Genomic DNA, 55,956 nt, shown 5'->3' with positions numbered 1-55,956 from the left:
GGCTGTCCGCACCGCGCGTTCATCAGCCGCCGCCCACCTGGCCCGGCGCGAGGCCAGGACCGAGGAGAGCTCCGGTGCCGTGACCGTACGGGGGTGCGCGCACAGCACCGGTGGAAACCCTGTCGCCCGCCGGGTGAGCGGCGGCGGCAGGACGGGGGAGCTGTACGGGATCGGCCGACTGGGGAGTGCGGTCGACTCCGCCAACACCCTCACGCTGCGGGGGATCCTCCCCGTCCGCGGTGAGGGCAAGGACGCCCTGGGGGGCAACGGGGGAACGCGGGGGAACGGCCTGCGGACGGTCGGCTCGGGGGAGCCGGCCGGCCGCGAGGCCGCCGGTGCGACGCTGCTGCGGCTGAACCCCGCACCGGCCCGCACCACCGAGGCGGGACAGGGGGACGCGCAGGGGGAGCACCCGGCCGTCGCGGAGGACCACATCACGGAGTTCACCGCGTACGTGCGCGAGCGCCGCGCCTCCCTGTACGCCACGGCGTACCACCTCACCGGTGACCGCTACGAGGCCGAGGACCTGCTGCAGAGCGCGCTCTTCAGCACCTACCGGGCCTGGGGCCGGATCACCGACAAGGCCGCGGTCGGCGGGTACCTGCGCCGCACCATGACCAACCTGCACATCTCCGCCTGGCGGCGCCGCAAGGTCAACGAGTACCCGACCGAGGAGCTGCCGGAGACGGCCGGCGACACCGACGCGATGGGCGGCACCGAGCTGCGCACCGTGCTCTGGCAGGCGTTGGCGAAGCTGCCGGAGAACCAGCGGACCATGCTGGTGCTGCGGTACTACGAGGGCAAGACCGACCCGGAGATCGCCGACGTGCTGGGGATCAGCGTCGGCACGGTCAAGAGCAGCATCTGGCGCGCGCTGCGCCGGCTGCGCGAGGACGAGCACCTGAACAAGTCGGGCGACACCGTCCGGGCGTTCGGCGAGCTGGTCGCGTAACGCGCGGTGGTGGGACTCCCGTCGGGGGACGGGTAGCGGACGGTCAGGTCCAGGGGACGCCGGCTCGGGGGAGCGGTGTCCGTGGGGAGACGAGGACCGTTCGGGAAGGCGAGGGCCCGGTGCGGGGGAGACGCACCGGGCCCCTCGTCGTTTCGTCGTTCCGCCGTTCGAGGCACGGCGGTCCGGGCCGCAGCGCCCGGCGGTTCGGGCCGCGGAGCGCGGTTCAGACCGTGGAGTACTGCCCGGTCCGGGCCGCCACCCGGATCCGCCGCTCGGCCTCCGGCCCGGCGCACGCGTACGAGCCGAGCGCGATCTGCCGCCCGACGATCGACCGCTCGGCCCGCATCAGCCGCAGGCCCCGGCGCAGCAGCACCGGCAGCGACTTGCGGCCCTCCCGGACGTCCCGGCGCAGCCGGCGCCAGGCCGTGGTGAGCGCGCCGTTGCGCAGGCACAGGGCGTCGCCGAGCAGGCCCTCGGCGGTGCAGTCGGCGACGATCTCGGCAGCGAAGATGCCCTCGGCGATGAACGCGCACGCGCCGTCCAGCTCCAGGACGTGGGTGGCGGTCCGGCCGTTGGCCGGGATCGAGTACACCGGCACCTCGGCCCGGCCGTGCTCGTACAGGTCGCGGATGGCGGCGACGGCCTGGTCGCGGTGCCAGCTGAGCGGGGAGTCCCAGTCCACGGCGCCGTCCGGCAGCCGGGGCAGGGTCGGGTCGTCCCCGTCCTTGTAGAAGTCGTCCAGCTGGAGCACCGGCAGGCCGCTGCGCTCGGCGAGCGAGGACTTCCCCGATCCGGAGGGGCCGGAGAGCAGGATCACCCGGGCGTGGGCCGTCGAAGCGGGGTTCATGGGGGAGTCACTCACGGGACACCAGTCTGACGCATCCCGGCCGGTTGCCGAAACCGTTCTGCACGGACCTCCTGAAGGCCGCGCGCGACGGGAATGCGACGGACCCGCGCCAGGGGGGGAGAGGCGCGGGTCCGTCCGGTGACCGTCCGGGCCCTGGGGGGAGAGGGCACTGGGGACGGCCAGTCTGTGGAGTTGTGACGTGACGGTGGCGGGGGATCAGATCCCCATCGGGTGCCAGACCGTCTTCGTCTCCAGGAACGAGAGTAGCCGGTCCGTACCGGGAGCATTGGTCCAGTCCTGGGCGAACGGGTCCAGCTCCGGACGGACCACCCGCTTCAGGGTATCCGCGGCGGCGGCCTCCAGCGCGGCCGCCGCGCCGGGACCGTCGGCGGCGATGGCCCCGGTGAGGTCCAGCGCGTTGACGTCCTGGTGCGAGGCCAGGGTCGGGGCGATGTCGGCCGTCCGGCCCGAGATGATGTTGACCACGCCGCCCGGGACGTCCGAGGTGGCCAGCACCTCGCCCAGCGACAGCGCGGGCAGCGGGGCGGCCGCGGCGGCCGCGACCACGACGGTGTTGCCGGTGGCGATCGCCGGGGCGATCACCGAGACCAGGCCGAGCAGCGAGTGCCCGTACCCGGCCTGCGGGGCGACGATCCCGACCACGCCGGTCGGCTCCGGGGTGGAGAGGTTGAAGTACGGACCGGCCACCGGGTTGGCGCCGCCCGCGATCTGGGCGACCTTGTCGGTCCAGCCCGCGTACCAGACCCAGCGGTCGATCGCGGCGTCCACCAGCGCGGCGGCCTTCTTCGGGCCGATGCCCTCGGAGACGGCCACCTCGGCGGCGAACTGCTCGCGCCGGCCCTGCAGCATCTCGGCCACCCGGTACAGCACCTGGCCGCGGTTGTACGCGGTGGTGCCGGCCCAGCCCTTGACCGCCTTGCGGGCGGCCAGGACGGCGTCGCGGGCGTCCTTGCGGGTGCCCAGCGGGACGTTGGCGAGCCACTCGCGCTTGCCCGCCGCGCCAGCGGCTGATGTCGCCTTGGTCACCTCGTACACCCGCCCGCTCTCGGAGCGCGGGAACTTCCCGCCGACGTACAGCTTGTAGGTCTTGAGGACGTCAAGACGCGCGAAGGTCGTGTCAGACATCGAGGTAGGCCTCCAGACCGTGGCGGCCACCCTCGCGGCCGTAGCCCGACTCCTTGTAACCGCCGAACGGCGAGGTCGGGTCGAACTTGTTGAAGGTGTTGGCCCAGACCACGCCGGCCTTGAGCCTCTCGGCCGTCCAGAGGATGCGCGAGCCCTTCTCCGTCCAGATGCCGGCGGAGAGGCCGTACGGCGTGTTGTTGGCCTTCTCGACCGCCTCGGCGGGCGTGCGGAAGGTCAGCACGGACAGCACCGGGCCGAAGATCTCCTCCTGGGCGATCCGGTGGGCCTGGCTGACGCCGGTGAACAGCGTCGGCCTGAACCAGAAGCCGGTGCCCGGGAGTTCGCACTCCGGCGACCAGCGGTCGGCGCCCTCGGCCTCGCCGGCCTCGGTCAGCTCGGTGATCCGGGCCAGCTGGGCGGCCGAGTTGATGGCGCCGATGTCGGTGTTCTTGTCCAGCGGGTCGCCGACCCGCAGGGTGGACATCCGGCGCTTCAGGGCGTCCAGCAGCTCGTCCTGGACCGACTCCTGGACCAGCAGGCGCGAGCCGGCGCAGCAGACGTGGCCCTGGTTGAAGAAGATGCCGTTGACGATGCCCTCGACCGCCTGGTCGATCGGCGCGTCGTCGAAGACGATGTTCGCGGCCTTGCCGCCGAGCTCCAGCGACAGCTTCTTGCGGCTGCCGGCCAGCTGCCGGGCGATCGCCCGGCCGACCGGGGTGGAGCCGGTGAAGGCGACCTTGTTGACGTCCGGGTGGGCGGTCAGCGCGGCGCCGGTGCGGCCGTCACCGGTGACGATGTTGACGACGCCCTTCGGCAGACCGGCCTGGCGGCAGATCTCGGCGAAGCGCAGAGCCGTCAGCGGGGTGGTCTCGGCCGGCTTCAGGACGACCGTGTTGCCGGTCGCCAGCGCGGGCGCGACCTTCCACGCCAGCATCATCAGCGGGAAGTTCCACGGGATGACCTGGCCGGCCACGCCCAGCGGGCGCGGGTTGGGGCCGAAGCCCGCGTAGTCCAGCTTGTCCGCCCAGCCCGCGTAGTAGAAGAACCACGCGGCGACGGTCGGGATGTCGAAGTCGCGGGTCTCGCGGATCGGCTTGCCGTTGTCGATCGACTCCAGCACGGCCAGCTCGCGGCCGCGCTCCTGGATGATCCGGGCGATCCGGAACAGGTACTTGGCGCGCTCGCTGCCCGGCAGCGCCGACCAGTCGCCGAAGGCCTTGCGGGCGGCCGCGACCGCGCGGTCCACGTCCTCCTCGGTGCCCTGGGCGAACTCGGCGAGCACCTCCTCGGTGGCCGGGTTGACCGTCTTCAGCGCCTCGCTGCCGGAGGAGTCGACGAACTGGCCGCCGATGAAGTGGCCGTAGGAGGAGGCGATGTCGCCCGCGGCGGCGGGGGACTCGGGGGCCGGGGCGTAGGTGAACAGGCCGCCGGCGGGCTTGGCCGCGGGCTGCTCGGTGTTCTTCTTCTTGGCCATGGTGATCAGTCCACCGTCACGTAGTCGGGACCGGAGTAGCGTCCGGTGGCGAGCTTCTGGCGCTGCATCAGCAGGTCGTTGAGCAGGCTGGACGCGCCGAAGCGGAACCAGTGCGGGGTCAGCCAGTCGTCGCCGAGGGTCTCGTTGACCATCACCAGGTACTTGAGGGCGTCCTTGGTGGTGCGGATGCCGCCGGCGGGCTTCACGCCGACCTGGACGCCGGTGGCCGCGCGGAAGTCGCGGACCGCCTCCAGCATCAGCAGGGTGACCGGCGGGGTCGCGTTGACGGCGACCTTGCCGGTGGAGGTCTTGATGAAGTCGGCGCCGGCCAGCATCGCCAGCCAGGAGACGCGGCGCACGTTGTCGTAGGTCTGGAGCTCGCCGGTCTCGAAGATCACCTTGAGGTGGGCGGAGCTGCCGTCCGGGCGCTTGCAGGCCTCCTTGACCGCGACGATCTCGTTGAAGACGTCGAGGTGGCGGCCGGAGAGGAAGGCGCCGCGGTCGATCACCATGTCGATCTCGTCGGCGCCCGCGGCCACCGCGTCGGCGGTGTCGGCGAGCTTGACCGGGAGGGCGGCGCGACCGGCCGGGAAGGCGGTGGCCACGGAGGCGACCTGGATGTCGGTGCCGCGCAGGGCGTCCTTCGCGGTGGCGACCATGTCCGGGTAGACACAGATGGCGGCGACGCGCGGGGTGGTCGGGTCGGTCGGGTCGGGGGTCCTGCCCTTGGCGCACAGGGCGCGCACCTTGCCGACCGTGTCCGCGCCCTCCAGCGTGGTCAGGTCGATCATGGAGATCGCCAGGTCGATGCCGTAGGCCTTCGCCGTGGTCTTGATCGAGCGGGTACCGAGGGCGGCGGCACGCGCCTCCAGGCCGACCTGGTCGACGCCGGGCAGGCCGTGCAGGAAGCGGCGGAGCGAGGCCTCGGACGCCGCAACGTCCGCGAGGCCGCTGCCCGCAACACCGGGGGCATTGGCTGCAACAGTGGACATAGTCACCAGGGCAGCATATCTACGCGCGTAGTAGTCCGCTAGGGCGACCACCCATCGTGGCCGGACCGAGACCTGGGGGCGCACGGGGACACGGTACGACCGGGGAGTACGGGCCCGCCATTCGATGCCGGACCGAGACCTGCCGGTGAGGGGCATGGGGCAGAATCGACGCCATGACCGAATCCGACGGCAAGCCCCACCAGGGCTCGGCCGCCCCCGACGGGGAACCCGAGTACGCGGACCGCGTGTACCGCTCCGTCCCCGGTGTGATCTCCGGAGTGCTGCTGCTGGCCGTCGCCGCCTGGCTGATCGGCGACGCGGTGTACAGCGGGAGCGGCAAGACCCCGTACGTCGCGCTGGCGGCGGTGCCGGTGTTCGCCTTCCCGGTGATCGCCTACACGCTGCGCCCGGTGGTGGTGGCCGACAGCCGCCGCCTGGTGGTGCGCAACCCGTGGCGGACCATCACCGCCCCCTGGGCCTCGGTGGACGCCCTGCGCGCGGGCTACTCGGTCGAGCTGCTCGCGGGCGAGCGGAAGTACCAGGTGTGGGCGGTGCCGGTCTCGCTGCGCCAGCGCAAGCGGGCCACCCGCGCGCAGAGCCGCGGCAACGCCGAGCACGCCTCCCGGACCGGGCTGGGGCTGGGCCTGGCCGGTCGGACCAACCCGGTCGTCCAGGGCTCGTCCGACTCCACCCGCGCCTGGTCCGACCAGGTGACCGACGTCCTCCAGCAGATGGCCGAGCGCAACGCCTCCCGCCCCGACGCGGCCGGTCCGGTCGTGGTGCGCTGGTGCTGGTGGGTGATCGCCCCGACCCTGGTCGGCCTGGTCGCGCTGATCACGGTGATCGCGGTCTGACGTCCGGAGCACGCGCGAAGGGGCCCGCCGGTACCTGACCGGCGGGCCCCTTCGCGTACGGGCGCGGCGTCAGCCGGCGATGCCGGCGGCCTCGGCGAGGTCGCGCTTGAGCGCGGCGAGGAGCTCGGCGGCCCGCTCCCGGGCGGCGGAGAGGTCGGCGGCGGTGGCGACCGGGAGGACGACCTCCAGGTAGCACTTGAGCTTGGGCTCGGTGCCGGAGGGGCGGACCACGATGCGGGCGGAGCGGACGGACTCGCCGGACAGGTAGTAGCGCAGGCCGTCGGTGGGCGGCAGCTCCGCGGAGCCGGCCGACAGGTCGTCGGCGCGGGTGACGGTCAGCCCGGCCAGGGCGGTCGGCGGCTGCTCCCGCAGGCGGCGCATGGCGTCGGCGATCAGCGAGAGGTCCTGGACCCGGACGGACAGCTGGTCGGTGGCGTGCAGGCCGTGCTCCAGCGCCAGGTCGTCCAGCAGGTCGTTCAGGGTGCGGCCGGACTTCTTGAGGGTGGCGGCGAGCTCGGCGACCAGCAGGGCGGCGGTGACGCCGTCCTTGTCCCGGACGCCCTGCGGGTCGACGCAGTACCCGAGCGCCTCCTCGTAGCCGTAGCGCAGGTCCTCGGTGCGGGAGATCCACTTGAAGCCGGTCAGCGTCTCGGCGTAGCCCAGGCCCGCGGCCTCCGCGATCCGGCCGAGCAGGGTGGCGGAGACGATGGTGGTGGCGAAGGTGCCCTCGGCCTTCTTGGCGACCAGCGCGGCGCCGAGCAGCGCGCCGACCTCGTCGCCGCGCAGCATCCGCCAGCGGGCGGCGCCGGTTCCGCCGCCGGCCGCGTCGCCGTTGGCGGGGACGGCCACCGCGCAGCGGTCGGCGTCCGGGTCGTTGGCGATCACGATGTCGGGGCCGACCGCGGCGGCGGTGCGGAAGGCGAGGTCCATCGCCCCCGGCTCCTCCGGGTTGGGGAAGGCCACGGTCGGGAAGTCCGGGTCGGGCTCGGCCTGCTCGGCGACCACGGTGGGCGCGGGGAAGCCGGCCCGGCGGAAGGCGGAGACCAGGGTGTCGCGGCCGACGCCGTGCATCGGGGTGTAGACCACCTCCAGCTCGCGCGGGCTCTGCCCGTCGAGGATGGAGACGGCGCGGTCCAGGTAGGCCTCGACGACCTCCTCGCCGAGCACCTCCCAGCCCTCCTCGGCGCGCCGGACGTCGTCCAGCGAGCCGATCGCGTCGATCTCGGCGGCGATCCCGGCGTCGGCCGGCGGGACGATCTGCGAGCCGTCGCCCAGGTAGACCTTGTAGCCGTTGTCCTGCGGCGGGTTGTGGCTGGCGGTGACGGTCACGCCGGCGGCCGCGCCCAGGTGGCGGATGGCGAAGGCGAGCACCGGGGTCGGCAGCGGGCGCGGCAGCAGCGCGGCGCGCAGGCCGGCCGCGACCACCACGGCGGCGGTGTCGCGGGCGAAGTCGTACGACTTGTGCCGGGCGTCGTAGCCGATCACGATCAGGTCGCCCAGGTTCTGCTTGCGGACGTACGCGACCAGGCCGGCGGCGGCCCGGATCACCACGGCGCGGTTCATCCGCATCGGGCCGGCGCCGAGCTCGCCGCGCAGGCCGGCGGTGCCGAACTGGAGACGGCCGGAGAAGCGCTCGGCGAGCTCGGCCCAGGCGAGCTTGCCGTCCGTCTCGGCCTCGGGGCCCTCGGCCCGGGCCAGCAGGGCGGTCAGCTCCTCGCGGGTCTGCGGGTCGGGGTCCTCGGCCAGCCAGGTCCGGGCCCGGGCGAGGAGGTCGGTGGTGGGTGCCTGCGTCATGGGTGCCAGCTCCAGTGGGAAGTGCGTCGGTGGGTCTGCCCGAGGTGGGTCGCCGAGGAGGCCAGGGGTTTCCGCGAGGAAGGGGTGCGGACGCGGACGGGGCCCGCGGGCGGGCGTGATCAGCGGATCACGCCGCTCGCGGGCCCCGTCGCTCATGATCGCGTGCCGGGCTGGGCGTCAGATCCGCTCCAGGACCTTCGCCAGCAGCTCGCCCATGCGCTCGGCGGAGGCCTTGCCGGCCTCCAGCACCTCTTCGTGGTTGAGCGGCTCGCCGGTCATGCCGGCGGCCAGGTTGGTGACCAGGGAGATGCCGAGCACCTCGGAGCCGGCCTCGCGGGCGGCGATGGCCTCCAGGGTGGTGGACATGCCGACCAGCTCGCCGCCGATCACCCGGGCCATGTTGACCTCGGCCGGGGTCTCGTAGTGCGGGCCGCGGAACTGGACGTAGACGGCCTCGTCCAGGGACGAGTCGACCTCGCGGCAGAGCGCGCGCAGGCGCTTGGAGTACAGGTCGGTGAGGTCGACGAAGTTGGCGCCGACGATCGGGGAGTCCCCGGTCAGGTTGATGTGGTCGCTGATCAGGACCGGCTGGCCGGGCGTCCAGCCGTGGCGCAGGCCGCCGCAGCCGTTGGTCAGGACGATGACGCCGCAGCCGGCCGCGGCGGCGGTGCGAACGCCGTGGACGACGGTGGCCACGCCGTGGCCCTCGTAGTAGTGGTTGCGGCCGAGGAAGATCAGGGCGCGCTTGTCGCCGATCTTCACCGAGCGGATCTTGCCGGCGTGGCCGGCGACGGCGGGGGCGGGGAAGCCCGGGAGGTCGGTGACCGGGAACTCGGCCACGGTCTCGCCCAGGGCGTCGGCGGCCGGCACCCAGCCGGAGCCCATCACCAGGGCGACGTCGTGCCGCTCGGCACCGGTCAGCTCGCGCAGGCGCTCGGCGGCGGCCTGGGCGGCGGCGTAGGGGTCGGCGGAGACGACCGACTGAGGAGAAGCGTTCACGGGTCAGAGGATAGACGGGTTTCGGCTACGCGCGTAGAAAAACTGCCGCGGCATGCCGGATCGTTACCCGGTTGACCCGAAAACACAGCTCGGTGGCGCTTTCCGGGTGAGGGGGCCGTCAGATCGCACACAACCGGGATGTCGCGCGGAGCCGTTTCGCGCCGGGTGGTCCCTTCGCGTACGTGCCGTCGTCGCCCGCTTCCGGAAGGCCGGGCGGGCACCGGCGGCGGTACGGTGGCGAGCGGGGCCGATCCGCCGTCGACCGGTGCACGGCTCCGGCGGACTCCAGGACAGGTTCGACCGGCATGGGGAACAGGCACAGACCGCACCCGCCGCCTCCGGCGCCCTCCGGGCCCGGACCGGTGGATCTGGCGGCCCGGGTCGGCGCGTTCACCGCGGACCTCCTCCCGGGCGGCCGGTACACCGCGCCGGACCGGGCACAGCGCCGGGCGGTGGCCGACGGCGTGCTCGGCGCGCTGGACGGCCGCACCGGGAAGGCCGGGCGGGCGCTGGCCCGGGTCGGGTACCGGATCACCGAGTTCACCGAGGCCTCGACCGGCCGCCGGGTGGCCGAGATCGCCGCCGTCGACGACATCGGGGACGGCCGCGGCTGGGGCCGGATCTACCTGGACCGCTCGGCGCGGCCCACCTGGTCCGTGCAGGTGCCCCACCCGGCCTCGGACGCCCACACCGAGGCGCTCGGGGTGGAGCTGTTCCGGGCCGTGCCGGGCGGCGTGCTGGTGCTCGCCGGGGCGCACCGCCGGGCCGGGGCGGACGGCTGCGCGGACGTCGCGCACCGCAGTGACACCGTCTTCGCCGCCGTGGTCGAGGCGCTCACCGGGCGCGGCCTGCCCGGCATCCAGGTGCACGGCTTCCGCGCGGCCAGCCTGCCGGGCCGGGACGCGGTGGTCTCCAGCGGCGCCGGGCGGCCGGGCCCGGCCGCCGAGCTGACCGCCGCGGGGCTCGGAGGGGCCGGCCTCGTGGTCTGCCGGGCGTGGCGGGAGCCGGGCGTGCCGCTGGCCGGCACCACCAATGTGGAGGGCCGGTTCGCGGCCGGGCTCGGGGTGCCGTGGCTGCACGTCGAGCTGGCGTACGGGGTGCGCGCCGAGCCGGCCCGGCGCGCGGTGGTCGCGGGGGTGCTGGCGGAGACCGTACGCGGCTGGCGTGCGGGCTAGGGCCTAGCAGGGGCGGCGGCGCAGGTCCATCACGTAGTCGTGCGGGGCGCCGGCGCTCTCCGCGGCGTCGGCGATCAGGCCGAGGTAGCGGGCCGCGGGCAGGCCGCCCTCGTAGTCGTTGAGCACGTACGTCCAGACCGGGATGTCGCCGTCCAGGGTCTGCGCGCGCAGCTTGATCTTGCGGTAGATGCCGAGCTGGACGCCCTCCCAGCGGTCCAGGCCCTCCTCGTCCATCGGCGCGATGTCGTAGAGCGAGACGAAGACCTGGTCCTTCCCGTCCTCGACGACGGTGGCCAGCGAGCCCTCCCAGCCGAGCTGCTCGCCGCCGAAGGTGAGCCGCCAGCCGTCCAGCCACCCCGTGCCGCGCAGCGGGGAGTGCGGGGCTCGGCGGGTCATCTGCCGGGCATCGAGGTTGGTGGCATACGCGGCGTAAAGGGGCATGGGGGCCAGCGTAGCCCGGTCGGCCCACGCTCCGGCGCGACTGGACGAAGGTGCGGGAGCCGGGAGGGCGGCGTGCGGGTGACGGTGCGGGAACCGGGAGGCCGGTGTGTGGACGAAGGTACGCAAGCCCGGACCCCGGCGTGGCGGCGCTCCCGGCGTGCGGGACAATGGTGAGCGTGACTCGGATCGTGATCATCGGTGGCGGACCCGGCGGCTACGAGGCGGCCCTGGTCGCCGCACAGCTCGGCGCGGAGGTGACCGTCGTCGACCGCGACGGTCTGGGCGGATCGGCGGTGCTCACGGACTGCGTGCCGTCGAAGACCCTGATCGCGACCGCGGAGGTGATGACCACCTTCGACAGCTCGTACGAGGAGCTGGGCATCACCGTCGCCCAGGACGGCTCCGCCGAGGAGCGGCACAAGGTCATCGGCGTGGACCTGGGCAAGGTCAACCGCCGTGTGAAGCGCCTGGCGATCGCGCAGTCCCACGACATCACCCAGTCCGTCACCCGCGCCGGGGTCACCGTGCTGCGCGGCCGCGGCCGGCTCGGTGCCGGCGGGCAGGCCGTGGACGGCTCCCGCGAGGTGCTGGTGGACGGCCCCGACGGCACCGTGCAGTCGCTGCGCGCCGACGCCGTGCTGATCGCCACCGGTGCCCACCCGCGCGAGCTGCCGGACGCCCAGCCGGACGGCGAGCGGATCCTCACCTGGACCCAGGTGTACGACCTGGAGGAGCTGCCCCGCGAGCTGATCGTGGTCGGTTCCGGTGTGACCGGCGCCGAGTTCGCCGGCGCGTACCAGGCGCTCGGCTCCGAGGTGACCCTGGTGTCCAGCCGCGACCGGGTGCTGCCGGGCGAGGACCCGGACGCCGCCGAGGTGCTGGAGGACGTCTTCCGCCGCCGTGGCATGAACGTGATGAGCCGCTCGCGCGCCCAGAGCGCCAAGCGGATCGGCGACCGGGTCGAGGTGATCCTCGCCGACGGCACGGTGGTCGAGGGCACCCACTGCCTGATGGCGGTCGGCTCGATCCCCAACACGGCCGAGATGGGCCTGGAGGAGGCCGGGGTCAAGCTCAACGACTGGGGCCAGGTCCAGGTCGACCGGGTCTCCCGCACCAGCGCCCCGGGCGTGTACGCGGCCGGCGACTGCACCGGCGTCTTCATGCTCGCCTCGGTGGCGGCCATGCAGGGCCGGATCGCGATGTACCACGCGCTGGGCGACGCGGTGCAGCCGCTGAACCTCAAGACGGTGGCCTCCAACGTCTTCACCGACCCGGAGATCGCCACCGTCGGCTACACCGCCGCCGACGTGGAGTGCGGCAAGATGGACGCGGTCGAGGTCAAGCTGCCGCTGCGCGGCAACCCGCGGGCGAAGATGCAGGGCATCCGGGACGGCTTCGTGAAGCTGTTCTGCCGCCCGGGCACCGGCATCGTGGTCGGCGGCGTGGTCGTCGCCCCGCGCGCCAGCGAGCTGATCCACTCCATCGCGCTCGCCGTGGACGCCAATCTGACCGTCGAACAGGTGGCCAGCGCGTTCACCGTCTACCCGTCCGTCTCCGGTTCGACCGCCGAGGCCGCCCGGCAGCTGCACATCCGCAAGCGGGCCGAGGGCGAATCCTGAGCTCAAAGCGCACAGTTGAGGGCGGCTGCCGATCGGCGGCCGCCCTTTCGCGTCCGTTCGGGCAGGAGTGATCGTCACCCGGACGGCGGGCGCAGTTCCGGGCTATTGACGGCGCGTATTGTACGGTCACGCGCCGCACGTGCGTGAGCAATTCCCGCTACCAGCTGCAAACGCCTGAAAGCAGACGGTCACGCAGGTTACCGTCGGTTCTGTGTTTGCAGCAGAACGTCGCCAGTTGATCCTCGAAATGGTGCGCGCCAACGGAGCCGTCTCGCTCCGGGAGTTGGCCCGCGTCGTCCAGACCTCCGAAGTGACCGTGCGCCGCGACGTGCGGGCGCTGGAGGCAGAAGGGCTCCTCGACCGCCGACACGGCGGCGCGGTGCTCCCCGGCGGCTTCAGCCGCGAACCCGGCTACCCGCAGAAGACCCACCTGTCCGCGGCGGAGAAGAGCGCCATCGCGGACCTCGCCGCCTCGCTGGTGGAGGAGGGCGACCAGGTGGTGGTCGGCGCCGGGACCACCGCCCAGGAGCTGGCCCGCCGGCTGGCCAGGGTGCCCGGCCTGACGGTGGTCACCAACTCGCTGCTGGTCGCCCAGGCGCTGGCGCACGCCAACCGGGTCGAGGTGGTGATGACCGGCGGCACCCTGCGCGGCTCCAACTACGCGTTGGTGGGCAGCGGGGCCGAGCAGTCGTTGCAGGGGCTGAGGGTCACCAAGGCCTTCATCTCCGGCAGTGGTCTGACCGCCGAACGCGGGCTGTCGACCGCGAACATGCTGTCCGCGAGCGTGGACCGGGCACTGGTGCAGTCGGCCGCCGAGGTCATCGTCCTCGCCGACCACACCAAGCTCGGCGCGGACGGCATGTTCCAGACCGTCGCCACCGAGACGATCACCCGGCTGGTCACCGACGAGCACGCCACCGCCGACGACGCCACCGCCCGCGAGCTGGACGCGCTCGCCGACTGCGGGGTGCAGATCGACCTGGCCCCGCTCGGCGGGCCCGGCGCCGACGCCCCGGTGCACGGCACCGGCAGCGGCCCGGTGCACCAGACCCAGCCCGGCCCGCTGGCCCGCCGCCAGGCCCCGCCCCCCGGCGGCGCCCCGCTGCCCGGCCAGCGCCGCCCCGGCGCGCACGGCGGGCCGGTGGGCCCGGGCGGAATGCCCGTCCGGCTGGCCGAGTTGGGCATGCAGCGCGGGCGCTGAGACCGACAGGCCTTGGGCCGCCGCCGCGCCGACGCCGGGAACGCGACCGGTCCGCACACCCCCAGGGGCGTACGGACCGGTCGGTGACTGGCGTCGACGGTTCGGGTCGTCAGTCCTTGATCTCGCAGAGCGCGGCGCCGCTGCTGACGCTCGCACCCACCTCGGCCTTGAGGCCGACCACGGTGCCCGCCTTGTGGGCGTTCAGCGGCTGCTCCATCTTCATCGCCTCCAGGACCACGATCAGCTCGCCCTCGGCGACGACCTGGCCCTCCTCGACGGCGACCTTGACGATGGTGCCCTGCATCGGCGAGGCCAGGGTGTCACCGCTGAGGGCCGAGCCGGCCTTCTTGGCGCCCACCCGGCGCTTGGCCTTGGCGGCACCCGTCGCACCGACGGCCGGGGCCGCCGCGACACCCAGCGAGGACGGCAGCGAGACCTCGATCCGCTTGCCGCCGACCTCGACCACCACGGTCTCCCGGGTCTCGGCCTCCTCGCCCTCGACGCCCGCACCCGCGAACGCCGGGATGGTGTTGTCGAACTCGGTCTCGATCCAGCGGGTGAAGATCTTGAACGGCTCGTCGCTGCCGTGCACCTCGGGCGCGAACGCCGGGTCGGTGACGACCGCCTGGTGGAACGGGATGGCGGTGGCCATGCCCTCGACCCTGAACTCGTTCAGCGCGCGGCGGGCCCGCTCCAGGGCCTGCTTGCGGTCGCGGCCGGAGACGATCAGCTTGGCCAGCAGGGAGTCCCAGGCCGGGCCGATGACCGAGCCGGACTCCACACCCGAGTCCAGGCGCACGCCCGGGCCGGACGGCGGGGCGAACAGCGTCACGGTGCCGGGCGCGGGCAGGAAGTTGCGGCCCGGGTCCTCGCCGTTGATGCGGAACTCGAAGGAGTGGCCGCGCACCTCGGGGTCGCCGTAGCCAAGTTCCTCGCCGTCGGCGATCCGGAACATCTCGCGGACCAGGTCGAGGCCGGTGACCTCCTCGGTGACCGGGTGCTCGACCTGGAGGCGGGTGTTGACCTCCAGGAAGGAGATCGTGCCGTCCAGCGCCACCAGGAACTCGCAGGTCCCGGCGCCGACGTAGCCGGCCTCCTTCAGGATGGCCTTGGACGCGCGGTACAGCTCGGCGTTCTGCTCCGGGGTCAGGAACGGCGCGGGCGCCTCCTCGACCAGCTTCTGGTGCCGGCGCTGCAGCGAACAGTCACGGGTGGAGACGACCACCACGTTGCCGTGCTGGTCCGCGAGGCACTGGGTCTCCACGTGCCGCGGGTTGTCCAGGTAGCGCTCGACGAAGCACTCGCCGCGGCCGAAGGCGGCGACGGCCTCGCGCACCGCGGACTCGTACAGCTCCGGGATCTCCTCCAGCGTGCGGGCGACCTTCAGGCCGCGGCCGCCGCCGCCGAACGCCGCCTTGATGGCGACCGGCAGGCCGTGCTCACGGGCGAAGTCGACGACCTCGTCGGCGCCCGAGACCGGGTCCGGGGTGCCGGCCACCAGGGGGGCGCCGGCGCGCTGTGCCACGTGCCGGGCGGTCACCTTGTCGCCGAGGTCGCGGATGGCCTGCGGCGGCGGGCCGATCCAGGTCAGGCCCGCGTCGATGACGGCCTGGGCGAACTCGGCGTTCTCCGAGAGGAACCCGTAGCCGGGGTGGACGGCGTCGGCGCCGGAGTCCTCGGCGGCCTTGAGGACCTTGGCGATGTCCAGGTAACTGGTGCCGGGGGTGTCACCGCCCAGCGCGTAAGCCTCGTCGGCCGCGCGGACGTGCAGCGCATCCCGGTCCGGCTCGGCGTAGACGGCGACGCTGGCGATACCGGCGTCCGAGCAGGCCCGGGCGACGCGGACGGCGATTTCCCCGCGGTTGGCGATGAGCACCTTGCGCACTGTGGCTCCCTTCTTGAACCTCGTTGAGTTTATGGATTCCTGGGTGGTACCGGCGAGTAGCCCCAGGTTGTGAACTATCCCACACGCACTGTGATGGGATTCCAGGCCCGGCCGACCGTCCGTACGGCGACTGCGCAGGTCGCGGCCGGTGCGGTGGGTCGGGCGGGGAGGGCGGTGGACGGCCGGGCGGCGGCGTGGCGGGACGGTGGTCTGTGACACACCCTCCGCGGCCCGCTCAGGCCACGGCCATGGCCGCGGCCGCGGCCCGTTCGCCGCCGGGCGGGCCGCCGGTGGGGCGGCCGAGGCGGAACTCGGCCCTGTCGCCGAGGCCTTGCCGGGCGTCGGTCACCGCCGCACCCCCTCCCGTTCTGGATCACTGCCAGCTTATGGGGGTGGGACCCGGCTGTCGCCGGTCACATGTCCTAGGCCTGCCGCCCGGATTTTGTCGGATCCGGTACCGTCCCGGCCCGGTTCTCAGCTCCGGGCCCAGAGGTCCGTGATGCGGACGTCGAGGTCGGCGAGCAGGCGGCGCAGCAGCGGCAGGGACAGGCCGATGACGTTGCCCGGGTCGCCGTCGATGCCGTCGACGAACGGCGCCGAGCGGCCGTCCAGGGTGAACGCCCCGGCCACGTACAGCGGTTCGCCGGAGGCCACGTAGGCGGCGATCTCCTCGTCGTCCGGGGTGCCGAAGCGGACGGTGGTGGAGGCGGTGGCCGAGGACTGCCGGCCGGTCACGGTGTCGATCACGCAGTGGCCGGTGCGCAGCACGCCCGCCCGGCCGCGCATCGAGCGCCAGCGGTCCAGCGCCTCGGCGGCGTCGGCGGGCTTGCCGAGGGCCAGGCCGTCCAGCTCCAGGACGGAGTCGCAGCCGATCACCAGCTCGCCGCCGGTCAGGTCGGCGGCGACGGCCTTCGCCTTGGCCTCGGCCAGGACGAGGGCGAGCTCGGCGGGGGTGGCGGCGCTGATCGCGTCCTCGTCGACGCCGCTGACCACCACGCGCGGGTCGAGCCCCGCCTGGCGCAGCAGCCCGAGGCGGGCGGGGGAGGCGGAGGCGAGGACGAGGGGGCGCTGGTCGGTCATGCCCACCAGGGTAGGGGCTGCCGGTGTACGCCGTTCAGGTGAACCAGCGGGAGACCATGACCAGGACGGCGCCCACCAGCACCAGCGCGGCGAGCACCCGGCCGGCCCGCTGCATCCGCTCCTGCATGCGACGGGCCTCGGGCGAGGGCTCATCGCGAGGGTCTGACCAGAGCACCCGTCCAGAGTGCGCCGGGTGGGGCGGGTGCGCCTGAGTATCCGTACTCAGGTTGCGGGCAGAGCGGGCAGGGCGGGCGGGGCGGCCGTGTGGCGCGGGAGGCCGGTCGGCCCGATCCTTCCGCGCCGCACGGCGGTGTTCAGTGCGCCCAGCCCGACGTCCGCCAGGCGTTGACGCCCGGGTGGACGGCGGGGCGGAGCAGGCGGGAGCGGTCGTTCCAGGGGGACTCCGGGCCGACGCCGGCCAGCCGGTCCGCCTCTGCGGCGGCCTGCGCGGCGGCGGCCCGGGCCTGGACCACCGCCAGGACGGTGGCGAGCTCCTCGGGGGTCGGCTGCCCGTGCAGCACGTGGATCGGGGACATCTGGTTCTCTCCCGGGAGGGAAGGGGCCTACAGGGGGATGTTGCCGTGCTTCTTCGGCGGCAGCACCTCGCGCTTGCCGCGCAGCGCCCGCAGGCCCCGGACGATGTGCCGGCGGGTCTCGCTCGGGGCGATCACCGCGTCCACGTAGCCGCGCTCGGCCGCCAGGTACGGGTTCAGCAGGGTGTCCTCGTACGAGGCGATCAGCTCGGCGCGGGTCTCCTCGACGGTGCCGGCCGCCTCGGCCTCGGCGATCTCCCGGCGGTGCAGGATGTTGACCGCGCCCTGCGCGCCCATCACCGCGATCTGCGCGGTCGGCCAGGCCAGGTTGAGGTCGGCGCCCAGGTGCTTGGAGCCCATGACGTCGTACGCGCCGCCGAAGGCCTTGCGGGTGATCACGGTGATCAGCGGGACGGTGGCCTCGGCGTAGGCGTAGATCAGCTTGGCGCCGCGGCGGATGATGCCGTCCCACTCCTGCTCGGTGCCGGGCAGGAAGCCGGGCACGTCCACGAAGGTCAGCACCGGGATGTTGAAGGAGTCGCAGGTGCGGATGAAGCGGGCGGCCTTCTCGCTGGCGTTGATGTCCAGGACGCCGGCCAGGTCCATCGGCTGGTTGCCGACGATGCCGACGGCGTGGCCCTCGACCCGGCCGAAGCCGGTGATGATGTTGCCCGCGTAGAGCGGCTGGGTCTCCAGGAAGTCGCCGTCGTCGACGATGTGCTCGATCACCGTGCGCATGTCGTACGGCTGGTTCGCCGAGTCCGGCACGAGGGCGTCGAGTTCGAGGTCCTCGGCGGTGACCGTCAGATCGGCCCGCTCGGGGTAGGACGGCGGGTCGCTCAGGTTGTTGGAGGGCAGGTACGAGAGCAGGCTCTTGACGTACTCGATCGCCTCCTTCTCGTCCGCGGCCAGGTAGTGCGCGTTGCCGGACCTGGTGTTGTGGGTGCGGGCGCCGCCCAGCTCCTCCATGCCGACGTCCTCGCCGGTCACGGTCTTGATCACGTCCGGGCCGGTGATGAACATGTGCGAGGTCCGGTCGGCCATGACCACGAAGTCGGTGATCGCGGGGGAGTAGACCGCGCCGCCCGCGCAGGGGCCCATGATCAGCGAGATCTGCGGGATGACGCCCGAGGCGTGCACGTTGCGGCGGAAGATCTCGCCGTACAGGCCGAGCGAGACCACGCCCTCCTGGATCCGGGCGCCGCCGGAGTCGTTGATGCCGATGACGGGGCAGCCGGTCTTCAGCGCGAAGTCCATCACCTTGACGATCTTCTCTCCGAAGACCTCGCCGAGCGAGCCGCCGAAGACGGTGAAGTCCTGGGCGAAGACGGCGACCTGACGGCCGTCGACGGTGCCGTAGCCGGTCACCACGCCGTCGCCGTACGGGCGGTTCCGCTCCTGGCCGAAGTTGGTCGAGCGGTGCCGGGCGAACTCGTCGAACTCCACGAAGGAGCCCTCGTCCAGCAGCTCCGTGACCCGCTCGCGGGCGGTCTGCTTGCCCTTGGCGTGCTGCTTCTCCACGGCCTTGGACGAGCCGGAGTGCACCGCCTCGTCCAGCCTTCGCCGCAGGTCGGCGATCTTGCCGGCGGTGGTGTGGGGGTCGTACGGCGCCTCGGTCATCCGGTGGCTCTCCCTGATCCATGGCCGCGACCTGTTCGAGTGCGCGCGGTCCGGGGTGGGGGCTCGCGCATGAGGGCAGGGCGGCGCTGCGAACTACCGCTGGGTAGCGTAGCCAGCGCGGAGGTCCGGACGTAACGTTCTGGCGTTATGGCCAGCGACACAGTGTGTCCGGGCGTGTTCTGGGGGACGATGGGACGGCCTACGCCCCTGGACTCCGCACCCGTTCTAGGGTTTCCCCCATGACCGCACCCGACACCCCCCGCCGCAGCGGACTGCGCGGCTTCGGCCGCACCGGACCGTCCCCCTGGACCGACCTGGACCGACCGCCGCTGGACGAGGAGGGGCTGCGCCGCGACCTGGTGGTCCCGGGCGGGCTCTGGACCTCGTTGGACGTCCTGGCCGAGACCGGCTCCACCAACAGCGATCTCTCCGAGCGGGCCCGGGCCGGCGCCCCGCAGGGCGCGGTGCTGGTCGCCGAGGCGCAGAGCGCCGCGCGCGGGCGGCTGGACCGGCAGTGGACCGCCCCGGCCCGATCAGGGCTGTTCCTGTCCTTCCTGCTGCGCCCCGAGGAGGTGCCCGTCGAGCGGTACGGCTGGCTGCCGATCCTGGTCGGGGTGGCCGCGGCCAGCACCCTCGACCGGGTGGCCGGGGTCGAGGTCGGGCTGAAGTGGCCGAACGACCTCCAGGTGGAGATCGACGGCGTGGAGCGCAAGCTCGGCGGCATCCTCACCGAGCTGAGCGGCGGCGCGGTGGTCGTCGGGATGGGCCTCAACGTCTCGCTGCGCGAGCAGGAGCTGCCCGTGCCCACCGCGGCCTCGCTCGCGCTGGCCGGCGCGGTGACCACCGACCGGTCCGTCCTGCTGCGCGCCCTGCTGCGCGAGTTCGCCGGGCTGTACCGCGAGTGGACCGCCGCCGCCGGGGACCCGCACGCCAGCGACCTGCTGCGCGCGTACGCGGACCGCTGCACCACGCTCGGCCGCCAGGTGAAGGTGCACCTGCCCGGCGACCGCGAGCTGCTCGGCGAGGCGGTGGCGGTGGACGGGGACGGCCGTCTGGTGGTGCGTACGGCCGACGGCGCACGCCGGGCGGTCGGCGCGGGCGACGTGGTCCACGTTCGCCCCGAGCCGCGCTGAACGGCAGTCTTCACCTCTCCTTGACCCGGGCGGATGCTCCGGATCGAGCGATTCCGTGCGAACATTCCACCTGGCAGCGGTGTGAGGCGCGCCACTGTCCGCCCGGGTGGCGGACGGCGCGCCCGGACAGGTAGGACACGAGGCAAGTGCGGCAACCGCACGGGGACGGACCGGTGGCAGAGGACGGCAGCAGCGGGACGGCGGGCGGCCACGACCCCACGGTCGCGCTCGAACTCGAACGCCTGATCCTGGACGCGCCACGCCGCTACACCCCGTACCAGGCCGCGCGCGCCGCCGACGTCCCGATGGAGCTGGCCACCCGCTTCTGGCGGGCCATGGGCTTCCCCGACATCGGCCAGTCCCGGGCGCTCACCGACGGCGACGTGATCGCGCTGCGGCGGCTCGCCGGGCTGGTCGAGTCCGGGCTGCTGAGCGAGTCGATGGCGATCCAGGTGGCCCGCTCCACCGGCCAGACCACGGCCCGGCTGGCCGGCTGGCAGATGGACACCTTCCTGGAGAACCTCACCCAGTCCGCCGAGCCCGGGCTGACCCGCGCCGACGTCGCGTACCCGCTGGTCGAGCTGCTGCTGCCGGAACTGGAGCAGTTCCTGGTGTACGTCTGGCGGCGCCAACTGGCCGCCGTCACCGGCCGGGTGGTGCAGGCGGCCGAGGACAACGAGATCACCAGCGGCCGGCTCGCGGTCGGCTTCGCGGACCTGGTCGGCTTCACCCGGCTGTCGCGGCGGCTGGAGGAGGAGGAGCTCGGCGAGCTGGTCGAGACCTTCGAGAACACCTGCTCCGACCTGATCGTCGGACAGGGCGGCCGGGTGATCAAGACCCTCGGCGACGAGATCCTCTACGTCTCCGAGGACCCGTCCACCGCCGCCGAGATCGCGCTCAGCCTGATCGAGGCGCTGGCCGAGGACGACACCATCCCGGCGCTGCGGGTCGGCATGGCCTTCGGCACCGTCACCCAGCGGATGGGCGACGTCTTCGGCACCACGGTGAACCTGGCCAGCCGGCTCACCTCGATCGCGCCCAAGGACGCGGTGCTGATCGACGGCGAGTTCGCCGCCGCGCTGGAGCACAACGGCAGCGTCGCCCCGGCCGACTCGGAGGGGCCCGGCCTGGCGGAGGCGCTGTCGGCGGCGGCCGGGATGCCGGCCTCGGGGCTGCCGCTGCCGGGGCCGGAGGCGGGGGCGCGCTTCCACCTGCAGCCGATGTGGCGGCGGCCGGTGCGGGGGCTGGGGCTGGTCGAGCCGTGGCTGCTGTCGCGGCGGCTGAAGACGGAGTAGGGGCGGGCGGGGGGCGCGCCGCTTCGGGAGGTCCTTCCCGGGGCGTGTTCCTTGCGGCGTGTTCTCCGGGTGCCCTGTCCGGGCACCTTCTCCGAGTGCCTTCTCCGAGTGGCCGAACGATTGAAAGTCGTACGTTCTGTCGACGTATCTCGGCGCAAACGGGGCATAACCGAACGAAACCGCCATAGTCTTGGTGCAAGCGGCCGGACGGGTGCGGCCGGTCCGGGGCCTGTGGCCCACGTGGGGGTCTGGCAGGACCGAGCACAGGGAGCGAGGCGAGCCGGTGGGCAGTGAGGCGATCATGACGGACCGCAGCTGCGACTGCGAGGGCTCGCGCCACCCCGACCCGCTGCCCGACCTGCGGTTGCAGTCGGTGGTCGACCTCGCCCAGGACATGGCCGGAGCCCTCTCCCCGCTGGAAGCCGTCCGGGCCGCCGCCGTCCGGGCCACCGAGTCGCTCGGCGCCACCATGGCCGCGGTCTCGGTCTGGGACCGCGAGTCCGGCCGGCTGCGGGTGCTGGTCAACCACGGGGAGCTCGCCCCCGGCGAGGAGGAGCTGCCGGAGGACGAGTCGTACCCGGTCGCGGACTTCCCGGAGATCGTCACCTACCTGGACGAGCGCTGGACCACCGGGCGCCTGCCGCGCGCCTGGTTGCAGACCGCCGAGAACGTCGAACCGCACGCCGGCCACGCGCACCCGACCGCCGGCGCGTACTGCCAGGAACGCGCCGCGGCGCTGCGCCGGCGCGGGCGGGCCTGCTGCGTGGTCGCGCCGATCGTGCTGCACGGGCAGGCCTGGGGCGAGCTGTACCTCGCCCGGTCGGTCGGGATGCCGGAGTTCACCGAGGCCGACGCCGACTACGCGACCCTGCTCGCGGCCCAGATCTCGGCCGGGCTCGCCCAGACCGAGCGCCTCGCCGACCTGCGCCGGCTCGCCTTCACCGACCCGCTCACCGGCCTGGCCAACCGGCGCGCGGTCGACGCCCGGCTGGAGAGCGCGCTGGAGGCGCACAACCGGAACAACACCGTGGTCTCGCTGGTGGTCTGCGACGTCAACGGGCTGAAGCGGGTCAACGACGAGCTCGGCCACGAGGTGGGCGACCGGCTGCTGGAGCGCTTCGCGCACCAGCTGTCGCTGGCCGCCGCCAAGCTGCCGGGCTCGCTCGCGGCCCGGCTCGGCGGGGACGAGTTCTGCCTGCTGGTGGAGGGTCAGAAGGCCGACGAGGTGGTCGCCGCCGCCGAGGAGCTGTGCGCCCGGGCGCTCGCGCTGTCCGAGGGTGAGGGGGTCGCCTGCGGCGTCGCCTCCACCGGGGACTCCATCGGGCCGGTCACCACCCCCGACCGGCTCTTCCGGCTCGCCGACGCCGCCCAGTACCGCGCCAAGGCCGCCCGCGCCGCCCACCCGGTGGTCGCCGGGCGCAGCCACGGCCCCGGCTTCTCGCCCGATCCCACCGTGCTGCTCGCCGACGCCGCGGACCCGCACCACCGCGCCGACGGCCGCCGCGGGCCCGGTGGCCGGGCGGGCGCGGCCGACCGGCGGCGCTTCCGCGGCGCCGCCCACAGCGCCGACCCGGGGCAGCTGCTCACCGCCGTCCTCGCCTCGCTCGACCAGGCCGCGGCCGCCCGGACCGTCCACCCCGCCGACACCCTCGGCAAGCTGGTCGTCGTCGCCGAGACCGCCGCCCGGCTGCTGGACGCGGTCGGCTGGTGGGTCTCGTACGTCCCGCCCGGCTCGCAGCTGATGCGTACCGCCCAGCACGCGGTCTACCGGATGACCAGCGGCCCCAGGAGCGTCCGGGCCGAGACCCAGCGCGCCCAGATCGAGGCCCCCGACGCCATCTTCGACCTGCGCCACTACCCGATGACCCGGCGGGCGGTGCGCGGCGGCGGCTTCGCGCTGCGGGCCGGCGCGGCGGGCAACGACCCGGCCGAGGAGGCCATGCTGGTGGTCTCCGGCTACCGGGGCATGGTCGCGGCGGGCGGGCAGAACCCGGCGGGCGGCTGGCTGGTCGAGCTGTTCGCGGACGACGCCACGCTGCCGCTGGGGCAGGCGGCGTGCGCGATGCGGGCGCTGGTCGCGGTGGCGCTGGCCGGACCGGCCTCGCCGCCCGTGGTCTGAGCCGCCGCTGGTCTGGGCGGCCCGTGGTCTGAGCCGCCCGTGGTCTGAGTCGCCGCTGGTCCGAACCGGCTTGACGGGGGCGCGTGTACGGAGGCCGTACGCGGTCAGGCGCCGGAACGGCCGTGGGCCGCGGGCGGGTTGAGGGCGCGCAGGACGGCGTCGACCAGGCGGTCGGTGAAGTCGTGGTCGACCGGGCCGAGTTGGTGCAGCCAGCGGTAGTACAGCGGGCCGTAGAGGAGCTCGACGGCGAAGTCGAGGTCGGTGTCGGGGGCGAGCTGGCCGGCCTCGCGGGCGCTGCGGAGGCGGTCGCGGGTGACGTTCAGCAGGGGGTCCAGCAGCCGGGTGCGGTACTCGGCCTGCACCGCGGGGTCGCCCAGCACCTCGGCGTTGATGGCGCGGTAGGTGCGGTCGAGCGTGGGGTCGGTGAGGTCGTCGGCGCTGAGCCGCAGGACGATCCGCAGGTCGGCGCCGAGGTCGCCGCTGTCGGGGAGGGAGAAGTCGCCGTCCTGGCGCCCGTTGGCGGCGAGGAAGGCGTCGAAGACCACCGCGCCCTTGGAGGGCCACCAGCGGTAGATGGTCTGCTTGCCGACTCCGGCCCGGGCGGCGATCGCCTCGATGGTGAGCCGACCGAAGCCGACCTCGGAGACGAGTTCGTACGCGGCGGCGAGGACGGCGGAGCGTGCGCGTTCGCTGCGCCGGGCGGGGTCGGGGGCGGTTCTGGGGGCCATGTCGGAAATTCTATGCACGCCATTGAGACGAGACGTATCGTCTTGTCACATCGAACGGCGAGACGTAACGTCTCGTCTCATTCGCGATCCCCGGAGGTGTCCCATGACCCGACCCCGCCCCGCACACGTTCTGATGGTCTCCATCCCGGCCCACGGGCACGTCAACCCCAGCCTGGCCGTGATCGCCGAGCTCGTCGCCCGGGGCCACCGGGTGAGCTACGTCAACCACGAGTCCTTCCGGGAGGTGATCGAGTCCACCGGCGCCGCCTTCGTCCCGTACCCGTCGGCGCTGCCGCTGCACACCTCCACCGAGGGCTGGGTGGAGGAGCCGGTGGCGCTGCAGGAGCTGTTCCTGGACGACGCGCTGGCCATGTGGCCCGTCCTGCTGGAGCGCTTCGCCGAGGGCGCGGACCGGCCCGACCTGGTGCTCGGCGACATCGGCGCCTTCGCCGGGCGGGCGCTCGGCGAGCGGCTGGGCGTGCCGGTGGTGCAGCTGTCGCCCACGTACGTCGGCTGGGACGGCTTCGAGCAGGACTTCCCGGAGGTCTTCGAGGCGGTCCGCAAGGCGCCCGGCGGGGCCGAGCACTACCGCCGGTTCGCCGACTGGCTGGCCGGGGCCGGCGCGGTGCAGCGCGACGTGGACGCCTTCAAGGGCCGCCCCGAGCGGTCGATCGCGCTCATCCCGCGCGCCCTGCAGCCCAACGCGGACCGGGTGGACGGGCGGCGCGTGACCTTCGTCGGCCCCTGCTTCGGCGACCGGGCCCACCAGGGGCGGTGGCAGCGGCCGGACGGCGCCGAGAAGGTGCTGCTGGTCTCGCTGGGCTCGGCGTTCACCCACCAGCCCGCGTTCTACCGGGCCTGCGTCCAGGCCTTCGGCGACCTGCCGGGCTGGCACACCGTGCTGCAGATCGGCGCGCACACCGACGAGGCCGAGCTGGGCGAGCTGCCGGACACCGTCGAGGTGCACCGCTGGGTGCCGCAGCTGTCCGTGCTCGCCCAGGCGGACGCCTTCGTCACCCACGCGGGCATGGGCGGCTCCAGCGAGGGGCTGTTCCACGCGGTGCCGATGATCGCGGTGCCGCAGGCCGCCGACCAGTTCGCCAACGCGGACGCCCTGGTCGGCCTCGGCGTCGCCCGCCGGCTGGACACCGGGCAGGCCACCGCGGAGGCGCTGCGCGCCGCCCTGCTGGAGCTGACCGGGGATCCCGCGGTGGCCGAGCGGCTGAAGGTCCTGTCCGCCGCCGGCCGGGCCGAGGGCGGCACCCGGCGGGCCGTCGACCTGATCGAGGCCGAGCTGGGGGCGTAGGGGAGGGCGGCGGGCGCGCGGGGGAGGGGGCGGCGGTGCGGCGCCGACCCGGCCGGCGGAGAATCCGGATGACGGGCAGCTGTTGTCATATCTTCATTCACCTGCTGTGATTGTGTATATGGATATGCACAGTGCTGTGGCCCCCGACGCTCCGCTGGTCCAGGTCGGCAAGGCCGACGTCAGCGCGGAGGACGTGCTGGCCGTCGCCCGGGGCAACGCCCGGGTCGAGATCGGTCCCGACGCGCTCGCCGAGATGGCGGCCGCCCGCGCGCGGATCGACGCCCTCGCGGCCGAGCCGCGCCCCGTCTACGGCGTGTCGACCGGCTTCGGCGCCCTCGCCGTCCGGCACATCAGCCCCGAGCTGCGCGCCCAGCTCCAGCGCTCGCTGGTGCGCTCGCACGCGGCCGGCATGGGGCCGGCGGTCGAGCGCGAGGTGGTCCGCGCGCTGATGTTCCTGCGGATGAAGACGCTGGCCTCCGGCCGCACCGGCGTACGGCCGCTGGTCGCGCAGACCATGGCCGCCCTGCTCAACGCGGGCATCACCCCCGTCGTCCGGGAGTTCGGCTCGCTCGGCTGCTCCGGCGACCTCGCGCCGCTGTCGCACTGCGCGCTGGTGCTGATGGGCGAGGGCACCGCCACCGGCCCGGACGGGGTGGAGAAGCCCGTCGCCGAACTGCTCGCCGCCGCCGGGATCGAGCCGGTCGAACTGCTGGAGAAGGAGGGCCTGGCCCTCATCAACGGCACCGACGGCATGCTCGGCATGCTGGTGATGGCCATCGCCGACCTGCAGCGGCTGTTCACCACCGCCGACATCACCGCCGCGATGACCCTGGAGGCGCTGCTCGGCACCGACAAGGTGCTCGCCCCCGAGCTGCACGCCCCGATCCGCCCGCACCCGGGCCAGGCGCTGAGCGCCGCCAACATGCTGGCGGTACTGAAGGACTCCGGCCTCACCGGCCATCACCAGGACGACGCCCCGCGGGTCCAGGACGCGTACTCGATCCGCTGCGCCCCGCAGGTCGCCGGGGCCGGCCGGGACACCCTGGCGCACGCCCAGCTGGTCGCCTCGCGCGAGCTGGCCGCCTCGGTGGACAACCCGGTGGTGCTGCCGGACGGCCGGGTCGAGTCCAACGGCAACTTCCACGGCGCCCCGGTCGCGTACGTGCTGGACTTCCTCGCCATCGCCGCCGCCGACCTCGGCTCGATCGCCGAGCGCCGCACCGACCGGCTGCTGGACAAGGCCCGCTCGCACGGCCTGCCCGCGTTCCTGGCCGACGACCCGGGCGTGGACTCCGGTCTGATGATCGCCCAGTACACCCAGGCCGCGCTGGTCAGCGAGAACAAGCGGCTCGCCGTGCCCGCCTCGGTCGACTCGATCCCGTCCTCCGCGATGCAGGAGGACCACGTGTCGATGGGCTGGTCGGCCGCCCGCAAGCTGCGCCAGTCGGTGGAGAACCTGGGCCGGATCCTCGCCGTCGAACTGACCGCCGCCGCCCGCGCGCTGGAGATCCGGCAGCAGGCCGACGGGGAGGTCAAGCTGGCGCCGGCCACCGCGGCCGCGCTGGCCGCCGCCCGCGAGGCGGGGGTCGGCGGCGCCGGCCGGGACCGCTTCCTCTCGCCGGACCTGGAGTCCGCCGCCGTGCTGGTCGCCTCCGGCGAGCTGGTGCGGGCGGTGGAGCGGGTCACCGGGCCGCTGGCCTGAGGCGTTCGTCTGTGTTGAAGGCGTCCGCGTCGGAGTCGTCCGGGGCGCGGGGCGACCGGGATTCAGTCCCAGTCGCTCCGCGGCCGGCGCTCCTCGCGGTCGCGGCGGTTGCCCAGCGCGGCGGCGAAGTTGACCCCGACGATGCCCGCCCAGCAGGCCAGCAGGCCGGCGAAGCCGCCGCTCTCGGGGCTGCTCGCGATCGCGGTCAGCGGGATGCCCAGGGCCAGCGAGATCACCGCCAGCCGGTTGCCGGCCCGGCCGGGGGTCCACCCGCCACGGCGGGGGCGGCCCCGGTCGCGGTCCCGGTAGTCGCGGTCCCGGTAGGAGGGCGCGTAGTCGTCCACCCGCTCGGCCAGCGCGCGGTCCACCCGGGTGTCCAGACGGGAGTCGAGCCGCTTCAGGAAGGAGTCGACGAGTTCGTCCTCGTACTCCTTGCCGAGTTCCTTGCGGGCTTGCAGGGTGGCGTCGAGCTCGCGCCGCAGGTCGTCCTGGCGAGTGTCCATGGCAACAGCGTGAGGCCGCCGTGGGGCCCGGTCCATCCGTTCGCGGGGGGAATCCGGGCGGGCTCAGGGACAAATCAGGGTTACCCCGAGCCGGGCCCTGCGGCCGGCCCGCGTCAGGGCCCCCGTCCGATCCGCGGGACGTCTCATGGGGCGTCCCGCCGTACGAGACGTTTTTGCCAGTGGCGGCGCGCTGCTGCACAGTCGTCGTCCGAACTGCTCGCATCCGGAGGTACCAGATGACCGCCACCGACGAGGCCGGCGCCGTCGGCCCCTCCGCCCGGCTGCTCCAGTTGTTCGAAGGCCACCGGCTGACGCCCACCCAGCGCCGGATCGCGCACTCGCTGGTCCGGCACGCCAGTGAGGCGCCGTTCCTGTCCAGCGTCGAGGTCGCCGAACTCGCCGGGGTCAGCCAACCCTCCGTCACCCGCTTCGCGGTCGCGCTCGGGTACGACGGCTACCCGGCGCTGCGCAAGCAGCTGCGCGAACTCGGCGCCGGCGAGGCGGGGGCCCCGGAGAGCCCGGACGACGCGGTGCGCAACGAGCACCAGCAGGCCGTCCTCGCCGAGATCGAGCACCTGCGCCACCTCGCCGACCTGCTCGCCGACCCCGAGCCGATCAGCCGGGCCGCCCGACTGCTCGCCGCCTCCCGCCCGCTGCCGGTGCTCGGCCTGCGGGCCGCCTCGGCGCAGGCGCGAGGCTTCGCGTACTTCGCCGCCAAGGTGCACCCGGACATCCGGCTGCTGGACGAGGGCGGCAGCATGCTCGCCGACCGGCTGGAACAGGCCACCGCGGCCGGGGCCACCGCGCTGCTGTGCTTCGCGCTGCCGCGCTACCCGCGGGAGCTGATGGACGCCCTGGCGGTGGCCCGGGAGTGCGGGCTCACCGTGCTCACCGTGGCCGACAGCGCCTTCTCGCCGGTCGCCAAGCTCTCCGACCTGATGCTGCCGGCCGCCGTCGGCACCGGGCTGGTCTTCGACACCGCGTGCGCGCCGATGATGCTCGGCCGGGTGCTGCTGCAGAGCATGTGCGACGAACTTCCGGGCGCGGAGGCCCGGTTGGAGGCGATCGAGCAGTCGGCGGCCGCCCGGGGGCTCTTCTTGGAGTAGGCACGGCCTGGAGTAGGCGCAGCTTGGAGCGGTGACGGGGGAGTACCCGTCACGAACCCGGGCATCCCCTACAGCAGGGGGTGCCGCCCATGCGCGTGATCCACGAGATGAAGTTCGTCGCCCGCCTGGTCTCGGGCGCTGACGAATGGTCCTGCCCCACCTGCGGGCGCCGCGTCACCCTGCGGCGCCTGCCCGAACCCGAACTGACCGTCCTCGACCCGGGCGACGAGTCCGCCGTCCACGTCGGCGTGATCGAGCCCGACGCCCGCGCCGCCGCGGCCGCCGAACAGTACGGCCTCGGCCCCGTCCAGAACATCCCCCGCCCGCCGTCCCCACCCGCCCCCGACGCCGCCGACCGCCGCTGGCTCGCCGAGATCGGCATCGACTGGGACGGCCCCGCCGCGGCCTGACGGGGCCCGCCCCCGCCCGGACCCGTTCCGGCTCCGCCGGACGGGTGCTTCGGCGTGCCTGGGAGCCGGTTCCGGCCATGGCTGTTCCGATGGATTCCGGGTCTGGTCGAGGGCTGAATGTTTGGATATATTCAGCCGAACCAAGCTTGAATGAATCCATCCGCAGGGAGGCCGGGACATGGTGCAGCAGCAGGCGAGCGGGCCGCGCGAGGTGCGTGCGGCGCGCGGGACGGGGCTCACGACGCAGGGGTGGCAGCAGGAGGCCGCCCTGCGGATGCTGATGAACAACCTCGACCCCGAGGTGGCCGAGCACCCGTCGAAGCTGGTGGTGTACGGCGGCACCGGCAAGGCGGCGCGGGACTGGCGCTCCTTCGACGCCATGGTGAGGACGCTGCAGGGGCTGAAGCAGGACGAGACCATGCTGGTCCAGTCCGGGCGGCCGGTCGGCGTCATGCAGACCCACGAGTGGGCGCCGCGCGTGCTGATCGCCAACTCCAACCTGGTCGGCGACTGGGCCAACTGGGAGGAGTTCCGCCGGCTGGAGAGCCTCGGGCTCACCATGTACGGCCAGATGACCGCCGGTTCCTGGATCTACATCGGCACCCAGGGCATCCTCCAGGGCACCTACGAGACCTTCGCGGCCGTCGCCAACAAGCGCTTCAACGGGACGCTGGAGGGCACCATCACCCTCACCGCCGGCCTCGGCGGCATGGGCGGCGCCCAGCCGCTGGCCGTCACCATGAACGGCGGCGTGGCGATCTGTATCGACTGCGACCCGTCCCGGATCGCCCGCCGGATCGAGCACCGCTACCTGGACGTCGAGGCCAAGGACCTCCCGCACGCGCTGGAGCTCGCCACCGCCGCCCGCGACAAGCGGCAGCCGCTCTCCATCGGGGTGCTGGGCAACGCCGCCGAGCTGGTCCCGCAGCTGCTCGCGATGGACGCGCCGATCGACATCGTCACCGACCAGACCAGCGCCCACGACCCGCTCAGCTACCTGCCGGTCGGCGTCGCCTTCGACGACATGGCCGACTACGCGGCCGCCAAGCCCGCCGAGTTCACCCAGCGCTCGCGCGAGTCGATGGCCAGGCACGTCGAGGCGATGGTCGGCTTCCTGGACCGCGGCGCCGAGGTCTTCGACTACGGCAACTCGATCCGCGGCGAGGCCCAACTGGCGGGCTACGAGCGCGCCTTCGCCTTCCCCGGCTTCGTCCCGGCGTACATCCGCCCGCTGTTCTGCGAGGGCAAGGGCCCGTTCCGCTGGGCCGCGCTGTCCGGTGACCCGCAGGACATCCACAAGACCGACAAGGCCGTCCTCGACCTCTTCCCGGAGAACGAGTCGCTGGCCCGCTGGATCCGGCTGGCCCAGGAGAAGGTGCACTTCCAGGGCCTGCCCGCGCGCATCTGCTGGCTCGGCTACGGCGAGCGCGACAAGGCCGGCGAGCGCTTCAACGACATGGTCGCCTCCGGCGAGCTGTCCGCGCCGATCGTGATCGGCCGCGACCACCTGGACTGCGGTTCGGTGGCCTCCCCGTACCGGGAGACCGAGGCGATGCTGGACGGCTCGGACGCGATCGCCGACTGGCCGCTGCTCAACGCCATGGTCAACGTGGCCTCCGGCGCCTCCTGGGTGTCCATCCACCACGGCGGCGGCGTCGGCATCGGCCGCTCGATCCACGCCGGTCAGGTCACCGTCGCCGACGGCACCGCGCTGGCCGGGGAGAAGATCCGCCGGGTGCTCACCAACGACCCGGGCATGGGCGTCATCCGGCACGTGGACGCCGGGTACGACCGCGCCGCCGAGGTCGCCGCCGAGCGTGGCGTCCGCGTCCCCATGGGTGAGCTGTGACGTCGACGTTCCACGAGATGTGGGCGGAGCTGCTCCCCGTGGGCCGCTCCGCCTCCTCCGGCGGCTACCGCCGCTTCGCCTGGAACTCCGCCGACGCCGAGTGCCGCGCCTGGTTCGAGCAGCAGGCCCGCGACCGCGGCCTGACGTACGAGCTGGACCGCAACGGCAACCAGTGGGCCTGGCTGGGCGATCCCACCGCGAAGGGGGCGGTCGTCACCGGCTCGCACCTGGACTCCGTCCCGGACGGCGGCGCCTTCGACGGCCCGCTCGGTGTGGTCTCCTCCTTCGCGGCGCTGGACGAACTCCGCGCCAGGGGAGCCGGGTTCACCCGCCCGCTGGCGATCGTCAACTTCGGCGACGAGGAGGGCGCCCGGTTCGGCGTGGCCTGCATCGGCTCCCGGCTGACCGCCGGGGTGCTGTCGCCGGAGCAGGCGTACGCGCTGCGCGACGCCGACGGCGTCCGGCTGCCCGACGCGATGGAGCGGGCGGGCTACGACCCGACCGCGATCGGCGCGGACGAGGAGCGGCTGGCCCGGATCGGCGCCTTCGTCGAACTCCACGTCGAGCAGGGCCGCCACCTCGCCGAGGGGCAGCCGGTCGGCGTGGCCGGGGCGATCTGGCCGCACGGCCGTTGGCGGTTCGACTTCCACGGCGAGGCCAACCACGCCGGCACGACCCGGATCGAGGATCGCCGCGACCCGATGCTGACCTACGCCAACACCGTGCTCGCCGCCCGCAAGAAGGCGAAGCAGGCGGGCGCGCTGGCCACCTTCGGCAAGGTCGCGGTCGAGCCCAACGGCACCAACGCGATCGCCTCGCTGGTGCGCGGCTGGCTCGACTCCCGGGCCGCCGACGAGCGCACCCTCACCGGGCTGGTCGCCGAGATCGAGCGGGCCGCCGCCGAGCGCGGCGAGCGCGACGGCGTCCGGGTCGAGCTGACCCGAGAGTCCTACACCCCGGTGGTGGACTTCGACGGCCCGCTGCGCGACCGGCTCGCCAAGCTGCTCGACGCCCCGGTGCTGCCCACCGGCGCGGGACACGACGCCGGGATCCTGGCGTCCGCGATCCCGACCGCCATGCTGTTCGTGCGCAACCCCACCGGCGTGTCGCACTCCCCGGCCGAGTACGCCGAGGAGGCCGACTGCCTGGCCGGGGTCGCCGCCCTCGCCGACGTACTGGAGGACCTGGCGTGTCAGTGACCGCAGTGAGCTACTGGGCGCAGTACGCCTGGCTGCCGCACGCCGCCGGGCCGGTGGTCGAGCGGGACGTGCTGATCGCCACCGGCCCCGACGGCCGGATCGCCGCGGTGACGCCGGACAGCGGGCCCTGCCCGCCCGGCGCCGTCCGGCTCGACGGGCTGCTGCTGCCCGGCCAGGCCAACGCCCACTCGCACGCCTTCCACCGGGCGCTGCGCGGGTACGTGCAGGTCGGCTCCGGCACCTTCTGGACCTGGCGCGACACCATGTACCGCTTCGCCGGCGAGCTCGACCCGGACGCCTACCTGGAGCTCGCCACCGCCGTCTACGCCGAGATGGCGCTGGCCGGGATCACCGCCGTCGGTGAGTTCCACTACCTGCACCACGCGCCCGGCGGTGCCCGCTACACCGACCCGAACGCGATGGGCGAGGCGCTGATCGAGGCCGCCGCCCGGGCCGGCATCCGGATCACCCTGCTGGACACCTGCTACCTGTCCTCGGGCTTCGGCGCCGAGCCGACCGAGCCGCAGCTGCGGTTCAGCGACGGCGACTCCGAGGCCTGGGCGGAGCGGGTGGACGCGCTCAAGCCGCGCGAGCACGCCCGGATCGGCGCCGCCATCCACTCCGTCCGGGCCGTTCCGGCAGAGCAGCTGGGCACCGTCGCGCACTGGGCGGCGATGCGCGGGGCGCCGCTGCACGTCCACCTGTCCGAGCAGACCGCCGAGAACGACGCCTGCCTCGCCGCGCACGGCGTCACCCCGACCCGGCTGCTCGCCGACCACGGCGCGCTCGGCCCGCGCACCTCGGCCGTGCACGCCACCCACCTCACCGACGAGGACATCCGGCTCCTCGCGGACTCCTCCACCACGATCTGCATGTGCCCCACCACCGAACGGGACCTCGCGGACGGCATCGGTCCGGCCCGTACGCTCGCCTCGGCGGGCTCCCCGATCAGCCTGGGCAGCGACAGCCACGCGGTGATCGACCCGTTCGAGGAGGCCCGCGCGCTGGAGCTGGACGAGCGGCTGCGGACGCGCACCCGCGGCCACTGGACGGCGAACGCGCTGCTGCGGGCCGGCACCGAGGACGGGCACGCCTCGCTGGGCTGGCCCGAGGCCGGGCGGATCGAGGCCGGGGCGCTCGCCGACTTCACGGTGATCGCGCTGGACACCGTTCGCACCGCCGGCCCGCCGCCCCGGCTCGGCGCCGAGATCGCGGTCTTCGCGGCCTCGGCGGCGGACGTGCGGCACCTGGTGGTCGGCGGTCGGCACATCGTCCGGGACGGCGTGCACCAGCTGGTGGCCGACGTGCCGGGGGCGCTGAGCGCCTCGATCGGCGCGCTGAACCACTGACCACCGTTCAACTCCCATCGGAAGGCCTTGTCTTGAGCACCAGGACCACCTTGATCACGGGCATCGGCAGCCTGGTCACCAACGACCCGGGGCACGGCGCCGGGCCGCTCGGCCTGCTGACCGACGCGGCCGTGGTGGTCGACGGCGGCACCGTCGCCTGGGTCGGCCCGGCGGCGCAGGCCCCGGCCGCGGACGAGCGCTACGACGCCGCGGGCCGGGCGCTGCTGCCCGGCTTCGTCGACTCGCACGCCCACCTGGTGTTCGCGGGCGACCGCACCGCCGAGTTCAACGCCCGGATGTCCGGGCAGTCGTACACGGCGGGCGGCATCCGGACCACGGTGGCCGCCACCCGGGCCGCCACGGACGCCGAACTGGAGGCGAACCTCGCCGGGTTCGTCCGGGAGGCGCTGCGGCAGGGCACCACCACCATCGAGTGCAAGTCCGGCTACGGGCTGACGGTCGAGGACGAGGCCCGGGCGCTGCGGATCGCCGAGCGGCACACCCCGGAGACCACCTACCTGGGCGCACACGTGGTCGCCCCCGAGTACGCCGAGGACCCGGCCGGCTACGTCGACCTGGTCACCGGCGAGATGCTGGACGCCTGCGCACCGCACGCCCGGTGGGTGGACGTGTTCTGCGAACAGGGCGCCTTCGACGGCGATCAGGCGCGGGCGATCCTGACCGCCGGCATCGAGCGCGGCCTCACCCCCCGGGTGCACGCCAACCAGCTCACGTACGGGCCGGGCGTGCAGCTCGCCGTCGAGCTGGGGGCCGCCTCGGCCGACCACTGCACCCACCTGACGGACGAGGACGTGGCGGCGCTGGCCGGCTCGGACACCGTCGCCACGCTGCTGCCGGGCGCGGAGTTCTCCACCCGCGCCGACTACCCGAGCGGCCGCCGGCTGCTGGACGCGGGCGCGGTGGTGGCGCTGTCCACCGACTGCAACCCGGGCTCCAGCTTCACGAGTTCGATGGCGTTCTGCATCGCGGTCGCGGTCCGGGAGATGGGGATGACGCCGGACGAGGCGGTCTGGGCCGCCACCGCCGGAGGCGCGCGCGCCCTGCGGCGCACCGACGTCGGGACGGTCACGGTGGGCGCCCGGGCGGACCTGCTGCTGCTGGACGCGCCCTCGCACGTCCACCTGGCCTACCGCCCGGGCGTGCCGCTGACGGCGGCGGTCTGGCGGGCGGGCGTCCGCGAACTCTGAGACGCGGACCGTCGAGGCCCTCGCCCTGGGTGGGCGAGGGCCTTCGCGTGTCTCTAGCTCAAGTCGTCGATGTCCTCAGACTTTTGCATCCTGAGGGTCGCGACCACACCGAGGCCCACCGTGACGATGGCGGCGCCGACGAAGAAGCTCACCGGTCCCGCTCGTGCTCACGCTCCAGGTCGGTGAGCAGGTGGAGGAGGTTGACGAGGGTGCTGAGCGGCGCGTTGCCGAAGTCGACGAGGATGTGGCCGGTGAGGGTGGTCTCACCGGGGGAGGCGGAGCCCCAGAGGAGGCCGTGGGGGAGGCCGCGTCGGTGCAACTCGCCGAGAAGCAGCGTGATTTGCTGCGCGTTGTAATCGCGCATGTCGGGGTCCCCGGGCGTGATGGGCGGGCGGATCACGCGACGGAGTCCAGCTCGTACCAGACGGACTTGCCGCGCTTCTGCGGGTCGACGCCCCACCGGTGGGTGAGGCCCTGGACGAGCTGGAGACCTCGGCCCGATTCGGCGAGGTCGGAGGGGGTGCGGGGTTCGGGGAGGGCGTCGCTCTCGTCGGAGACCTCGACGTGGAGCGTGATGCCGAGGAGGGAGAAGTAGACGACGGGGGAGGTGGTGTTGCCGTGCCGCCACGCGTTGACGATCAGTTCGGCGAGGGCGAGTTCGGCGTTGAAGATGGTGTCGGGGTTCCAGCCGTTGCGGGTGAGGGCGTTCCGCAGGGCCTGGCGGGAGAGGGTGAGGGAGGGGGAGTTACGGGTGCACACGGGAACCTCCGTGAGGCTGTGAGGGGGAGGAGATGCGACGGATGCGTCGCCGTGAGCCAGGTCGCGAACGACTGCTCTGCGGCGCGCGGGGCAGCAGGCGCCTACTGCCCGGTGTGCAGGCATTACTGACGATCCGTCGGATCGATCTGAGAGCGACGATAGCGCACCGACCCTTAAAGTTAATTCGATTCGGAGAAGGTTCCCCCTCAAGAGGGACAAGCGCCGTCGAACCCGGATGGCCTCACTCGCGACCGGCGCGGCACACTGGCCTCTGTACCAGCAGAGAGGACGCCATGGCTCTTCGGATCCCCACCCTTCGTCAGCGACGGCTCGGTGCCGAACTTCGGAGGATGAGAGAGCAAACCGGCTTCGGCGGTAGCCACCTTGCGCGTCTGCTCGGGGTGACTCCCGCCCTGGTGACTCAGATGGAGAACGGGAAGTCGGCCGTCAACGAGGACCGCCTCCGTGAGATCGCGGAGGCCTGCCTGTGTACCAACACGCCGCTGATCGAAGCGCTCGCTGACATGACGCGGGAGCGGGAGACCGGCTGGTGGGAGGAGTACAGCCGGAGCCTGACCACCGACCTGCTCGATGTTGCAGCGATCGAAGCTCATGCTCGTCGCATCTCCACCTACTCGATCACGTTCCTTCCTGGGCTACTCCAGACTCCGGCCTACGCCGCTTCGGTGTTCGCCCGTGCTATCCCGCCGCTGCCGCAGCCCGACGTCGATCTCCGACTGGCCTTCCGTCTGCGGAGGCAGCAGATCGTCCGGAACGGTGACACCCCCTACACGGCGTACGTCCACGAAGCCGCACTCCGCATGCAGTTCAGCGGTCCGAAGGCGCTTGCCGAGCAACTCGGCGCCCTCATCGACCATTCCGAGAGCCCAGGCATCTCGGTCCGAGTCGTGCCGTTTAAGATCGAATCGCTGCCTGGCCCCAGCGAGAACTTCGTCTACATCGCGGGTCCGGTGCCTGAACTGGACACCGTACAGATCGACATCAGCTTTGGGTGCCCACTCTTCGACACGCCCTCCGACCTGGAAAGTTACCGCGAGATCCTTGACCGGATGGCGGCCGTGGCCCTCTCGGAAGATGACTCACGAGACTTCATCGGATCCATCAAGAAGGAGATAGAGGGCGATGAATAGCCCTGCATGGCAGAAGTCCAGCTACTCCGGCTCCAGCAACGCATGCGTTGAGGTGCGGGTCGCCGACGGGGGCATCGAACTGCGCGAGTCCGACGAGGGCGAGGTCATCGTCCGCACCACGTCCCTCAAGTTCGCCGCGTTCCTCCAAGGCGCCAAGTCCGGCGAGTTCGACCACCTCGCCACCGACGCCTGAGTGCATCGAAGTGGCCAGGGCCCGCCCCCGGTGGACCACCGGGGGCGGGCCAACCACTCGTCACCGGCGCGCGCTCTGTCAGCCGAGGTAGGGGATCTCCCAGCGCTCCAGGAAGTGATTCGCCGAGATCCCTCGTCCCGCCCGGCAGCGCGTACAGCCCGTTGTCACTTCGCCGCTGGAGCAGGATGCGCCCTTCGGTATCCGTCACCACAGCGGATGCTGCCACCACCAGCCGGTTCGGCTCGGGCGCGTCGGGATCGTCGTAGAATTCGGTCCGTGCCACGTCATCAATTCTCCTCGGCCGGTGGTGGCTCCGGTGGCCCCTCACTACTTGGCAGCAGCGGGTGCTTGGTGCGGCGAGGGCGTCAGATGTCAATCAGGGTGGATGGCGCAATGTCGAACGCCCAGTTGCGCAGTATGTTGACCAATTCTGCCCACAGTCCGGTGAACAGCATGAGGCCGACGAGGATCAGCATTCCGCCGCCGATGCTCATGACATGTCGATAGTGCTGCTTCACCCAACCGAACGCACCGAGTGCCTTGCGGAATGCCACCGCTGCGGCGATGAACGGAACCCCTAGGCCTACGCAGTAGCAAGCGCCGAGTATTGCCCCCCTCAACGGATCGCCCCCGCTAAGGGACAGCGTCTGCACTGCTCCCAAGGTGGGTCCTATACAGGGTGTCCAACCGATGCCGAAGACCACCCCGAGAAGCGGGGCCCCGATGAGACCGACGGTCGGCTTGCGATGGCTTCGGAATTCGCGCCCTGTAAAGCCAGGAAGCCAGCCGGCGAACGCCAATCCCATCAGGATGGTCAGTAGCCCGGACCCACGCTCGATGAGACGCTGATGGCTTTGCAGGGTGAGACCGAAGTATCCGAAGAGTGCACCCTCTGATACGAACACGGCCGTGAAACCGAGAATGAAGAGTGTTGCTCCCAGCAGGACACGCCCACGGCGCTTTCCTTCCGCATTTGCGAGGTCGACGGCAGAGAAGCCCGTGACGTAGGAGAGGTATCCGGGGACGAGAGGCAGGACGCAGGGCGAGAAGAACGAGACCAGGCCTCCCAGGAGAGCTACCGGGACTGCCAGGACGAGCGCGCCTTGGAGAACAGTCGGATTTGCGTCGGCAGCAAGGATCGTATGAACGGCTGCGGTCACGGGTTGCCCCCCGTCTGGAGCGCGGCGAGCGTCTCCGTCTGGCCGAGTGCAGGCGGAGGCGGAGGCGGAGCGGAGAACGATCTACCGCTGATGCTCTCGGCGAGGGGGGAGGCGCTGCTACCGCCCTTGACGGTGAGAGTGGCCTTGGTCTCCACGGGTAAGGGGCGGACACACCGTGCTATCGCCATTGGCCTAGCTGTTGGAGGGGTGTGCATGCAAAGAGCTTGGCACAGGCGATCTTTGCTGCCTCACTGGCCCTGCCGGCTCGCGGTGTCTGCCTCATGGGCCCCACGGTCCCGTGATTGAGTGCCCGACAACTGGGTGAGGGACCGGGACAGCGGTGCGACCCATAGAGCCCCCCGCGCTCGCACCCAGCCACTTCGCAGCACTGCGCCCCGTCGGGCTGATGACGTACTCGGCGGTCCTCACAGCGGGGTCGATCTGGAGGGTCGTGATGCCGACCGGCGTGTGGTCCTCAGCGGTGACCACCTCGAACTCGGTGATGCGTTGATCGGCGTGTAGTCGCCAGTGTGCTCAGGTTCTCCGACCGGCAGGCCGTGAACGTCGCAGATCCAGGCGTGCAGCCGTATCAGGTCGGTGGCAACCCCATGCCGCCAGGCACCCCCACGTCCGCCGATCGCGAGCAGGAGGGAAGCCGCGGTGGCCTCCTCCAGGGTTTGAAGGCCGGCAAGTTCGACCACCTCACCTTCGACCCTTGAGCGCATGGTTGCCCCGTCGAGCCGGCTCGGCTCGACGGGGTGAAGTGGAGTGGTGGGTCCCCGGCGGCAGTTACAGCGAAGAGCGCTGCGGGACGCCCCTCTGAAGGTTTGCATGCAGGAGAGGCGGCGCTTGCCTGCGCAGGAAGTCGGCCTGCCCGACTTCCTGCGCAGGCAGCCGTGAGCGTGGTCCCCATCAACCGGCGGCTCCTTGCTTCCCGCAAGGAGCCGCCGGGGGACACGCGCCCGGTTCCTCGATCCTGGTCGCAAGGTGAGCAGCGTTGCCGTGCGAGGACGTGATCATTAGTCCAGGACGGGAATAGTGCCCGAACCGTGTGGACAGGCCACGCGCCCCTTCCATACGGTCTCGTCCAGGCGGTCCAACCAGGGCCGAGCTGAAGGGGGTTGACCATGGCTCACCAGCGGCTCACGGGTTCCGGCGTCGGCGACTGCAAGGAGGGAGACTGCCCGAACGTCTACCTCACCGACCGGGGCACTCTCGTCTTCCAGGGGGACCAGTACGCAGAGCTGGCGGTACCGGCACACGAAGGCGCCGTGGAACTGCCCGAGCGCGTCGTAAAGGAGGCCATCCGTGCTCTTGGATGGTGAGGGCTGGCAGAGGGTTCTACACGGCTTCTCGCGGTCGGCGTTCCGGCTTGAGGCCCTGCCCGCGTACAAGGTCGCGGGAGAGGCTGAAGAGATCGAGGAATTCCTGAACGGGTACCGGATCGACCCCGATACCTACACATCCGGCTGGACCGACAGGCTCAGGGCTCATACTGCAGCCGGTCGCACGGTTCAGCGCGTGCACATCGTTACTCGGCCGCTGAGCGACTATCTGCGGTACGAGTTCATGTACTACGCGCCGCATGTCAAGGCCGGCGAGGACATCCGAATTCTCGACCTGACCGGCAGGTCGAACCCAGGCCTTCCGGACCAGGACTTCTGGGCCTTCGACGACTCAACTGTGGTCCTGATGAACTACGAGCCCGACGGAACTCAGATCGACCGCGTGCTTGTCGAGGGTGGCGTCGAGAAATACCGGGAATGGCGACGAGTCGCCGTGGCTGAATCGGTGCCCTTCGTGGACTATGTGGAAGAACACGGGTGGCAATAGACCCGGAAGAGCTGGGCCACAGCAAAAGTGACCTGGCGAAAGCGCTGAGGGAACTACGGGTTCAAGCCGGTCTCGCAGGAGACCGGCTTGCTCGGCGTTGCGGCATGACGCAATCGAAGATCAGTAAGATTGAAACTGGCAGGACCGTCCCGTCCCTGGTGGATGTGGAGCTGATCCTGCGGGCTCTCGAAGTGCCGGCCGAGCTGGCGCGGCAGGTACTTGACCTGGCCCGCGTGGCAAATACCGAGTGGCAGGACATCCGCACCCTGAGAAAGAAGGGATTGGAGAAGAAGCAATCCGAGCTTGCGGCACTCGACCAGTCTTCTACCGAGATCCGCTACCTCCTGATCTCGATGCTGAATACGTTGCTTGCCACGCCTGAATACGTGCGGGCGAGCCTTGCCCATGTGCCGGGGGACACCACCAGGGCCGTAATGAAGAAGTTGGAACGCCAGACCGTCGTGTACGACGAGTCGAAGACCTTCACCTTCATACTGACCGAGCAGGCCGTCAGGTGGGCACTCCTGCCGCCTCGGGCCATGGTGATGCAGATCGAACGACTCGTTTCTGTTTCCAGGCTCCCGAACGTCCGACTCGGCGTGATTCCACTCGGGAAGCACATCCCGGAGAGTCCACTGAACACCTTTACGGTGTACGACAGCAGTCTTGCCACTGTCGAGACAGAGACCGGGATCATCACGCTTCGGGACCGGCGGGATATTGAAGCATACCGGGATGCATTCGCCATGTACGAAGGGTATGCATTGTTCGGCGAACAGGCCCGAGAGAAGCTGGCTGAATGGTCGGCGCTCTTCCTTCGTGATCTTTAGTCACCAGCGGGAATAATCACCTTTCCCTCTCCCGCTCGCCTTAATCTGGACTTGTCGCCCTACGGCTGCGTTCTCGGCGGCACCAGCACCTCCACTGGCACCGTCCCGATTGGTCTGATAATCGCGGATTTGGCGTCGGCGGTGCTGGTTGCGGGATCGCGGGGCCCCCGCAAGAGCGGCGCGCGGGGCCCGACTAACGAGGGGGCGAAACCATGAAGAAGATCGCTGTGAAGCTCTGGCGGATCATCCATGGTCCGATGCAGTGGCGCCCCCACAAGTTCCTCCCCGTTCGGGGAGGTTGCTCCATCCATCCAGTGAAGGGAGATCGCAATGCCCGTGATCACCAGCGACACCGAGAGCACCGAGGCGAGCGAGGTCGTGACGCTCGACGAGAGCGCTGCGGACGCCATCCGGGGCAACGTCCGGGCGTTCCTGGGCGAGGACAACACCTCGATGATGGGCGGCTGGACCAACTGACGTCCGGCCTGAGTGCCTGAAGTGGTCGCGCGCCCGGCCCCACCTCAATTGGGGCCGGGCGCGCGGTTCCAAGCATCCCAGCGAAGGAGCGAGTGTCCATGCGGTTCCTCAACATCCACCACGCCCGTGAGACGATCGGCCGACTCGTGAGCGCGGTCAACGAGCAGCCCCCGCCGGCCGTCGCGGCCCTCCCGGCCGCATACCGGAGCGTCGTCTCTGCCCTCCGCCCCCTGCCGGTCGAGGGCGAGGGCATCACGCTGTCCTTCAATGACAGCGAGTGGGGCAGCTACCTGATCGAGAACAGGACCTTCGAGAACATCTTCGAGGGCTTGGAGAGTACCCCGGCCGACCTGAGGGAGCGGTGGAAGCGCGACTTCTCCGTGGCGCTCCTGCACACCAGGGACCTCGTCCCCGACCTGGGGGCGCTCGTGGACCTGGTGGTCACCGACGTCGTGATGTTCAGCTCGACCAACAAGGGCGGCGGCACCGGTTCAACGCTTCCAGGCCTGGTGAGCATGAGCCCTGGTGACGAGTGGCGGCCCCACGACTACGCCGAGTCCCTGGTGCACGAGACCGTGCACCTGAACGTCTTCCTGGCGGACATGGTGTACCGCCTCTACACGAGGCCGGCCAAGGACTTGGAGGCCGACGAGTTCCGGGTCGTGTCCGCGGTGAAGTTCGGACAGATGCGCCCGCTCGACAAGGCGTTCCACAGTGCGGTGGTGGCCCCGCCTCTCATGCTCATGCAGCACCTGAGGGGCGAGACGGAGTTGGTGGACAAGTTCCGCCACTCGATCCGCGAGTGCACGGACGGCCTGCTCGACAAGCTGGACCTGTTCACGCCGTATGGTCAGGGGATGGTGCGCGAACTCGCGGCCTTCGCCGAGACGATCGACTTCGACCTCGTTACCCGGTCGATCTCGGGCCAGGAGTTCGCACACTACGAGCTGCCTGTCGCCGCTTAGGGCTCAAACAGGATGCCGGCCTCCCTGGCCAGGCTCAGGGCCAGCTCCATGGATCCTGGGCCTCGCACAGTGGCGCCCTTGAGGTGCGAGGCGCCTCCGACGTCAACCAGCGTGCAATTGTCGAAGCTGACACCGGGCTGAACGGCGACGTTGGCGAACTGGGCTCCGGTGAGGTCACACTTCTCGAACCGCACATCGCGGAGTTCGGCAAACTGAAAATCAGCCTGGGAGAGATTGCACTCCCTGAAGACCACCATTTTGAACTTCGCGTAGCGGAACAGCGTGCTGTCTGTCCGAGTGCCCTCGATGAGGACGTCACGGAAGCTGCCGTTGCTCCAGGACGACCCGGTGAGCCGACATCCGGTCACCGTGCTTCGAAGGATGGACACGTCCTGTGTCCGGACTGTGGCGAAGTCGCAGGTCTCGAAGGTGATGTGGGCGAGCACCGACCGGACCAGGTGCATCCCAGTGAATCGGACGTTCTCAAAGGCGCATTGCTCGACTTCGACCGCTTCACCCGATCGGCCAACGAGGCTCAGTCCGCTGTATCGCCGACCTTTGATTGTGGCGTCGTCCTCAAAGTCATGGTCGGGCAATTCGGCAGGTCGCAACGCGACCTGAAACCGCGGGGTCAGGGGATTCTTTGGGCGAGGCATGGCCTGAGTCATGGAGGGCACCTCACAGGAGTCGCTAAGACGGAGGAAGCGAACGCTAACACTCAACTGACTTACAGAGAAAGGCAGTTGAAACTACAGGGATGTTGAAGTCCTGTAGCTATTTTGGGCTGCCGAAAACCCCCGAGATCCCCGCCCCGCCAGGGGAAGGCGCGGGGCGGGTAGCACCACCCAACGGGCGACCGCCCATTGGGCTCAACCAGTACGGAGGTACTGCGACGACGGCGCGTACACGCTGTGGCTCTACAGCCGGGACACCCGGTCTTGGGCGTCCGCCGACTACGAGCGGGGCCGCACGGAGTATGAGGTGTACCAGTCCGGACCCCGGAACCTCTGGGGCGAGGTGGAGGCCGCCTGGCGCTGGTGGGACGATCGGGGCCGCCCCGGCTTCGACCGGTTCGGCCTCACGGTCACCACGGATACCCACACCGTGTGGCTCGATTCCCCGGAGAACCCGGTGCCGCTCCGAGGCTGACCGGAGGCTGCGCGAAGCCAACTGTCAGTGCCGAACTGGGGTTCACCACGGAGGAGTTGGGGGCGTCCGGCATCGACCCGGCTCGCTTCGCCACTACCGACTGACGCACACCACGCAGGCGGGCCCGGCTCCCGACGAAACTGGGAACGGGGTCCGCTCCTGACCAGGGTAAGGCGCTCATGGATCACTGGAGCTGGCCTGGACTGCACTGGCATTGCTACACCTGGGCGGGCAACAAGCGGCCCCCACCGTGCCCACTGCGGCAACCCTGAACACAGACAGAGCAGCCCGGTTGCCTGGCGCAGGAAGTCGGCCGGGCCGACTTCCTGCGCGTTCAGGTGCTTTCTATGCGTTCAACGAGCGCTTGAGGAAGGACAGTTCGTGGTGGAGCAGGTTCTCCACCGTCGCCTCGTCGGTGGGCCGGTGGCCGGCGCCGCGCAGGGGGAGGACCTCGTGGGGGCGGCCGGCGGCGAGGAGGGCGGCGGAGAGCCGCAGGGTGTGGACGGGGTAGACGTTGTCGTCGGCGAGGCCCTGGATGAGCAGCAGCGGGCGGCTCAGCTTCGGGGCCTCGGCGATCAGGTCGCAGGAGTCGTAGTGCTCGGGGTGTTCGTCGGGGTGGCCGAGGAAGCGCTCCTGCCAGTGGGTGTCGTAGAGCCGGTGGTCGGTGGGTGCGGCCCCGGCCGAGGCGGCGTGGAAGACGTCCGGGCGCCGTAGCACCGCGAGGGCGGCGAGGAAGCCGCCGTAGGACCAGCCGCGGATGCCGACCCTGTCCAGGTCGAGCAGGCCGGGCCGCAGCCGGGCTATCTCGTGCAGCCCCTCGATCTGGTCCTCCAGGGCGGGCCCGGCCTTGTCGCCGTGGATCGCCTTGTCCCACCGGGGTCCGCGCCCCGGGGTGCCGCGGCCGTCCACCACCAGTACTGCGAAGCCCTGGTCGGCGAACCACTGCGAGACCTGGCTCCACCACAGGCCGCCGGTGGTGGCCTTCTGCGTCGCGGGCCCGCCGTACGGGTCGAGTAGCACGGGCAGCGGGCCGTTGCCGGGCTGGTGGCCGGTGGGCAGGAAGAGGGCGGCGCGCAGCTCGTGCGGGCCGAGGCGGAGGAACTCGGGCCGGGCGGCGAGCAGGGGCGGCTCGACGTGCGAGGTGAGAGGGAGCGCCGGGGCGCCGTCGCGCAGCACGGTGGTGCGGCCGCCGGGGTGGTCCGGGGTCCGGGTGGTGAGTACGAGCGCGCCGCCGCGCCGTACGCCGGTGTGCAGGCCGGGGCCGTCGCTCAGCCGACGGATGCCGCCGTCCGGCTCGTACGTCCACAGGTGGGTCTCGGTCGGCTCCTCGGAGGCGGTGAAGAGCACCTGCTCGCCCTCCGTCCCGAGCACCGCGCGCAGCTGCAGCCCGGCCGGGGTGACGGGCTTGCCGTCGACGGTCAGGTGCCGGGTGTCGCCGACATCGGTGGAGTCGACCAGCGCGCCGCCCGCCGTACGGACCGGCAGGCCGGGGAGGAGCTCGACCCAGTGCTCGTCGCGCTGCTCGGCGAGCACCCGGGTGGCGCCGTCCGGCGCGACGGCCAGGGTGCGGACGGTGCGCTGGTCGCGGCTCTGCACGGCGGCGTACGGGCCGTGGCCGTCCCAGCCGGCGGCGGTGAGGTACTCGAAGGCGGTGCGGTCCCAGCGGACCTCGGTGCGGCTGCCGTCGAGGCCGAGGAGCCACAGCGTGACCTCGGCGTTGGTGGTGCCGGCGAGCGGGTAGCGGATGGCGCGCGGCGGGCGCCGGGGGTCGGTGGGGTCGGCCAGGAACCAGCGGGTGACCTCGCGCTCGTCGACCCGGGTGACGAGGAGCGCGGTGCCGTCGGGGGACCACCAGTGGCCGCGGTCGCGGTACATCTCCTCGGCGGCGACGTACTCGGCGAGGCCGTAGGCGACGTCCTCGGCCTCGGGTTCGGCGAGCGGGCGGTCGTCCTCGCCGTCGACGCCGACCACCCGCAGGGCGCCGCCGCTGATGTAGGCGATCCGGCGACCGGTCGGGTCCAGTCGGGGGTCCTCGGCGTCGCCGGTGGCCGGGACGGCGCGGACGGTGCCCCGGGAGGCCAGCCACAGCGCGCCGTCCAGGGTGAAGACTGCGAGAGAGCCGGAGGTGTCGTACGCGGTGATACCGCTGGTCGAGCCCAGGGCGGCCGGGTCGGCGATCAGCCGCTCCTCACCGCTCGCGGTGTCCAGCGCCCACAGGCAGTCGAGCGGGTCGGTGCCGCCCCGGCTGCGCAGGAACAGCACGGTGGCGCCGTCGACGGAGACGGTCGGCCGTGTGGGGGCGCCCAGGGTGAACCGCCGGGTGCGGGCCAGCTGGTGCGGCAGGGAGTCGGTCGTCATGCCCGGCACCGTAGGCACGAAACGGCCGGGGCCGCCGCGGATCTCAGGAATCCGCGGCGGCCCCGGAGCGGGCGGGGACGGGCGTCAGTGCACGTCGCCCATGAGCGTGACGACCCGCTTGCGGTACATCGCCAGCGCGACGCCCGCGACGATCGCCATGCCGCCCTGGACCGCGAAGTACCAGGTGCTGCCGACCACGGAGTCTCCCAGCACCAGCTGGAAGATCGCGGCCACGCAGTCGCCGGCGGTGACGGCGAGGAACCAGACGCCGACCATCTGGCTGGCGTACTTGGCGGGCGCCAGCTTGGTGGTGACGGACAGGCCGACGGGGGAGAGCGCGAGTTCGCCGACGGTCTGGATCAGGTAGACCATGGCCAGCCACAGCGGGGTGACCTTGGTGTCGCCGGAGGCGGCGGCCATGGCCAGCATCATGACCATGAAGGAGGCGCCGATCATCAGCAGACCGAAGGCGAACTTCATGGTGGTGCTGGGGTTCTTGCCCCGGCGGGCCAGCGCGACCCAGAGCCAGGCGAAGACCGGGGCCAGCGCCATGATGTACAGCGGGTTGAGCGACTGGAACCAGCTGGACGGGAAGCCGACCCCGAACAGCGTCGAGGCGGTGTGCTCGCTGGCGAAGACGTTCAGCGTCGAGCCGGACTGGTCGTAGATCATCCAGAACACGGCGGCGGCCACGAAGAACCAGATGTAGCCGCTCATCTTGGACTTCTCGTCCGCGGTGAGGTCCTTGTCGCGCTTCACCTTGGAGAAGACGAAGACCGGGATCGCCAGGCCGGCGATGGACAGCGGCCAGACCGCCCAGTTGATCGTGAAGTGGCCGGTGGCGACGACGATCGCGTAGAAGACGACCGCGGCGGCGAACCAGATGCCGGCCTTGGTGAAGATCTTCCGCTTCTCCTCGGCGCCGATCGGCGAGGTGACGAGGTTGCTCTTCGGGCTCAGGTGGCGGGTGCCGAGCAGGAACTGGGTCAGGCCGAGGGCCATGCCGATGCCGGCCAGGGCGAAGCCCAGGTGCCAGTCGACCTTCTGTCCGACGGTGCCGACCACCAGCGGGGCGAAGAACGCTCCGAGGTTCACGCCCATGTAGAAGATCGTGAACCCGCCGTCACGGCGCGGGTCGTTCGGGCCGTCGTACAGGTGGCCGACCATCGTGGAGATGTTGGCCTTGAGCAGGCCCGAACCGATCGCGATGCAGACAAGGCCGAAGAAGAACGACGCCGTGACCGGGAGGGCCAGCAGGAAGTGGCCGATCATGATGATCGTGCCACCGAGCGCGACGGTCTTGCGGGCGCCGAGGAAGCGGTCGGCGATCCAGCCGCCCGGGAGGGCCAGCAGGTAGACCATGGCCGTGTAGACGCTGTACACGGCTCCGGCCGTCGCCAGCTTCATGCCGAGGCCGCCGTCCGTCGTGGCGGCGGTCATGTAGAGCACCAGCAGGGCACGCATGCCGTAGTAGCTGAAGCGCTCCCACATCTCGCTCAGGAAGAGAGTGGCGAGTCCCCGGGGGTGCCCGAAGAAGGTCTTGCCACTGGGAGAGGCCGACGTTGCGCCGGCGTCCAGGGTCGTAGACGCCATGAGTAGTGGTTCCTTGCCTGACAGCGTCCGCCTAGGGGGGTGGCGGCGGACGTGGACCAGAACCACTCTACGTGGCGATATTTGGCCTTATCAGATGACAAAGGCCACGAATCAGGTATGGGAATGGCAAAGTGGCCGAAAGATCTGCCCGATTGATCCATGGTAGACGGGCGTGTCTTCCTTCGGTTTCAAGATCCAAACGGGGGATTCTTCGCTGAACTGACGATCGGCAACGCTCTGTTGACCTCCGGTGGACCCTTGTATAACGATCACGCTCTGTGAACTACCTCACAAGGCGTACGGGCATACCCTGGCGGACTACCATCACCACATGACCTGTGTGCTGCTCGCCGAGGATGACCCGGCGATCTCCGAACCGCTCGCCCGGGCCCTGCGACGCGAGGGCTATGAGGTGCTCGTCCGCGAGGACGGTCCGACCGCACTGGCCGCCGGCCTCACCGAGGAGGTCGACCTCGTCGTCCTCGACCTCGGCCTTCCCGAGATGGACGGCCTGGAGGTCTGCCGTCGCCTGCGTGCCGACGGCAAGAGCTGCCCCGTCCTGGTGCTCACCGCCCGCGCGGACGAGGTGGACACCGTGGTCGGCCTGGACGCCGGTGCCGACGACTACGTGACCAAGCCCTTCCGCCTGGCCGAACTGCTCGCCCGCGTCCGGGCCCTGCTCCGGCGCGGCAACGTCGACCAGCTCACCACCGGCGCGCACGGGGTGAAGATCGACATCGAGTCCCACCGCGCCTGGCTCGGCGAGGAGGAGCTCACCCTCTCCGCCAAGGAGTTCGAGCTGCTGCGCGTCCTGGTCCGGGACGCCGGCCGGGTGGTCACCCGCGAGGAGATCATGCGGCAGGTCTGGGACACCACGTGGTGGACCTCGACCAAGACCCTGGACATGCACATCTCCTGGCTCCGCAAGAAGCTCGGCGACGACGCGGCGAACCCCCGCTACATCGCCACCGTGCGCGGAGTGGGGTTCCGGTTCGAGAAGAATTAGCCCCGTACGGAGAACGCGGCCGGGCACCGGCCGACGGAGCGCAACCACCTCGGGGAGCAGCAGCGTGAAACGCAGGATGATCAACTCGCTGCTGGTCGTCGTCCTGGTGGTCGTCGTGGTGTTCTGCGTCCCGCTCGCCCTGGTCGAGAAGCGCACCATCGTGAACTCGGCCCAGGACCGGGTGGACGCGGCCGCCGTCCGGGTGCTCGCCCTGGTGGAGAGCCGGCTCGGCGCGGGCGAGTCGGTCAACACCGGGCGCGTCTTCGAGAGCCAGGTCACCGAGGGCAGCTACGTCGAGGTGCAGATCCCCGGCCAGCAGGTGGTCTCGGCCGGCGACCGGCCGGCCGGGAACCACCTGCTGAAGGCCGTCGAACGCGGCAACAGCGGCGAGATCGTCACCGTCGAGCAGTCCCGCGAGGACGTCGACCACGAGATCGCCAACAACCTGCTGCTGCTCGGCGTGGTCGCCCTGCTGGCCGTCCAGGCCGCCGTGGCGCTCGCCGTCTGGCAGGCCAAGCGGCTCGCCCGGCCGCTCACCGACCTCGCCGAGACCGCCGAACGGCTCGGCTCCGGCGACCCCCGCCCGCGCGACCGCCGGTACGGGGTGCCCGAGCTGGACCGGATCGCCGAGGTGCTGGACACCAGCGCCGAGCGGATCGCCCGGATGCTCACCGCCGAACGCCGGCTCGCCGCCGACGCCTCGCACCAGCTGCGCACCCCGCTGACCGCGCTCTCCATGCGGCTGGAGGAGATCACCGCCCTCGCCGAGGACCCGGAGACGGTCAAGGAGGAGGCGACCATCGCCCTCCAGCAGGTCGAGCGGCTCACCGACGTCGTCCAGCGGCTGCTCACCACCCAGCGCGACCCGCGCAGCCCCACCGCCGTCGCCTTCGACCTGGACGACGTGATCAAGCAGCAGGTGGAGGAGTGGGGCCCGACGCTGCGCGAGCAGGGCCGGGTGCTGTCCCTGGAGGGCCTGCACGGGGTCACCGTGGTGGGCACCCCGGGGACGGTCGCCCAGGTGCTGGCCACCCTGATCGAGAACTCGCTGATGCACGGCGCCGGGACGATCACCCTGCGGGTGCGGCCCTCCGGCACCTCGGTCGTGGTCGAGGTGCAGGACCAGGGCGCAGGGGTGCCCGCGGACCTCGGCAACCGGGTGTTCGAGCGTGCGGTCAGCGGCCGCAACTCCACCGGCATCGGCCTGGCCGTGGCCCGCGACCTCGCGGAGGCGGACGGCGGACGGCTGGAGCTGCTGTCGCTGAAGCCGGCGGTGTTCGCGCTCTTCCTCGGGCGCAGCCACGGGGACACCGTGCGCTGAGGCCCCGGGCCTGCGGAGCCGGGCCCGGGCGGGGCCTACTCGGCCGGGGCGTAGCGGATCTGCTCGGCGGCCAGCAGCAGCTCGGCCTGGGCCGCCAGGTCCCGGCCGCTGGTGCCGTTCGCGTCCTGCGCGGGGGCCTGCTCGGGCACGGCCTTGAAGACCCAGGTGCGGTACGAGATGAAGCGGAACACGGTGGCGACGGCGAGGCCGATCACCTTGGCGCCCAGCTGCTCGTAGTGCGAGTCCAGGCCGAGCACGTACACCGAGAAGCCGAGCACGCCCGTCTCGATCAGCATGCCGATGCCGCTGTACACCAGGAACAGCGTGATCTCCCGCTTGCGCGAGGCGGCGTCGCGGTCCCGGTACAGCCAGTAGCGGTAGCCGAGGTAGTTGGTGGCGATCGCGATCACGGTTGCCACGATGTTCGAGCGCAGTGACGCCAGGCCCAGGCCGTTGATGCAGACCCAGAACACGGCGAAGTTGATCACCACGCCGCTCAGGCCAACGATGCCGAACTTCACGACTTCGCCCGAGAGCCCACGCATCTTCTGCACGAGCGAGGGGTTCGAAGCTGCGGTCGTCGCCATACCGGGCTGCCTCCATGTGTACGCGGGTCGAAAGGGTGGATCGCTGGGAGGCGACCACCCCTTGAGCCCTGCGTGCACGCACATGATCCGACCGCGTGGACGAGGACCTAGCCGTCCAGGCTACCCGCTTCCACCGAACGGCTCAGCCCTCAGGGCCCCAGGTTGACATCTACGCGCGTCCGCTCCGGAGGCCCCACCGGCGCCTCCACCACCCCCGACCGGCCCGGATATCCTGGGCCGCGTGACTTCCCCGGGCAATGTGAATTTTCCAGTGGTGGGCATGATCGGCGGCGGGCAGTTGGCCCGCATGGCACACCAGGCGGGCATCCCGCTCGGGGTCAGGTTCAAGCTCCTCGCCGACACGCCTCAGGACTCCGCCGCACAGGTGGTCTCCGACGTCGTCCTCGGCGACTACCGCGACCTCGACACCCTGCGCCGCTTCGCGGCCGGCTGCGACGTCATCACCTTCGACCACGAGCACGTCCCCACCGAGCACCTCCGGGCGCTGGAGGCCGACGGCATCGCCGTCCGCCCCGGCCCGGACGCCCTGGTCAACGCCCAGGACAAGGGTGTGATGCGGGCCACGCTCGACTCCATCGGCGTGCCCTGCCCCCGGCACCGGATCGTCGCCGACCCGGCCGACGTCACCGCCTTCGCCAACGAGGGCTCCGGCTACCCGGTCGTGCTGAAGACCGTCCGCGGCGGCTACGACGGCAAGGGCGTCTGGGTCGTCGACGACGAGCAGGACGCGCAGGCCCCGTTCCTGGCCGGCGTCCCGGTGCTGGCCGAGGAGAAGGTCGACTTCGTCCGCGAGCTGGCCGCCAACGTGGTCCGCTCGCCCAGCGGCCAGGCCGTCGCCTACCCGGTCGTCGAGAGCATCCAGGAGAACGGCGTCTGCGCCGAGGTGACCGCCCCCGCGCCGGACCTCGACCCGGTCCTGTCCGACGAGGCCCAGCAGCTCGCCCTGCGGATCGCCGGCGAACTCGGCATGGTCGGCCACCTGGCCGTCGAGCTGTTCCAGACCCGGGACGGCCGCATCCTCGTCAACGAGCTCGCCATGCGCCCGCACAACTCCGGGCACTGGAGCCAGGACGGCGCGGTGACCTCGCAGTTCGAGAACCACCTGCGGGCCGTCCTCGACCTCCCGCTCGGCGACCCCCGGCCGCGCGCCAGGTGGACCGTCATGGTCAACGTCCTCGGCGGCGACTACCCGGACATGTACCACGCCTTCCTGCACTGCATGGCCCGCGACCCCGGGCTGCGGATCCACATGTACGGGAAGGACGTGAAGCCCGGCCGCAAGGTCGGCCACGTCAACGTCTTCGGGGACGACCTCGACGACGTCCGCGAGCGCGCCCGCCACGCGGCCGCCTACCTGCGAGGAACGATCACCGAATGAGCCCCGCTTCGAAGACCCCTGTCGTCGGCATCGTGATGGGCTCGGACTCCGACTGGCCCGTCATGGAGGCCGCCGCCCAGGCGCTGGACGAGTTCGAGATCCCCTACGAGGTGGACGTCGTCTCGGCCCACCGGATGCCGCGCGAGATGGTCGCGTACGGCGAGAACGCCCACCAGCGCGGTCTGAAGGCGATCATCGCGGGCGCCGGCGGCGCCGCCCACCTGCCCGGCATGCTGGCCTCCGTCACCCCGCTGCCCGTCATCGGCGTGCCGGTGCCGCTGCGCTACCTGGACGGCATGGACAGCCTGCTGTCGATCGTCCAGATGCCGGCCGGCGTGCCGGTGGCGACCGTCTCCGTGGCCGGCGCGCGCAACGCGGGCCTGCTCGCGGTGCGGATGCTCGCCGCGTTCGACGCCGAACTCACCGAGAAGATGACCGACTTCCAGGCCGAGCTGAACAACCAGGCCACCGAGAAGGGCCAGAAGCTCCGGGCCAAGGTGGCCGGCTCCACCTCCTTCGGCTTCGGCAAGTAGCCCGGCGGCGGGGGTGGGGTAGAACAGCCCGTATGACTTCTCAGACGGACTCCCTCACCCCGCTCGACCGCGCCCGTGCCCTGCTGCGCACCGCCCCCGTGGTGGACGGCCACAACGACCTCCCCTGGGCGATGCGCGAGCAGGCCGGGTACGACCTCGGCGCGCTCGACCTCGCCGCCGACCAGAGCGGGCACCTGCACACCGACCTCGCCCGCCTCGCGGAGGGCGGGGTCGGCGCGCAGTTCTGGTCCGTCTACGTGCCCGCCTCGCTGGCCGGCGACCACGCGGTGAGCGCCACCCTGGAGCAGATCGACTTCGTCCACGCCCTGGTCGAGCGCTACCCCGACCGGCTGCGGCTCGCCCGCACCGCCGCCGACATGGAGGCCGCCCGCGCCGAGGGCCGGATCGCCTCACTGATGGGCGCCGAGGGCGGCCACTCCATCGACTGCTCGCTGGCCACCCTGCGCGCCCTGTACGAGCTCGGCGTGCGCTACATGACGCTCACCCACAACGACAACGTGCCGTGGGCCGACTCCGCGACCGACAAGCCGGTGGCCGGCGGGCTGACCCGGTTCGGCGAGGAGGTCGTCCGGGAGATGAACCGGCTCGGCATGCTGGTCGACCTCTCACACGTCTCCGCCGACACCATGCGCGACGCCCTGCGGGTCACCGAGGCGCCCGTCGTCTTCTCGCACTCCTCCGCGCGCGCGGTCTGCGACCACCCGCGCAACATCCCGGACGACGTGCTCGCCCAACTGCCCGCCAACGGCGGGGTGGCGATGGCGACCTTCGTCCCCAAGTTCATCCTGCCCGCGGCCATCGAGTGGACCCTGGCCGCCGACGAGAACATGCGCGCCCACGGCTTCCACCCGCTGGACACCACCCCGCCGGCCATGGAGCGCCAGCGCGCCTTCGAGGCCGCCAACCCGCGCCCGATCGCCACCCCGGCGACCGTCGCCGACCACCTCGACCACATGCGGGAGGTCGCCGGGATCGACCACATCGGCATCGGCGGCGACTTCGACGGCACCGCCTTCCTGCCGGACGGCCTCGACTCGGTGGCCGGCTACCCCAACCTGGTCGCCGAACTCCTCGGCCGCCACTGGTCGGAGGCCGACCTCGCCAAGCTCACCTGGCACAACGCCGTCCGCGTCCTGCGCGACGCGGAGTCGGTCTCCGCCGAGTTGCGGACCACCCGCCGGCCGTCCATCGCGACCATCGCCCGGCTGGACGGCGCGGACGCCTAGGCCCTGTCCGGCCTAACCGAGCCGCGGGATCTCGATGGCCGGGCACCTGTCCATGACCATCGAGAGGCCGGCGGCCCGGGTGCGTTCGTACGCGGCCTCGTCCACCACCCCGAGCTGGAACCAGACCGCCTTCGCCCCGACGGCCACCGCCTGGTCGGCCACCTCCCCGGCCAGCGCGCTGTTCACGAACACGTCCACCACGTCGACCGGGAACGGGATCTCGGCGAGCGAGGCGTAGCCCTGCTCGCCGAGGACCGTCTCGGCCTTCGGATGCACGGGCACGATCCGCTTGCCGTACCGCTGGAGGACCTGCGCCACCCGGTGGGCGGCCCGGGCGGTGTTGTTGGACAGGCCGACCACCGCCCAGGTGTCGCCCGTGCCGGTGAGGATCGCGCGGACCGTCGCCTCGTCGCCGTAGCTCGTCATGCCGGTGCCAACACCGGGCGGGGGCGCGGGATTCCGTGACGGGGCCTGCTCAGATGTCGAAGGCCCGGAGCTCCACCAGGGCCGTCCCGTCGGCCTCGTAGCTGGCCCTCAGCTGGAGATCCGAGGCCTGCCCGTGCGGGTGGGGGTCGTTCGGCTCGTTGCTGAACCTCAGCCCGATGGCGCTGCCGGTGTCCTGCCGCACCCGGGGGAAGGCAGCCACCAGCCGGGCCGCCAGGTCCTCCTGGGGCATCCGGAACTCGGCGGTGTAGCCCGCTTCCTGCAAGGAGCCGTCGTCGGTGCACTTCGCCCCGGTGGCCTGCGCGGGCATCGAGCCGCCGGCGAAGGCCATCACCTTCGAGCAGCCGACCGGGATCGGGCCCCCGTCCCAGCTGTACACCGCCCACCCGACGTAGGCCACCGGCGTGATGACGGCGGCCGCCGCCGTGGTGCCGATCAGCCACCTGTACCGCCTGCGCATGAAGAACCCCCCGGTCGTGCCGGAACCGCCGTGCACGAGGATCTTCGCATACGGCTTGAACGCGTTCAAAGGCGTTCGGGGGGTTCCAGGGTCAGCTGGGGCGGCCCAGGGCGCGGTAGGTCCAGCCGGCGGCGCGCCAGGCGGCGGCGTCGAGGACGTTGCGGCCGTCGAGGAGGCGGCGTTCGGCGACCACGGCGCCGAGTTCGGCGGGGTCGAGCTCGCGGAACTCGGCCCACTCGGTGAGGTGGAGGACGACGTGGGCGCCCTCGGCGGCCTCCAGGGCGGAGCCGGCGTAGGTCAGGGAGGGGAACATCTTGCGGGCGTTGTCCACGGCCTTCGGGTCGTAGACGGTGACCTGGGCGCCCTGGAGCTGGATCTGGGCGGCCACGTTGAGGGCGGGGGAGTCCCGGATGTCGTCCGAGTTGGGCTTGAAGGCGGCGCCGAGGACGGCGACCCGTCGGCCCAGGAAGCCGCCGCCGCACTGCTCGCGGGCCAACTCGACCATCCGGGAGCGGCGCCGCATGTTGATCGAGTCGACCTCGCGCAGGAAGGTCAGCGCCTGGTCGGCGCCGAGTTCGCCGGCCCGGGCCATGAACGCGCGGATGTCCTTGGGCAGGCAGCCGCCGCCGAAGCCGAGGCCGGAGTTGAGGAACTTGCCGCCGATCCGCTCGTCGTAGGCGAGCGCGGTGGACAGCTGGGTGACGTCCGCGCCGGCCGCCTCGCAGACCTCGGCCATCGCGTTGATGAAGGAGATCTTGGTGGCCAGGAAGGAGTTGGCGGCGGCCTTGACCAGTTCGGCGGTCGCGTAGTCGGTGACCATGAACGGCACCCCGGCCGCGATCGGCTCCGCGTACACCTCGCGCAGCAGCCGCTCGGCCCGCTCGCTCTGGGTGCCGACCACGATCCGGTCCGGCCGCAGGGTGTCCTGGACGGCGAAGCCCTCGCGCAGGAACTCCGGGTTCCAGGCGAGTTCGGCGTCCTGGCCGACCGGCGCCAGCGCGGCCAGCCGCTCGGCCAGCCGGGCCGCCGAGCCGACCGGGACGGTGGACTTGCCGACCACCAGGGCCGGGCGGGTCAGGTGCGGAGCGAGGTCGTCGATCGCGGCGTCCACGTAGGACATGTCGGCGGCGAACTCGCCCTTGCGCTGCGGGGTGTTGACGCAGATGAAGTGCACGTCGCCGAACTCCGCGGCCTCCTTGGCCGAGGTGGTGAAGCGCAGCCGCCCGGTCGAACCCTCGTGCCCGACCACGTGCTTGAGCAGCAGCTCGGACAATCCCGGTTCGTACATCGGGACGCGCCCCGCGGTGAGCGTGGCGATCTTGTCCGGGTCGATGTCCAGTCCCAGCACCTCGAAGCCGAACTCGGCCATCGCGGCGGCGTGCGTGGCGCCGAGGTAGCCGGTGCCGATCACGGAGATGCGGAGGGTCACGGATTCCCCTTAGTGCGGGCTTGACCAGTACGGGTGTCCCCGATGCTATCCGCACGGTCCGGATCGGCACTGATCGCCCGCATGCGGCGGGCGCTAGGCAGCCGCAGGTCGGAGCCCTAGGATCTCTACTGAACGGTAGTTAACCCCGGATTCGACTTCCATCAGACTTCCACCGGACTTCGGTCACTGGACGACGAGGCAGGCATCATGGCGGGCAGCGCAGGGGCGGCTGACTTCGATCTCTTCCGTATCTCCGAGGAGCACGAGATGCTCCGTGAGGCGGTGCGTTCGCTGGCCGAGGCGAAGATCGCTCCGTTCGCGGCGGAGGTGGATGAGCAGGGGCGGTTCCCGCAGGAGGCGTTGGACGCGCTGACGGGTAACGATCTGCATGCGGTGCACGTGCCGGAGGTGTACGGCGGTGCGGGGGCGGACGCGCTGGCGACGGTGATCGTGATCGAGGAGGTCGCGCGGGTGTGCGGTTCGTCCTCGTTGATCCCGGCGGTGAACAAGCTGGGTTCGCTGCCGGTGCAGTTGGCGGGTTCG

The 55,956-nt window shown here is 71.9% G+C and carries 52 protein-coding genes and 3 pseudogenes; 29 read left to right on the top strand and 26 right to left on the bottom strand.

Going from position 1 to position 55,956, the window contains the following annotated elements; genetic code table 11:
- Nucleotides 1-289 precede the first annotated feature (289 nt).
- Nucleotides 290-952, top strand: a complete 663-nt coding sequence (locus tag RZ50_RS15900) for a SigE family RNA polymerase sigma factor (RefSeq protein ID WP_374199951.1) — start codon at nt 290-292, stop codon at nt 950-952.
- A gap of 223 nt (nt 953-1,175) precedes the next feature.
- On the opposite strand, the gene RZ50_RS15895 is transcribed toward RZ50_RS15900, so the two are convergent.
- The 4 genes from RZ50_RS15895 to deoC form a co-directional block, all read right to left on the bottom strand.
- Nucleotides 1,176-1,814: an ATP-binding protein gene (locus RZ50_RS15895; RefSeq protein ID WP_374199928.1), complete on the bottom strand. Its 639-nt coding sequence runs from the start codon at nt 1,812-1,814 to the stop codon at nt 1,176-1,178.
- Between the two features lie 201 nt (nt 1,815-2,015).
- A complete protein-coding gene (locus RZ50_RS15890) occupies nt 2,016-2,945 on the bottom strand; it encodes an aldehyde dehydrogenase family protein (protein ID WP_196948247.1) in 930 nt (309 codons plus the stop codon).
- On the bottom strand, nt 2,938-4,419 hold the full coding sequence (locus RZ50_RS15885; protein WP_196948248.1) for an aldehyde dehydrogenase family protein: 1,482 nt from the start codon (nt 4,417-4,419) through the stop codon (nt 2,938-2,940). The genes RZ50_RS15890 and RZ50_RS15885 overlap by 8 nt, the downstream gene beginning before the upstream one ends.
- Nucleotides 4,420-4,424: 5 nt before the next feature.
- A complete protein-coding gene (deoC, locus tag RZ50_RS15880) occupies nt 4,425-5,411 on the bottom strand; it encodes a deoxyribose-phosphate aldolase (RefSeq protein ID WP_196948249.1) in 987 nt (328 codons plus the stop codon).
- Nucleotides 5,412-5,584: 173 nt separating this feature from the next.
- Between deoC and RZ50_RS15875 the strand changes: the two genes are divergently transcribed.
- The gene (locus RZ50_RS15875) at nt 5,585-6,265 is read left to right on the top strand and encodes a PH domain-containing protein (RefSeq protein ID WP_196948250.1); all 681 of its coding nucleotides are present in this window, start codon (nt 5,585-5,587) and stop codon (nt 6,263-6,265) included.
- A 69-nt stretch (nt 6,266-6,334) separates the two neighbouring features.
- Here the strand turns inward: RZ50_RS15875 and RZ50_RS15870 are convergent, their stop codons facing one another.
- Nucleotides 6,335-8,059 (bottom strand): phospho-sugar mutase, encoded by a 1,725-nt coding sequence (locus tag RZ50_RS15870; protein WP_196948251.1) that lies wholly within the window; start codon nt 8,057-8,059, stop codon nt 6,335-6,337.
- 177 nt (nt 8,060-8,236) lie between these two features.
- Nucleotides 8,237-9,058, bottom strand: a complete 822-nt coding sequence (locus tag RZ50_RS15865; RefSeq protein WP_196948252.1) for a purine-nucleoside phosphorylase — start codon at nt 9,056-9,058, stop codon at nt 8,237-8,239.
- Nucleotides 9,059-9,420: 362 nt separating this feature from the next.
- On the opposite strand from RZ50_RS15865, the gene RZ50_RS15860 reads away from it, so the two are divergent.
- Nucleotides 9,421-10,233, top strand: a complete 813-nt coding sequence (locus RZ50_RS15860; RefSeq protein WP_196948253.1) for a hypothetical protein — start codon at nt 9,421-9,423, stop codon at nt 10,231-10,233.
- Between the two features lie 3 nt (nt 10,234-10,236).
- Here RZ50_RS15860 and RZ50_RS15855 read toward each other — a convergent pair whose 3' ends face one another.
- Complete coding sequence (locus RZ50_RS15855; protein WP_196948254.1) at nt 10,237-10,674, bottom strand: gamma-glutamylcyclotransferase; 438 nt, start codon at nt 10,672-10,674, stop codon at nt 10,237-10,239.
- Nucleotides 10,675-10,841: 167 nt separating this feature from the next.
- Here RZ50_RS15855 and RZ50_RS15850 point away from each other — a divergent pair, with 167 nt between their 5' ends.
- Both RZ50_RS15850 and RZ50_RS15845 read left to right on the top strand, forming a co-directional pair.
- Nucleotides 10,842-12,293: an NAD(P)H-quinone dehydrogenase gene (locus RZ50_RS15850; RefSeq protein ID WP_196948255.1), complete on the top strand. Its 1,452-nt coding sequence runs from the start codon at nt 10,842-10,844 to the stop codon at nt 12,291-12,293.
- A 247-nt stretch (nt 12,294-12,540) separates the two neighbouring features.
- On the top strand, nt 12,541-13,494 hold the full coding sequence (locus tag RZ50_RS15845; RefSeq protein ID WP_254802758.1) for a DeoR family transcriptional regulator: 954 nt from the start codon (nt 12,541-12,543) through the stop codon (nt 13,492-13,494).
- A gap of 109 nt (nt 13,495-13,603) precedes the next feature.
- On the opposite strand, the gene RZ50_RS15840 is transcribed toward RZ50_RS15845, so the two are convergent.
- The 5 genes from RZ50_RS15840 to RZ50_RS15825 form a co-directional block, all read right to left on the bottom strand.
- Nucleotides 13,604-15,379 (bottom strand): biotin carboxylase N-terminal domain-containing protein, encoded by a 1,776-nt coding sequence (locus RZ50_RS15840; RefSeq protein WP_196948257.1) that lies wholly within the window; start codon nt 15,377-15,379, stop codon nt 13,604-13,606.
- 474 nt (nt 15,380-15,853) lie between these two features.
- A complete protein-coding gene (locus RZ50_RS15835) occupies nt 15,854-16,459 on the bottom strand; it encodes a nucleoside triphosphate pyrophosphatase (RefSeq protein WP_196948258.1) in 606 nt (201 codons plus the stop codon).
- A 34-nt stretch (nt 16,460-16,493) separates the two neighbouring features.
- Complete coding sequence (mmpB, locus tag RZ50_RS30345; protein ID WP_374199926.1) at nt 16,494-16,634, bottom strand: morphogenic membrane protein MmpB; 141 nt, start codon at nt 16,632-16,634, stop codon at nt 16,494-16,496.
- A gap of 139 nt (nt 16,635-16,773) precedes the next feature.
- Nucleotides 16,774-16,995 (bottom strand): acyl-CoA carboxylase subunit epsilon, encoded by a 222-nt coding sequence (locus RZ50_RS15830; RefSeq protein WP_196948259.1) that lies wholly within the window; start codon nt 16,993-16,995, stop codon nt 16,774-16,776.
- Between the two features lie 27 nt (nt 16,996-17,022).
- On the bottom strand, nt 17,023-18,612 hold the full coding sequence (locus RZ50_RS15825) for an acyl-CoA carboxylase subunit beta (protein ID WP_196948260.1): 1,590 nt from the start codon (nt 18,610-18,612) through the stop codon (nt 17,023-17,025).
- Between the two features lie 239 nt (nt 18,613-18,851).
- Here RZ50_RS15825 and RZ50_RS15820 point away from each other — a divergent pair, with 239 nt between their 5' ends.
- The 3 genes and pseudogenes from RZ50_RS15820 to RZ50_RS29215 form a co-directional block, all read left to right on the top strand.
- The gene (locus RZ50_RS15820) at nt 18,852-19,745 is read left to right on the top strand and encodes a biotin--[acetyl-CoA-carboxylase] ligase (RefSeq protein WP_196948261.1); all 894 of its coding nucleotides are present in this window, start codon (nt 18,852-18,854) and stop codon (nt 19,743-19,745) included.
- A gap of 173 nt (nt 19,746-19,918) precedes the next feature.
- A complete protein-coding gene (locus tag RZ50_RS15815; RefSeq protein ID WP_308271649.1) occupies nt 19,919-21,040 on the top strand; it encodes an adenylate/guanylate cyclase domain-containing protein in 1,122 nt (373 codons plus the stop codon).
- Between the two features lie 394 nt (nt 21,041-21,434).
- Nucleotides 21,435-22,592: pseudogene (locus tag RZ50_RS29215) on the top strand (GGDEF domain-containing protein); the annotation flags it as partial.
- Between the two features lie 671 nt (nt 22,593-23,263).
- Here the strand turns inward: RZ50_RS29215 and RZ50_RS15805 are convergent.
- On the bottom strand, nt 23,264-23,887 hold the full coding sequence (locus tag RZ50_RS15805; RefSeq protein WP_196948263.1) for a TetR/AcrR family transcriptional regulator: 624 nt from the start codon (nt 23,885-23,887) through the stop codon (nt 23,264-23,266).
- A gap of 49 nt (nt 23,888-23,936) precedes the next feature.
- Between RZ50_RS15805 and RZ50_RS15800 the strand changes: the two genes are divergently transcribed.
- A complete protein-coding gene (locus RZ50_RS15800; protein ID WP_374199950.1) occupies nt 23,937-25,193 on the top strand; it encodes a macrolide family glycosyltransferase in 1,257 nt (418 codons plus the stop codon).
- Between the two features lie 124 nt (nt 25,194-25,317).
- Nucleotides 25,318-26,895 (top strand): histidine ammonia-lyase, encoded by a 1,578-nt coding sequence (gene hutH / locus RZ50_RS15795; protein ID WP_374199925.1) that lies wholly within the window; start codon nt 25,318-25,320, stop codon nt 26,893-26,895.
- A gap of 62 nt (nt 26,896-26,957) precedes the next feature.
- On the opposite strand, the gene RZ50_RS15790 is transcribed toward hutH, so the two are convergent.
- Nucleotides 26,958-27,398, bottom strand: coding sequence for a hypothetical protein (locus tag RZ50_RS15790; RefSeq protein ID WP_196948266.1), 441 nt, complete (start codon nt 27,396-27,398; stop codon nt 26,958-26,960).
- Between the two features lie 236 nt (nt 27,399-27,634).
- Here RZ50_RS15790 and RZ50_RS15785 point away from each other — a divergent pair, with 236 nt between their 5' ends.
- From RZ50_RS15785 to hutI, 6 genes are all read left to right on the top strand, one after another.
- Nucleotides 27,635-28,504 (top strand): MurR/RpiR family transcriptional regulator, encoded by an 870-nt coding sequence (locus RZ50_RS15785; protein ID WP_196948267.1) that lies wholly within the window; start codon nt 27,635-27,637, stop codon nt 28,502-28,504.
- An 89-nt stretch (nt 28,505-28,593) separates the two neighbouring features.
- Nucleotides 28,594-28,914, top strand: a complete 321-nt coding sequence (locus RZ50_RS15780) for a hypothetical protein (RefSeq protein ID WP_196948268.1) — start codon at nt 28,594-28,596, stop codon at nt 28,912-28,914.
- A gap of 178 nt (nt 28,915-29,092) precedes the next feature.
- Entirely contained in the window at nt 29,093-30,763 is a 1,671-nt protein-coding gene (hutU, locus tag RZ50_RS15775) for a urocanate hydratase (protein ID WP_196948269.1), read from the top strand.
- A gap of 17 nt (nt 30,764-30,780) precedes the next feature.
- On the top strand, nt 30,781-31,962 hold the full coding sequence (locus RZ50_RS15770; protein ID WP_196948298.1) for an allantoate amidohydrolase: 1,182 nt from the start codon (nt 30,781-30,783) through the stop codon (nt 31,960-31,962).
- Nucleotides 31,959-33,311, top strand: a complete 1,353-nt coding sequence (locus RZ50_RS15765) for a formimidoylglutamate deiminase (protein WP_374199949.1) — start codon at nt 31,959-31,961, stop codon at nt 33,309-33,311. The genes RZ50_RS15770 and RZ50_RS15765 overlap by 4 nt, the downstream gene beginning before the upstream one ends.
- A 32-nt stretch (nt 33,312-33,343) precedes the next feature.
- Nucleotides 33,344-34,519 (top strand): imidazolonepropionase, encoded by a 1,176-nt coding sequence (hutI, locus tag RZ50_RS15760; RefSeq protein WP_196948271.1) that lies wholly within the window; start codon nt 33,344-33,346, stop codon nt 34,517-34,519.
- Between the two features lie 148 nt (nt 34,520-34,667).
- On the opposite strand, the gene RZ50_RS15755 is transcribed toward hutI, so the two are convergent.
- Nucleotides 34,668-34,883 carry a hypothetical protein gene (locus RZ50_RS15755; protein ID WP_196948272.1) on the bottom strand — a complete coding sequence of 72 codons (216 nt, stop codon included), beginning with the start codon at nt 34,881-34,883 and terminating at the stop codon, nt 34,668-34,670.
- A gap of 32 nt (nt 34,884-34,915) precedes the next feature.
- Nucleotides 34,916-35,278, bottom strand: coding sequence for an ATP-binding protein (locus tag RZ50_RS15750; protein WP_196948273.1), 363 nt, complete (start codon nt 35,276-35,278; stop codon nt 34,916-34,918).
- Nucleotides 35,279-35,310: 32 nt separating this feature from the next.
- On the opposite strand from RZ50_RS15750, the gene RZ50_RS15745 reads away from it, so the two are divergent.
- Together RZ50_RS15745 and RZ50_RS15740 are read left to right on the top strand one after the other, a co-directional pair.
- Nucleotides 35,311-36,429 (top strand): helix-turn-helix transcriptional regulator, encoded by a 1,119-nt coding sequence (locus RZ50_RS15745; RefSeq protein WP_308271648.1) that lies wholly within the window; start codon nt 35,311-35,313, stop codon nt 36,427-36,429.
- Nucleotides 36,422-36,622, top strand: coding sequence for a DUF397 domain-containing protein (locus RZ50_RS15740; protein WP_196948275.1), 201 nt, complete (start codon nt 36,422-36,424; stop codon nt 36,620-36,622). The genes RZ50_RS15745 and RZ50_RS15740 overlap by 8 nt, the downstream gene beginning before the upstream one ends.
- A gap of 106 nt (nt 36,623-36,728) precedes the next feature.
- Here RZ50_RS15740 and RZ50_RS15735 read toward each other — a convergent pair.
- The 3 genes and pseudogenes from RZ50_RS15735 to RZ50_RS15725 all read right to left on the bottom strand — a co-directional run.
- A pseudogene (locus RZ50_RS15735) lies at nt 36,729-36,905 on the bottom strand (NUDIX domain-containing protein); the annotation flags it as partial.
- Nucleotides 36,906-36,987: 82 nt separating this feature from the next.
- Nucleotides 36,988-37,782 (bottom strand): cytochrome c biogenesis protein CcdA, encoded by a 795-nt coding sequence (locus tag RZ50_RS15730; protein WP_196948276.1) that lies wholly within the window; start codon nt 37,780-37,782, stop codon nt 36,988-36,990.
- A gap of 425 nt (nt 37,783-38,207) precedes the next feature.
- Nucleotides 38,208-38,507 carry a lasso peptide biosynthesis B2 protein gene (locus RZ50_RS15725; RefSeq protein ID WP_254802508.1) on the bottom strand — a complete coding sequence of 100 codons (300 nt, stop codon included), beginning with the start codon at nt 38,505-38,507 and terminating at the stop codon, nt 38,208-38,210.
- A gap of 402 nt (nt 38,508-38,909) precedes the next feature.
- On the opposite strand from RZ50_RS15725, the gene RZ50_RS15720 reads away from it, so the two are divergent.
- The 5 genes from RZ50_RS15720 (at nt 38,910) to RZ50_RS15700 (ending at nt 41,887) form a co-directional block, all read left to right on the top strand.
- A complete protein-coding gene (locus RZ50_RS15720) occupies nt 38,910-39,107 on the top strand; it encodes a hypothetical protein (RefSeq protein WP_196948278.1) in 198 nt (65 codons plus the stop codon).
- Nucleotides 39,091-39,615, top strand: a complete 525-nt coding sequence (locus tag RZ50_RS15715) for a DUF6879 family protein (RefSeq protein ID WP_196948279.1) — start codon at nt 39,091-39,093, stop codon at nt 39,613-39,615. Before RZ50_RS15720 ends, RZ50_RS15715 begins: the two co-directional genes overlap by 17 nt.
- Nucleotides 39,606-40,445, top strand: a complete 840-nt coding sequence (locus tag RZ50_RS15710) for a helix-turn-helix transcriptional regulator (protein ID WP_196948280.1) — start codon at nt 39,606-39,608, stop codon at nt 40,443-40,445. The genes RZ50_RS15715 and RZ50_RS15710 overlap by 10 nt, the downstream gene beginning before the upstream one ends.
- Before the next feature lie 330 nt (nt 40,446-40,775).
- A complete protein-coding gene (locus RZ50_RS15705) occupies nt 40,776-40,922 on the top strand; it encodes a hypothetical protein (protein WP_196948281.1) in 147 nt (48 codons plus the stop codon).
- Between the two features lie 98 nt (nt 40,923-41,020).
- Nucleotides 41,021-41,887, top strand: a complete 867-nt coding sequence (locus RZ50_RS15700) for an HEXXH motif-containing putative peptide modification protein (RefSeq protein ID WP_196948282.1) — start codon at nt 41,021-41,023, stop codon at nt 41,885-41,887.
- Here RZ50_RS15700 and RZ50_RS15695 read toward each other — a convergent pair.
- From RZ50_RS15695 to RZ50_RS15685, 3 genes are all read right to left on the bottom strand, one after another.
- Nucleotides 41,884-42,555, bottom strand: coding sequence for a pentapeptide repeat-containing protein (locus RZ50_RS15695; protein ID WP_196948283.1), 672 nt, complete (start codon nt 42,553-42,555; stop codon nt 41,884-41,886). The two genes, RZ50_RS15700 and RZ50_RS15695, sit on opposite strands and share 4 nt — an antisense overlap.
- Nucleotides 42,556-43,381: 826 nt before the next feature.
- Entirely contained in the window at nt 43,382-45,394 is a 2,013-nt protein-coding gene (locus RZ50_RS15690) for a prolyl oligopeptidase family serine peptidase (RefSeq protein ID WP_196948284.1), read from the bottom strand.
- Between the two features lie 84 nt (nt 45,395-45,478).
- Nucleotides 45,479-46,987, bottom strand: a complete 1,509-nt coding sequence (locus RZ50_RS15685; RefSeq protein WP_196948285.1) for a peptide MFS transporter — start codon at nt 46,985-46,987, stop codon at nt 45,479-45,481.
- A 331-nt stretch (nt 46,988-47,318) separates the two neighbouring features.
- Here RZ50_RS15685 and RZ50_RS15680 point away from each other — a divergent pair, with 331 nt between their 5' ends.
- Nucleotides 47,319-47,993 (top strand): response regulator transcription factor, encoded by a 675-nt coding sequence (locus tag RZ50_RS15680; protein WP_030290974.1) that lies wholly within the window; start codon nt 47,319-47,321, stop codon nt 47,991-47,993.
- Nucleotides 47,994-48,057: 64 nt separating this feature from the next.
- Complete coding sequence (locus RZ50_RS15675) at nt 48,058-49,314, top strand: ATP-binding protein (RefSeq protein ID WP_196948286.1); 1,257 nt, start codon at nt 48,058-48,060, stop codon at nt 49,312-49,314.
- Between the two features lie 35 nt (nt 49,315-49,349).
- Here RZ50_RS15675 and RZ50_RS15670 read toward each other — a convergent pair whose 3' ends face one another.
- Entirely contained in the window at nt 49,350-49,901 is a 552-nt protein-coding gene (locus RZ50_RS15670; protein WP_254802507.1) for a GtrA family protein, read from the bottom strand.
- A gap of 259 nt (nt 49,902-50,160) precedes the next feature.
- On the opposite strand from RZ50_RS15670, the gene RZ50_RS15665 reads away from it, so the two are divergent.
- The 3 genes from RZ50_RS15665 to RZ50_RS15655 are packed head-to-tail and all read left to right on the top strand — an operon-like array spanning nt 50,161 to nt 53,080.
- Complete coding sequence (locus tag RZ50_RS15665) at nt 50,161-51,300, top strand: 5-(carboxyamino)imidazole ribonucleotide synthase (protein WP_196948287.1); 1,140 nt, start codon at nt 50,161-50,163, stop codon at nt 51,298-51,300.
- Nucleotides 51,297-51,833 carry a 5-(carboxyamino)imidazole ribonucleotide mutase gene (gene purE / locus RZ50_RS15660; protein ID WP_196948288.1) on the top strand — a complete coding sequence of 179 codons (537 nt, stop codon included), beginning with the start codon at nt 51,297-51,299 and terminating at the stop codon, nt 51,831-51,833. Before RZ50_RS15665 ends, purE begins: the two co-directional genes overlap by 4 nt.
- A gap of 32 nt (nt 51,834-51,865) precedes the next feature.
- Nucleotides 51,866-53,080 (top strand): dipeptidase, encoded by a 1,215-nt coding sequence (locus tag RZ50_RS15655; RefSeq protein ID WP_196948289.1) that lies wholly within the window; start codon nt 51,866-51,868, stop codon nt 53,078-53,080.
- A gap of 12 nt (nt 53,081-53,092) precedes the next feature.
- Here RZ50_RS15655 and RZ50_RS15650 read toward each other — a convergent pair whose 3' ends face one another.
- The 3 genes from RZ50_RS15650 to RZ50_RS15640 form a co-directional block, all read right to left on the bottom strand.
- The gene (locus RZ50_RS15650; protein WP_196948290.1) at nt 53,093-53,506 is read right to left on the bottom strand and encodes a CoA-binding protein; all 414 of its coding nucleotides are present in this window, start codon (nt 53,504-53,506) and stop codon (nt 53,093-53,095) included.
- 49 nt (nt 53,507-53,555) lie between these two features.
- Nucleotides 53,556-53,984, bottom strand: a complete 429-nt coding sequence (locus RZ50_RS15645; protein WP_196948291.1) for a hypothetical protein — start codon at nt 53,982-53,984, stop codon at nt 53,556-53,558.
- Between the two features lie 91 nt (nt 53,985-54,075).
- Complete coding sequence (locus tag RZ50_RS15640) at nt 54,076-55,413, bottom strand: UDP-glucose/GDP-mannose dehydrogenase family protein (protein ID WP_196948292.1); 1,338 nt, start codon at nt 55,411-55,413, stop codon at nt 54,076-54,078.
- 207 nt (nt 55,414-55,620) lie between these two features.
- On the opposite strand from RZ50_RS15640, the pseudogene RZ50_RS29210 reads away from it, so the two are divergent.
- Nucleotides 55,621-55,956: pseudogene (locus tag RZ50_RS29210) on the top strand (acyl-CoA dehydrogenase family protein); the annotation flags it as partial.

The sequence above is a fragment of the Kitasatospora sp. SUK 42 genome (assembly GCF_015776785.2).
Taxonomy (GTDB): domain Bacteria; phylum Actinomycetota; class Actinomycetes; order Streptomycetales; family Streptomycetaceae; genus Kitasatospora.
This window is presented reverse-complemented; position numbering and strand designations above follow the sequence as displayed.

Bases quoted from the DNA above. Each gene is read 5' to 3' on its own strand.
- RZ50_RS15870 (WP_196948251.1), bottom strand. From the start codon at position 8,059: ATGACGCAGGCACCCACCACCGACCTCCTCGCCCGGGCCCGGACCTGG.
- RZ50_RS15835 (WP_196948258.1), bottom strand. From the start codon at position 16,459: ATGACCGACCAGCGCCCCCTCGTCCTCGCCTCCGCCTCCCCCGCCCGC.
- RZ50_RS15685 (WP_196948285.1), bottom strand. From the start codon at position 46,987: ATGGCGTCTACGACCCTGGACGCCGGCGCAACGTCGGCCTCTCCCAGT.
- RZ50_RS15805 (WP_196948263.1), bottom strand. From the start codon at position 23,887: ATGGCCCCCAGAACCGCCCCCGACCCCGCCCGGCGCAGCGAACGCGCA.
- RZ50_RS15885 (WP_196948248.1), bottom strand. From the start codon at position 4,419: ATGGCCAAGAAGAAGAACACCGAGCAGCCCGCGGCCAAGCCCGCCGGC.
- RZ50_RS15705 (WP_196948281.1), top strand. From the start codon at position 40,776: ATGCCCGTGATCACCAGCGACACCGAGAGCACCGAGGCGAGCGAGGTC.
- RZ50_RS15820 (WP_196948261.1), top strand. From the start codon at position 18,852: ATGACCGCACCCGACACCCCCCGCCGCAGCGGACTGCGCGGCTTCGGC.
- RZ50_RS15680 (WP_030290974.1), top strand. From the start codon at position 47,319: ATGACCTGTGTGCTGCTCGCCGAGGATGACCCGGCGATCTCCGAACCG.
- RZ50_RS15650 (WP_196948290.1), bottom strand. From the start codon at position 53,506: ATGACGAGCTACGGCGACGAGGCGACGGTCCGCGCGATCCTCACCGGC.
- RZ50_RS15655 (WP_196948289.1), top strand. From the start codon at position 51,866: ATGACTTCTCAGACGGACTCCCTCACCCCGCTCGACCGCGCCCGTGCC.
- RZ50_RS15790 (WP_196948266.1), bottom strand. From the start codon at position 27,398: ATGGACACTCGCCAGGACGACCTGCGGCGCGAGCTCGACGCCACCCTG.
- purE (WP_196948288.1), top strand. From the start codon at position 51,297: ATGAGCCCCGCTTCGAAGACCCCTGTCGTCGGCATCGTGATGGGCTCG.
- RZ50_RS15755 (WP_196948272.1), bottom strand. From the start codon at position 34,883: ATGCGCGATTACAACGCGCAGCAAATCACGCTGCTTCTCGGCGAGTTG.
- RZ50_RS15770 (WP_196948298.1), top strand. From the start codon at position 30,781: ATGTGGGCGGAGCTGCTCCCCGTGGGCCGCTCCGCCTCCTCCGGCGGC.
- RZ50_RS15670 (WP_254802507.1), bottom strand. From the start codon at position 49,901: ATGGCGACGACCGCAGCTTCGAACCCCTCGCTCGTGCAGAAGATGCGT.
- hutU (WP_196948269.1), top strand. From the start codon at position 29,093: ATGGTGCAGCAGCAGGCGAGCGGGCCGCGCGAGGTGCGTGCGGCGCGC.
- RZ50_RS15690 (WP_196948284.1), bottom strand. From the start codon at position 45,394: ATGACGACCGACTCCCTGCCGCACCAGCTGGCCCGCACCCGGCGGTTC.
- RZ50_RS15785 (WP_196948267.1), top strand. From the start codon at position 27,635: ATGACCGCCACCGACGAGGCCGGCGCCGTCGGCCCCTCCGCCCGGCTG.
- RZ50_RS15875 (WP_196948250.1), top strand. From the start codon at position 5,585: ATGACCGAATCCGACGGCAAGCCCCACCAGGGCTCGGCCGCCCCCGAC.
- hutH (WP_374199925.1), top strand. From the start codon at position 25,318: ATGCACAGTGCTGTGGCCCCCGACGCTCCGCTGGTCCAGGTCGGCAAG.
- RZ50_RS15825 (WP_196948260.1), bottom strand. From the start codon at position 18,612: ATGACCGAGGCGCCGTACGACCCCCACACCACCGCCGGCAAGATCGCC.
- RZ50_RS15845 (WP_254802758.1), top strand. From the start codon at position 12,541: ATGGTGCGCGCCAACGGAGCCGTCTCGCTCCGGGAGTTGGCCCGCGTC.
- RZ50_RS15890 (WP_196948247.1), bottom strand. From the start codon at position 2,945: ATGTCTGACACGACCTTCGCGCGTCTTGACGTCCTCAAGACCTACAAG.
- RZ50_RS15740 (WP_196948275.1), top strand. From the start codon at position 36,422: ATGAATAGCCCTGCATGGCAGAAGTCCAGCTACTCCGGCTCCAGCAAC.
- RZ50_RS15850 (WP_196948255.1), top strand. From the start codon at position 10,842: ATGGTGAGCGTGACTCGGATCGTGATCATCGGTGGCGGACCCGGCGGC.
- deoC (WP_196948249.1), bottom strand. From the start codon at position 5,411: ATGTCCACTGTTGCAGCCAATGCCCCCGGTGTTGCGGGCAGCGGCCTC.
- RZ50_RS15695 (WP_196948283.1), bottom strand. From the start codon at position 42,555: ATGACTCAGGCCATGCCTCGCCCAAAGAATCCCCTGACCCCGCGGTTT.
- RZ50_RS15745 (WP_308271648.1), top strand. From the start codon at position 35,311: ATGCGACGGATGCGTCGCCGTGAGCCAGGTCGCGAACGACTGCTCTGC.
- RZ50_RS15700 (WP_196948282.1), top strand. From the start codon at position 41,021: ATGCGGTTCCTCAACATCCACCACGCCCGTGAGACGATCGGCCGACTC.
- RZ50_RS15780 (WP_196948268.1), top strand. From the start codon at position 28,594: ATGCGCGTGATCCACGAGATGAAGTTCGTCGCCCGCCTGGTCTCGGGC.
- RZ50_RS15720 (WP_196948278.1), top strand. From the start codon at position 38,910: ATGGCTCACCAGCGGCTCACGGGTTCCGGCGTCGGCGACTGCAAGGAG.
- RZ50_RS15645 (WP_196948291.1), bottom strand. From the start codon at position 53,984: ATGCGCAGGCGGTACAGGTGGCTGATCGGCACCACGGCGGCGGCCGCC.
- RZ50_RS15830 (WP_196948259.1), bottom strand. From the start codon at position 16,995: ATGTCCCCGATCCACGTGCTGCACGGGCAGCCGACCCCCGAGGAGCTC.
- RZ50_RS15725 (WP_254802508.1), bottom strand. From the start codon at position 38,507: ATGCGCTCAAGGGTCGAAGGTGAGGTGGTCGAACTTGCCGGCCTTCAA.
- RZ50_RS15855 (WP_196948254.1), bottom strand. From the start codon at position 10,674: ATGCCCCTTTACGCCGCGTATGCCACCAACCTCGATGCCCGGCAGATG.